The sequence below is a fragment of the Actinomadura sp. RB99 genome, assembly GCF_014706005.1.
In the GTDB taxonomy this organism is placed as follows: domain Bacteria; phylum Actinomycetota; class Actinomycetes; order Streptosporangiales; family Streptosporangiaceae; genus Spirillospora.
Genome location: NZ_JABMCA010000005.1, coordinates 1 through 56,986, shown reverse-complemented (window position 1 = coordinate 56,986; position 56,986 = coordinate 1). Strand labels below are relative to the sequence as shown.

Genomic DNA, 56,986 nt, shown 5'->3' with positions numbered 1-56,986 from the left:
CGGCGGCGGGCATGAAGTAGAAGTCCTCGGCGAGCAGCCAGCCGCCGGGCCGCAGCCAGCTCACCGCGCGGGCGATCAGCTCGTCCGCGTCGGGGACGAGCGACAGCACGGCCCGGATGAGGATGAAGTCGAGCGACGCCGGCTCGCCGGGCCCCTTGACGGTGATGTCGGCCTCCTCGACGATCAGGTTCGGCGCCCGGCCGTGGTCGAGCAGGCTGGTGTCGGTGTCGACCGCGATGACCGAGCCCTGCGGGACCCGTTCGGCCAGCCAGTAGGACATCGACCCGCCGCCGGCGCCCACGTCGAGACAGTGCCAGGTCGGTTCGAGCGGTAGCCCCTGGATGATCCGGGTCGTCAGCCAGTCGTAGTTGCGCTCCCACAGCGGGGCGATGATCGCCTCGCTGGTGTCGGCGGCGCGGGTCTCGGTCTCCGTCAACGCCCTGCCCCTTCCTGGTCGGTGTCGTGGTCTCGCTCGAGGAGGATCGCGCCGCTGGGACAGCAGTCGGCGACGTCCTGCGCGGTCGCGAGGCGGGCGAGGTCGGCGAGCCGCCGCTCGTTCAGGACGGCCAGCCCGTCGTCTGCGAGGGTGAAGAGCTCGGGCGACATCGCCTCGCAGAGGCCGCTGCCGACGCACAGCTCGCGGTCGATCCGCAGCCGCGCCCTCATCGCGCCGGGGTGGGGACGACGGGAAGCCGCTCGATGCGGCGCATCGCCCAGTTGTCGATGTAGCGGATCTCGTCCCGCGGGAGGGCGGGCTCCAGCCCCGGGAACCTCCGGAACAGCGCCGGGACGGCGATCTCTCCCTCCAGGCGGGCGAGCGCCGCACCGAGGCAGTTGTGCAGGCCATGGCCGAGACCGAGGTGGCGGACGCCGGTCCGGGTGATGTCCAGGCGGTCCGGATCGTCGAACCGGCGCGGGTCGCGGTTGGCGGCGAGGATCGCCGCGATCACCGGGGCTCCGGCGGGCAGCTTGGTCCCGTTCAGCTCCAGGTCCTCGGTGGCCAGCCGGAAGAGGGCGGTGCTCAGCGCGCCCTCGTACCTCAGTAGCTCCTCGACGGCCCCCGGCGCGAGGTCGGGCCGGGAGCGCAGCAGCGCCGCCTGGTCGGGGTGGTCGAGCAGCGCCAGCACGGCGTTGCCGACGAACGCGCGGATCGTGTCGCTGCCCGCCAGGATCATGGCCGCGACCATCGCGACGAGCTCGTCCCGCGACAGCCGGTCGCCCGCCTCCCCCGCCTGGACGAGGTCGGAGACGAGGTCGTCCGCGGGCGCGGCGCGCTTCTCGATGACGAGCTGCTCCGCGTAGGCGCAGATCTGGGCCATGCCCTCGGGAACGTGCTCCATGAGCGCCGGATCGGACGGGAAGACCTTGGCCAGCGTCTCGACCAGCTCCTCGTGCCGCTCGATGCGGAAGCCGAGGATCTCGCCCATCACCCCGGCCGACACCACGCCGCCGAAGTCCTCCATCACGTCGAAGCGCCCGAGTTCTTGGCAGCGGTCGAGGGTCGCGGTCACGGTCTGCGCGACGATCCCGCGCCACTCCTCGATCCGGCGCGGGGTGAACGCGCGCATGGCGAGGCGGCGGAGGCGGGTGTGGTCGGGCGGGTCGACGACCGTGACCGCCTTCTCCAGCACGCTGCCGGCGCCGGCCACCAGCCCGGCCGCCTTGAACTCCTCGCTCCCCCACGTGCCGCCCTGGGAGCTGAAGCGCGAATCGCCGAGCACGGTGCGCACGTCGGCGTAGCGCGTCACGATCCACATGCGCACGTCGCCCGCCGGGAACTGGAACTCGTGCACCGGGGAGTTCTCCCTGAGCCACGCGAACGTGGGATACGGGTTCTGGTAGTAGTCCGGACTCAGCAGCGCTGCCGAGTGTCCTGATTCGCCCATCGCAGGCCTCCAGTACGGGGTGTTGCCAGGCATTCCTCGAGGAACGCGAGGGCCCGCAGGTGATAAGTGCGCGCGGCCACACCGAGGCTGAGGTTGTGCCCGGCGTTGGCCAGCCGGTCGACGACGACCAGCGGTGCGGTCTTCAGGCCGGCGGTCAGCTCCCTGAGGGACTCCTCGTCGTGGTGCCACCAGCGTTCGTGTTCGGCGAAGGTGACCCGGATCGGCACCCGCACGCGGGCGGCGAAGTCCGGGTAGCGGTCCGGCCAGTCCCAGGCCTCCGCGGTCTCCCAGGCCGGCACGTCGGCGGTGATCGGGCCGGCGGACCGGAAGGTCCCCGGCGGGTAGAGGCTCAGCGGCCCCCAGTGCATCGCCCAGGTTTCGCGTTCCTTGAACCTGGCGACGTGGCGCTCGTCCACCGCGTACCGGTGGCCGACGCCCGAGACGTCGATCCCGAGGAGGGTGTCGCCCCGGGTCTCGTCGGCGGCGGTGACGAGCGCGAGCTTGCCGCCGTAGGAGTGCCCAAGGAGGAAGATCCCCGCACCGGTCGGGTGGTGGGCGGCGAAGTCGGCGAGCGCCGCGTGCACGGTGGCCGCCTGCTCGACGAGCGGCTGCCCGTCGGGGAGAACCTCGGCCGAGGCGCCGTAGCCGGGCCGGTCGAGCGCCAGCACCGAGAATCCGAGGCTCGCGCCGAGGCGCAGCAGCGACTGCCCCGGGTCGGCCCGGCCGTCGAAGTAGCCGGCGCGCAGGCCCGCCCCGTGCAACGCCGCGATGACCGCACGAGGCGGCGCGCCGCCCGGCGGCTCCGCCAGCAGCGCCGAGATCGGGACGCCGGCGGCGTCCAGCACGATCCCGGTCATGTCACGCGGCAGACGAGGTACTCGGGCGGCGCGACCTCCAGGCGGGCGATCTCCTCCTGGCCTTCGGCGATCCGCGGGTCGGCCATCCACGCCCGGTAGGCCGCCTCGTCCACCCACATCGGGTAGTTGACGAACGTCCGGCCGTCCGGGCTGAGATAGGGCGTCGCCGAGATGAAGCCGGGGAAGTCGCGTTTCCACTCGCCGCTGCCCGCGAGCAGCCGCAGCACCGCGGCGGCGGAGTCGCGGCCCGCGAAGTGCCGGGTCGCGACCGCCACGATCCCCGGTTCCCGCCCGGCCTCGGGGCCGGTCAGCCCGGGGACGGAGGTGCCCTGGAACGTCGTCGTCGAGAGCACGCCCGCGTGGTCGGCCAGCTTGCCCGTGGTGTGGCTGGACGCGGCGTCCGGCCGCACTGTGCGGATCACGACGGCCATGTCGTCCAGCGCGGTGTGGACCCGGGCCGTGACGGAGTCGAGGAGCCCCTTGGCCGCCTCGACCAGAGCGCCCGTCGTCGCGGGACCGTCGGTGCGGAAGATCTCGAACGTGACGTGCTCGGCGCCCTCGGCGTGCTCAGCGGAAGGCATCCGCGCGCTCCCTCGCCCAGTCGCGGAACGTGCGGGCGGGCTTGCCGGTGACCTCTCGTACGACGTCCGACCCGACCTCGGGCGCGCCGGTCAGCTGCTTGAAGTAGTCGAGGGCGCCGTCGGCGTAGTCGGGCGGCCAGCCCGCGGCGACCATCTGCTCGCGGGCGGCGTCGGCGTGGACGTCCTCCCACGTCAGCTCGCGGCCGATCTCCTCCCCGATGATGTGCAGCTGCTCCTCCTGGGTGAGGAGCTCGGGGCCGGTGACCAGGTAGCGCTTCCCCGCGTGGCCGTCACTGGTGAGGGCCCGCACGCCGACCGCCGCGAGGTCGCCCTCGTGGACGGACGTCCGGGCCGCCGCGCCGTACGGGAAGTGGACGACGCCGCCGTTGCGGACCTGGGGCGCGAATCCGAGGGCGTTCGCCATGAACCCGGTGGTGCGCAGGAACGTCCACTCCAGGTCGCTGGTGTGGTCCTCGATCAGCCCTTCGAGGTAGGCGTGGCAGTTGTTGTCGCGCGGTTCGAGGCCGATGTGGACGCCGACCGACGAGACCAGGACGAGCCTGCTCGCCTGCTTCTCGATCTTCTGGAGGACGTCCAGCGCGGTCTCCGTGCCGAGCGTGAAGAACGGCCACATCCAGAAGACGCCCTTGATCCCGTCGAGCGCGGCGTCGATCGAGCCGGGGTCGCCGAGGTCGCCCTCGACCAGCTCCACGCCCGCGGGCAGCCGTCCGATGTTCGGGTCGTCCTTCACCACCAGGGCGCGGACCGAGACGCCCGCCTCCAGCAGGTGCCGGGCGGCGTGCGGGCCGACGTTGCCGGTCGCCGCCGTGATCAGGACCTTGCAGGGCACGCTCATGGGATTCTCCTTCGCGGCTTCGGTGTCTGCTTCCGGGGCGGCCTGAGGGGCGGCCTCAGCCGAGCAGCGTGCCGCCGGTGGCGTCGATGAAGGCGCCCGTCACCCAGCGGGCGTCGGCGGAGGCGAGGAACGCGACCACATCCGCGACGTCGGCGGGCTCGCCGACGCGGTTGAACGCCGACAGCGCCCCCATCTGCTCAACGGCCTGGGGGATGTCGAAGACCGGGTCGTCGTTGCGGGTGATGCCGGGTGCAACGCTGTTGATCGTGATGCCGCGCGGCGCGAGGATCTTGGCGAAGTGCAGCGCGAGCTGCTCCACGGCGCCCTTGGTCATCGCGTAGGCGATCTCGTCCGGGTTGGCGAAGCGGGTGAGGCCGGACGAGATGTTGATGACGCGGCCGCCCGCGGTGAGGTTGGAGACCGCGCGCTGGATGATGAAGAACGGAGCCTTGGCGTTGACCGCGAAGAGCTCGTCGAACTTCTCGGGGGTGGTCTCCTCAGGGGCGGTGCCGCCCATCACGCCGGCGTTGTTGACGAGGATGTTCAGATCGACCGAGCCGGTGCGCTCCTTGAGGCCGTGTTCGAGTTCGAGGAAGAGCTGGTGCACGTCACCCGGCTTGCCGAACTCGGCCTGGACGGTGAAGGCCCGGCCGCCGTCCTTCTCGATCGCGGCGACGACCTCGCCGGCCGCCTCCCGGCCGCCCGAGTAGTGCACCGCGACCAGCGCGCCCTCGCTCGCGAGCCGGGTCGCGATCTGCCGTCCGATCCCGCGGCTGGCCCCGGTGACCAGGGCCGTCTTGCCGGTGAACCTGTCCATCTCCGCACTCCGTTTCGGGGTTGATCGCCGGGTCGTTCGCGGGGTTTCCGGGATTCGCGGGGTTCTCGGTGTTCTTGGCGTTTCCGGGGTGAAGGTGGGCGTCGGAGGTCCGAACCACCGTTCGAGCGCCGCCGCGAGGCTCGTGCCGTCGCCGGTGCCGGTGGCGGCCCACGCGGCGTAACCATCCGGGCGGACGAGGCAACCGCCCTCCGCCGGGGCCACGGCGGTGACCGTGCTGACCCGGTCGGCCCAGCGGGCGGCGACGCGGCGCAGCTCGCCGGACGGGTCGAGCAGCAGGCCGCGGCCCGTCCGAAGCGGAGCGGGGTCGGCGGGAACGAGGCGGCTTCCCTGACGCGGGTTCGTCCCGTCCCGGATGCCGTAGCGGATGTCGAGGCCGGAGATCGTGCCCGCGAGGTGGCGGCGGACCGGCTCATGGTCGACCAGCTCGGCGAACACCGCCCGCACCGCGTCCACCTCGGGGCCTCCGAGCAGGAGCAGCGCCTGGGCCCTGATGCCGGCCAGCACCCGCGCGCCGACCGCGTGCCGTTCGTCGTGGTAACCGTCCAGCAGAGCGGCAGGCGCCCTGCCCCGAGTGACCAGAGCGAGCTTCCAGCCCAGGTTGAAGGCGTCCTGCAGGCCGAGGTTGAGGGCCTGGCCGCCCGCGGGCATCTGGACGTGGGCCGCGTCGCCGGCGAACAGCACCCGGCCGTGCCGGTAGCGCGCCAGTTGCCGGGACGCGTCGCCGAAGGCGTCCACCCACAGCGGCGTACCGTCGCCGATGTCCTCGCCGGTGACACGCCGCCAGATGCCGGTGATCTCATCGAACGTGGGAGCGCCCAGCCGCGGGACGGCCGCGCGGCCGAACTCGTGGGCCATCACCCGGGTGACGCCGTCGCCGCGCCGGGCCGCGATGGCCAGGCCCGCCGGCAGCCGCTGGAAGCGGCGGTCCGGGATCTGGACGCCGTCGACGTCCGCGCGGATCAGCTCGCGGCTGGAGTCCCGGCCCGGGAAGTCCGCGCCGATCAGCCTGCGGACCGTGCTCTGCTCGCCGTCGCAGCCGACGACATACCCGGCGCGGAAGCGGGCCGGGCCGTCCGGCGTGCGAACCTCGGCGACGACATGGTCCTGATGGACGGTGAGGCCGTGCACCTCGTGCGCACGGCGGATGTCGGCGCCCAGGGCGCCCGCCCACCGACCGAGGACCGCCTCGGTGACGGTCTGCGGCGCCTTCCACTGGCCGGGATAGGGGGTCGGCAGCGTCAGGTCGAGCGGAATGCCTCCGAAGTGGCCCATCGCGTCGTTCGGCAGCGTGCCGAACGCGTCGAGGAGCCCCCTGGCGTCGAAGAGCTCCATCGTGCGGGCGTGCAGGGTGGACGCGCGGGACTCGGTCGTCGGGGCGGGGAGACGTTCGAGCACGGTGACGTCCGCGCCGCCCAGCCGCAGCTCACCGGCGAGCAGCAGGCCCACCGGGCCCGCGCCGACCACGAGAACCCGGCGGTCCGCCGCGTCCAGGGTGGCCGTCGCGTCCGCCGTCACCGCGGGTCGCCGAACCAGCGCCGCAGGGCCATCGGCAGGTCGGCGTGACTGCCCGGCGCCGCCCACGCGACGTGGCCGTCGGGGCGGACGAGGACGGCCGCGGTGCCGTCGGGCCAGGAGGGCGGCGTGGCGCCGCGGGGCTTGGCGGTCACGATGTCCACCCGGTCGGCCCATCCGGCGGCACGACGGCGCAGCGCGGGATTGTCCGCCAGATCGAGCAGGACCCCGCGGCCGCCGCGCAGCGCCTCGGTGCTGCCGCCGATCCGGGCGTCCCCGTCCAGGGCGAGGTTCGGCATGCGGCGGCCGAGCAGCGGATGCGTGCCGCCGCCGACGTCGTAGTGGATCTCCAGCCCGCTGACCATGGCGGCGAGATGCTTGGAGACCTCGTCGTAGCCGATGAGTTCGCGCATGACGTCGCGGAGGGGCTGCACCTCGGGGCCGCTGAGGAAGAGCAGGCCCTGTGCCTGCGTGTTCATGAGCAGCCGCTTGCCCACCGGGTGCCGTTCCTCGTGGTAGGTGTCGAGAAGCCCGGCGGGGGCCCGGCCCTTGACGACGGCGCCGAGTTTCCAGCCGAGGTTGACCGCGTCCTGGATGCCGGTGTTCATGCCCTGGCCTCCGGCGGGCAGATGGATGTGCGCGGAGTCGCCGGCCAGGAACACCCGGCCGCGGCGGTACTCGGTGACCTGGCGGGTGGCGTCGCCGAACGCGCTCACCCAGACCGGCTCGGCGTGCGAGATGTCGTCGCCGGTGAGCCGCTTCCACGCCGCGGCCACCTCGTCGAATTCCGGCGGCGCGGTCCGGCGGCGGGCGGGCGTGCCGCGCTCGCAGACGATGAGGCGGGTGATGCCGCCGGGCAGGGGGCCGACCATGACCATCCCGCCCGGCAGGGTCTCGCCGATCATGCGCGGTTCGAGGTCGAGCCCGCGAACGTCGGCGAGATACATTTCCATCGTGGCCGCCGTGCCGGGGAAGTCGAACCCGGCGGCCTTGCGGACGGCGCTGCGCCCGCCGTCACAACCGACCAGGTATGGCGCGGTGAGAGTGTGGGCACCCTCCGATCCCTCGACCTCGACCTCCACCCGGTCGTCCAGGTTCTTGACCGAGACCACCGCGTGGCGGCGCCGGATGTCGCCGCCGAGGGCGGTGACCCACTCCTCCAGCACCGTTTCGGTCTGCGACTGCGGGACGGTCTTGGCCGCCTGATGCGCACCGTCGAGCACCGCGAAGTCGACCGGAACGCCACCGAAATGGCCCACATTGCTGACCTCGATCTCGCCGAACCGCGGCAGCAGTCCGCGCTGGTCGAAGACCTCCATCGTGCGCGCGGTGAACCCCAGGCCGCGTGATTCCCCGGTTCTCTCTGCGAGCCGTTCAAGGACCACGACATCGACCCCGGCCAAGCGCAGCTCACCGGCGAGCATCATTCCCGCCGGACCCGCGCCCACGACGATCACTTCGGCGTCCACGTGCGACTCCTCGATTCCTCGCCACCCGCCGGAGAAATGCGCGACCGGAAGGTGAAGACACTCGTTGGGACGGTAGTTGATAGCTTCTTCGGAATCCCATTGAATGACAAGAGAGGGGCGTTCTAAGTTTTCATGAAGCGAGATTCGAAGAACGCTAGACAAGATTAGAAAGGGCTATGTCAGGCACCGCTTAGCATTTTGAAGCCGAAGTTAGTGAACATCTTGCGCGGCCGTCTTGTTGGCGGCCTGGCGTGCTCTCTAGCGTGAAGCGGGTGACGAATTCGATCTGTAAGGCGCCGAACTGCCGCCGGACCGTGGCCGGGGCCGCGCGCCTGTGCGATCCCTGCGCCGGCGCGCTCGCCGACGACCTGTCCCTGCTGCCCGTGCTGTACGAGGAGTGCGGCCGTCTCCTCGGCGGCTCCGAACAGCGGGTCTCCGTCGGCCGCACCTCGGGCGGACCCCTGCCTGGGCTCCCGTTCAACGACGCTGCCGCCGATGCCCGGGCGGCGATCCGCGCGGTGCTCGGCTCATGGAGCGCCCTGGTCGCGGACGAACGCGGCATCGCGCGCCCGCGCCGCACGGCGGCCGGCCTGAGCTGCTTCCTGACCCGCCATCTCGGCTGGCTGTGCGGGCACGAATCCGCCGCCGAGTTCGCCCGCGAGATCGGCCGGCTGACCGGCGGCGCCCGCCGGGTGGCCCGCCCGGACGGCCGCCGCCGGGTCCCGGTCGGGGCCGCCTGCGTGGAGAGCGGCTGCGCCGGAGAGCTGGTGGCCCTGGTCAGGCCGCACGAGTCTCCGGGTGAGATCGTGTGCTCGGCCGACGCGGAACATCGCTGGGCCGCGCATGAATGGCTCGGGCTCAGCCGCCGTCTGGACCGTCATCCGGGACCGGCGGACTCGGCGAAATCGGCGGAGGCCCTGGAGCCGACGCCTTCCCCCGCCCCTGCCGCCTGGCTGACGGCGACCGAGGTGGCCCGCCTCTGGCGGCTGCCGACCGGAAGCGTCTACCGCCTTGCCAGCGAGCACCGCTGGAACCGCCGCACCCGGGCGGGCCGCACGTACTACGACGGCGCCGACGTGGAGCGTACCTTCGCCCAGCGCGCCACCACCCGTACCGGCGAGGCCAGGGCCGGCAAGGCCACCAAGGCCGGCTGACCGGCCCGGGGTCACCTGACGGGGACGCTGTCGTCCTCGTCGTCCTCGTCGTCCACGACCGCCGCGGCACCGGGATTGATGACGGGGAACGTGCACCGCGCGTCCACCCCCCGGCCGCCGGGGGCCTCCGCGAGGGTCAGCCGGCCGCCGTTCGCCCCGACCAGCATCCCGGCGATCGACAGGCCCAGACCGCGGCCCTCCCCCTTCTCCCGCTCGCCGCGCCAGCCGCGCACGGTGGCGCGCTCACGCTCCTCGGCGGTCATGCCGGGACCCTCGTCCACCACGCGGAGGGTGGTGTCGCGCCCGCCGACCTGCACCGAGACGATGATGGTGCTCGCCCGGGGCGAATGACGGACCGCATTGTCGAGCAGGATGTCCAGTAGCTGCTCCAGCATCCCGCTCCGGGCGAGGATGACGGCCCTGCCGTGCAGCAGAGTCCGGATCGTGATGCCGTGCCGGTCCGCGACGTCGGACCAGGCGCCCGCTCGTTCGACCACCACCTCGCACATCTCGATCTCCAGCGGCGGCCTGACCTCGATCAGCTTGGCCAGCTCCAGGTGCTCGGTCAGCGTGCTGTGCAGGCGCTCGGTGTCGGCGAGCGCACGCGAGTGCAGCCGCCTGCCGGCCTCGTCCACATGACCGTCCAGGCCCTCCAGCCGGATCTGCAGCAACTGGATCTCGGTCCGCAGCTGGTGCGCCACGTCCGCTAGGAAGAACGCGTTGCTCTGCTGGGCGGTGGCTATGTCATGGACGCAGTCGAGCAGCTCCCGCAGCCAGGGCGGCGCCCGGTGCGCGGCCAGCCGTTCGATGTCGCCCGCCCGCAGCCCCCGGACCGCGTCCGCGAGCGCGCGGCCGGGTTCGAGCAGCCAGAACTTCAGGGGAACGGCGAGCGCGCCGACCGCGACGAGCGCACTGCCGCCGGCGGTGGCGAGGACGTCCCAGTGGCCGATGAGCAGTCCGGCGGGCAGCACGACCGCCGACAGCGCGAGCAGGGTCAGCGCGAGCTGACCCCCGAAGATCCGTGACCACATGTCAGGCGACTAGGCGGAATCCCACGCCGCGCACGGTCTCGATGAGACCCGCCACGCCGAGCTTCTTGCGCAGCCCCGTCATGTGCACGCCGAGCGTCCTGGTGTCGCCGGCGCCGTCGTGCCCCCAGACCTCTTCCATGATCTGGCCGCGGGTGAACGTGCGGCCGGGTTCGAAGGCCAGGAACGCCAGCAGATCGAACTCCTTGCGCGTCAGCGCGACCTCCTCCCCGTTCACCAGCACCCGCCGGAGCCGCAGGTCGAGGTGGACCCCGCCGAGTTCCTTGACCGAATCGCCGCCCGCCCACGCCCCGCGGGCGCGCCGGACCACGGCCTCGATCCGGGTGGTGAGCTCGCGGACCCGGTAGGGCTTGGCGACGAAGTCGTCCGCGCCCATCCGCAGGCCGAGCACCCTGTCGAACTCGTCGTCCCGGCCGCTGACGATGATGATCGGCACGGTGGAGCTGTTGCGGATCAGCTGGCAGACCGCGAACCCGTCGAGGTCCGGGAGCATGAGATCCAGCAGGACGATGTCCACCTCGGCGCAGTGCTCGAGTGCCGCCCTCCCCTGATCGACGGCGACGGTGTCCATTCCCTGCTCTTCCAGCCGGCCGGCTAATTCCTCACTGAACTCGGCGTCGTCTTCGACGAGAAGGACCCGCATATATTCCCCTGGCTGTGTCACTGAAGGGCGGCAGGTCATGCGCGCCCACCCCGGACGGTCAGGAACATCGATGCGAGATCGCCTAGAACGTTCCCATCCCGGAAGAGACCAATTCCCGGAACGGGTGCCCCGATGCGTGAGGCCGGCCATCGACCCGTGGTCACTCGGGAGCGTCGCGTCATTGGCGATCAACACATTCCATACTTACTCGACTCAACTCACCGAGACAAGGCCGAAATCTCGCATAGCCAATCACGCCCCGTAACTCACCTCTTCAAGCTCGCCCCTTTCGGCACAACGTGATCCATATCACCCTTCTCTTCGAGAAAGGTCACACGCTCGTAACATCCGGTTCACATCGGATCTGCCGCCGTTCCCGTGGGTTTGGTGAGCGGCGCCGGCGGAAGCTCAATCTGGACGAGGGTGGAGCCCTCGGACGTATATCACGATGCTGGGGGTCACGGGGCCGTGGGTTCGAATCCCGCCGCCCCGACAGAGTTCGATGCAGTTCAGAGGGCTGAATCGGAGCCTCTCCACGGCTCCCCGAACGGCGCTTGGGAGCCACAAGGGAAGCCGGCAGCTGCGGACTCACGGGCAGGAAGCGGCTTTCGTCCCGGTGGATGGATCACGTTAGCCGGAAATGCGGTGCCGGGCCCATGACGCTCGGTCAGAAGGTCCTCCCGGTCACGTCCAGCACCACGGGCGACCAGCCCACGCAGGAACGCCACCCAGCTCGCACCATCCTCGGGCGAACTCACCTCGACACCGAGCCGGCACCACTGGCGCTGCATCAACGAGACGGTGACGCTGCTTTCGGCGCGATCTCCCGAACTCAACAGGGCGCTGTCAAGGCCCACGAGGACGACCTACCAGCGGTTGGGGGGGTATTTTCCGAAGCTGGCCGAGGTCCCGCCTGTGGTGGCGGGGCATGTCCGTCAGGTGCTGGGGCTGGCCGACGATGAGGTCGCGTTTGCATGTTCCTTGTTCTAAGCGTCTTCGTTGGTGGTGGGTCTGGTTGCGGTAAGCAGCCGTTTGCGTTCTGGGGTGTAGTGCCACCATGGGCGGGCGGGTCGCCCTTCGGCCTGGTCCACGGCGGACATGATGGTGTCGAGCAGGCACGGGTCCAGGGCCTCACCGCAGGCGGCCGACATCTGCTCGTACAGTTCGATCGGGTCCCTGCCCGTCAGCTGTGTCGCTGCGGGTGATCCCGACGCGTGCGAAGTAGCCGGCCACCGCCCGGCCGACGTTGACCAGATCGGTGAGGTCGGCCCCGGCCAGATCTTTCCGGTCAGCGCGGTCCGCGGGCTCGACGGAGATCGGCGGGCTCACAGCCGGCGAATGCGTCGAGAAGTGGCGGCTGGACAAAGACGAGCAACTCATCGGCTGCGGGTCCGACCACGAAGTCCAGGTGCTGGGGGTCTTCACGGTGCCCGGCGACGAATGGCCGGGAAAGCGGGCGGAGACCACGACTGCGAAGAAGGGCTGCCGGACGCTGTGGGCCATGACCTTCGGCGCCGCGGAGCCGCGCACCGTTGTGGGCAAGGAGCGCGCAGCCGACGCGGAGCGGTTGGGAAGCCCATGACAGGCTGATCATCTGCCTGGTCGCAAGCCACAGCGGAACGCTGAAAGGCTCGCTGATGCCCGGGTGAGGCGTTCCACCGGCACCCTGAACGGCGCACCGCCGCTCATCTGCGCGCTCTCCTCATGGCTTGCGGGGCTGATACCCGAACGAGACGGCGGGCTCCTGCGCTTCGAGAGCCGGCCGCACCGACGCCTCACCGAACTGCACAGCGAACCACTTGACGTCCCGAGGAGGAACCGACGCGCACCGTTCAGCGAGGTCAGCGCGGGCGTAGTCACCGCGGTGCGCGGTGTAGGCGCGGGCGATCTGGCGGGCGTCGTCCCGGCTCACGCACCAGCCGACGGTCTGCCAGTTCGAGGTGCTGCCCGCGAAGTCCTCACCCAGCACCTTCCCTCCGCGCGTCAGGTCGAGCCGGACCGCGGCCTGCCAGCGCAGTCCTGGCGCCGGTGCGAGGTGTACTCCGAGCGGTTCGGCCCGTACCGGGTCTCGCGCAGCACTACCCGTCGACGGTGGCCTCCGCCGACGCCCACCGCCGCCACTGGGGGGCGGTGGCCCTCCTCCTCGGCCTGCATCCGCGGCTGAGCCACCTCGGGGTCGGGTCGGCCATGCGCACCGGCAGCAGCGCGCTCGCAGCCGCAAGCGCTCGCAGCCCTCCACGGCCAGGCGTTCACCCTCGGCCAGCGCTTGGTCGTCGAAGGGGGGGCGAGGTGGGGCGGAAAGGTGAAGGCCGCTGGCCTCACGGAGGGCAGCGGTGTACTTGGCGCCCTGACGCGTGGCGGCGCGGACCTTCTTGGCGGCGGTGCTCTGCTTCCCTGTCAAATCACCGTGTCGAAGCAATCTGGACGGTCGGCAGGCGGTTCGAACAGGGCCGGCTCAACCACCATCGCTAGGCGGTTGCCAACTTCGTCGAGCAGAGCTTCGAGGCGGCCAATGGGCAGATCCGCGCGATACCGGAGTCGATGATCATCCACTCGGCGGCGACCAAGGGATTCACGCAGAACCAGTAGGGCGACGGCAGCAGGGCCATCGCCTATCCCAGAGACAACGGCCACCTGCCCGAGCGAGAGGGCGGCGGCCTCGTCCGCGGCCTGTGGTGAATGACGCATACCAATGGGCCGCACCCGGGCACGACCACCTCGCGCGAGGTCCACTTCCGCATGCAGACGATGACCGCTGTGGCCCGGTATCTGATCGGCTGGTTCCACCGCGCTGTCCGTAACTCGCGGCCGCCCCAGGCTCTGGGAGGCGAACCGCCGTAGCGGGATCGATCTGGCCGATGACGACCTGGCCGCGACGGGCGAGCCGGATGGCAAGGACGCCGGGCAGGGATGTGCTTCGGGTCGATGATGATGCGCGCGTGCTCGGCGGGATGCCGCCGGGTCGGTGTCGGCTCTTCGGCCCGACCGGCAAAGGCGCCGAGGACCACTGGTCGGTGGGTCTCTCGGCTCCTGACCTCCCCAGGGGCCCGCCGGCGCAGGGTTCCCCCGGCCCGACCAGGGCGTCGCCGCGTCGCCCGCCTCCTACTCCGCGGTGGAGCGCATGTCGATCAGCGGGAGCTGCGTGAGGCGGGCCCGTTCCTGCTGGACGACCTCGGTGCGGCGGTGTGCGCCCAGTCTGGTGTTGCGCACCTTGTCGTGCAGCTTGACGATGGCGTCGAGCAGCATTTCCGGGCGGGGCGGGCAGCCGGGCAGGTAGATGTCGACCGGCACGATGTGGTCGACGCCCTGCACGACGGCGTAGTTGTTGAACATGCCGCCCGACGAGGCGCACACGCCCATCGCGATGACCCACTTGGGGGCGGCCATCTGGTCGTACAGCCGCCGCAGCACCGGGGCCATCTTCTGGCTCACCCGTCCAGCCACGACCATCAGGTCGGCCTGGCGCGGCGTCGCCGAGGCTCGTTCCATGCCGAACCGTGAGAAGTCGTGGCGCGGATCGCCGACGGCCATCAGCTCCATGCCGCAGCAGGCCAGGCCGAACGTCATCGGCCACATCGATGACGCGCGCGCCAGCCCCGCCGCCTTCTCGACGGTCGTGAGCAGGAAGTCCCCGGGGATGTGTTCTTCGAGTCCCATAGCATTTCCAGGCTGGCCGGGCGGGCGAGGGTGATCAATGACCGATCGCGCCATGGTCGTTAAGCCAGGCGTCACAATGGGCGCATGGAGATCCGCGAGATCGAGGCGTTCCTGGAGGTCGCCCGGGAGTTGCACTTCGGCCGCGCGTCCCGGCGGCTGGGCGTGTCCGCGCCTCGCGTGAGCCAGGCGGTGCGCGCGCTGGAACGCCGGGTCGGCGCTTCGCTGTTCGAGCGGACGAGCAGGCGGGTCCGGCTGACGCCGCTGGGCGAACGCCTGCGCGCCGAACTGCGCCCCGCATACGAGCGGATGGAACGGGCGCTGGAGGAGGCACGCAGCGGCGCGGGCACCGAGGTGCTGCGCGTCGGCGTCGCGACCAGCCTTCCTGGCTCCGTCGTCGACGGGCCGATCCAGGCGTTCGAGCGGGCCCAGCCGCACTGCGCCCTGGTGCGCTCCGCGCACCCCAACACCGACCCGTCCCGCTGGGGGGACGACTGGCCGGTGGACGTCTTCGTCGGCTGGCTGCCCGCCGACCCCGCCCCCGTGGAGGCCATGGGGTTCACCGTCGGCCCCGCCTGGCTGCGCGAGGAACGCGCGGTGCTGGTGGCGGCCGGGCACCCCCTGGCTCGGCGTGTCACCGTCGACGCCGAGGAACTGGCCGATCAAGACATCCTGTATCCGAGCGGCATGCCGCAGAGGCTCGCCGACCTGTGGATACCGCCGGCCACCCCCGGAGGTGCCCCGCTGCGCCGGGTGCACCAGCACAGGTCCGCCTCGCTTGAGGAGGCGATCGTCCTGGTCGCCGCCGGAGACGCCATCCACCTGACGGTCGCCGCGGTGCGCCCGGACAACCCGCACGTCGTCACCGTGCCGGTGTCCGGCCTGCCGCCGGTGATCTGCGCCCCCGTCTGGCCCACCGGCACCGACAACGCCGTAGTCCACGACTTCGCCCAGGCCACCGGAATGCTGCCCCGGCCTTGACCTCTCCCGCTCGGGCTCACCCGCCGCCGTGCCCCGATGGGGAAGCGCTGCGCAGCGGTCCAGACTTTTCCGCCCAGGCGAGGAAGGCAGAGTTCTCCGCCGTGGCCCGAGGGTGAACCGCACACCGGAGGGCGTCGTGGCTCATCTCCGAGTCGCGAGGCGGCTGGTGAGTACGCCCGGCAGGGCGCCGACCTGCCTTTCGGCAACTATTACGCGCTGACCGGCCTGACCGCCCTCGCACTGTGCGCCGCCCATCTCCGCTCCACCCGGCGACCTGGATCGGCGAACCCGGCCGATCCGGGTTCTCGCTTCCGACCGGGACTGCCAGGAGTCAGCGGCGAGTCCGGCCGCGAGCCCGGCCCCAACGCCGCGCCCAATTCCGCCCGCGAGCCCAGTCACAAGCCCGCTGGTGCTGATACGAAGCGCATCCAAAGTTCTGTCCGCGGCATCCTCGACGGTCCAGGTAGGCGTTAGCTTTCCGGCCGCACGTTCACCCGCAGGAGTGATCATGATCCCCCGGAAGGGGGAACCGCGGTCGTGCGCCGGTCGAGAAGCTCGAAGAGCAAGACATGACGTCCTTGATCGGAGTGCACACATGAGCAACGGGAACCGCCGCACATTCGCCCTGGGGTCGGCCGTCGCCATCGGCCTAGCCGCCACCATCATTGTCGGGATCACCGCGGCGTCCCAAACGGGATGGGCGGCGGCCGATGCGCCCGTCCCGGCGAAGCGCGCCCACAGCAGCATCCCACCCGGGGGCGCCAACGCCACCCACCTCAAGGGTTGGGCCAGGATGTACTTCCCAGCACCCGACAACGACATCCAGGTCACCGTCGACGCGCACGCCACTTTCGATCCCAACGGCGCCTGGCGGCCCACACGATCGTGGGGGACCTTCCGGATCTCCCACCGGTTCAAGCTGCCGGACGGGGCCTGGTTCACCAACTGGGGCGATCTGAAGGTGGACTGCCTCACCACCGGCGGACCCACCGCGACCGTCACAGGCACGCTCACCCGGGTCACGCCCGGTGGACCCTGGGAGGACATGCTGAAAGAACACACACGCATGGGAGTCAGCTTTTACGTCGCTGGACGGAACGCCGGCCCCAGCCGGATCGGGCTGAGCGGAGCCCCCCTTCCCGGAGAAGGCGAACTTTCGCGGTGCATGGCTCCAGCGGCCGACGCACCCCTGATCAAGGGCGGCTACACCCTGAATTGATCGCCGAGTCCCGGGGAACGCAGAAGATCGGCTCGGGCTCGTAGCGGCGGGCCGATCACCGTCGGCACGGCCGCAGTCGCGCGGCGGTGCAGCGGCCGCGGGGCGTGATTCGTTGAACGACAGCGACTGGGAAGCTCACAGACAGAGGAAGGCCGTGTCGGCCACCCGGCGTGCGTCTCGGACCTAGCAGCGAGGCGATTCGGATGAGCGGGGTCAGGACAGATGCCGACCGTCACAGCTTCCAGGGCCGCGCGCCTCAACGCCGGCCAGGTCTGCCATCAACGCCGTGTCGGCGAAATCTGCTCGTAGGCCGAGGATAGGGCCGGTGCGGCCCGGCAGGTGAACGTGCTACGGCGGCGTCAGCGGAGTGAGGCAGGGGTGCGGCCGAGCATGGTCCGGCTCGTCCGGGCGAGGTGGGCTTGGTCGGCGAAGCCGTTGGCGGCGGCGGGGGCGGCGACCGATGCGTGCGGTAGGGCGAAGACCGCGGTTTTCAAGCGGGCCCACTGGCGGAGCCGCACGAGCGGGATGCCGACGGCCGCTCGGACGAGTGTGCGCAGCCGAGACGCGGAGAGATCTACTTCGGCGGCTATGGCGGCCAGGGATTCGCCGGGGCAGGCGCGGAGGGCACGCACCACCCGCGGATCGAGTTCCGGACCCTGCCCGGTGAGGCCGGTGACCTCGACCATGCACGAGGCGTCAAGGAGGCGCCGGACGGTGCCGGCGTCCAGCGTGGTGGGGGCGAGAGCGGACGGCAGTAGCCAGGGGTCGACGAACAGGGCCGCGAAGCCGGAGTCCGTCGAGCAGGCATGGGCGTACTGGGGCGGCACGATCACACCGGGCGCGGTGATCGGACGGTCGCCGGACGGATGCACGGTCACCTGGCCGCCGAACGGCAAAACGATCTTGAAGGCCGGGTGCCGGTGCTCGGTGACGTGGAAGGGCCCGCCTTGGCTGAAGAGCGTGAGCCCGGGAGCAAGGAGGAGGCGGTCGTTTCGTTCAAGCCGTGCGTGCGGGGCCGGGAAGAGGGTTGATGCATGCATGCTCTCGCCGCCGGTGCACTGGCCGCCTTCCTGATCGTGGTCGGGGTCGCGCATTTCGTCGTTCCCGGATACTTCCGTTCGCTGGTCCCGTGCTGGCTCGGAGTTGCCAGCGCCATCATCGCACTGAGCGGTGCCGCGGAGATCGCCGTGGGCGGGCTCCTGCTCGTCTGCAGACAGGCGGGTGGATGGGCCTCCGCCGTATTGATCACCGCTTATCTACCGTCGCACCTCGACGCCCTGTGGCATGCCCGCCGCGACCGGCCCCGCCTGCTCGAACGACCCGTGGGAGTGGCCGCCCGGCTGGTGGTCAACGCCCTGTACATCGCATGGGCGATCGCGGTGGCCGCCGGGTGAACGGTCCACTACCTCACCCATCCGCCCATCAGACTTATGAGTGCTTCGAGCGGCCGTCCGGCTCGGAGGGAGAGACCGTCCGCCAGGACGACCGCTACCCCAGCCACACCCCGTCACGCATGATGACCCTGCCGCGCAGTTCTGGTTCCCCCCGCCAAGCGCGCACTGTCTTCGGCTCCACACGTACATATACAAAAGGGCCGTCCTCGGTGCGCGGATCCCATCCGAACTTGCCGGCGAACGCGTTCGCAGCGTCCTCGGGCACGTCCTGGTCTGGGAAGCACTCCGCCTCCCCCTGTAGAAGCACCACGTCGAAAGTGTCCGGCAGGGCCAGGCGCACACGCGGCTCCTCGCGGACGTTACGCACAGTCACAGCGGTCGCGCTGGTGCACATCCATACCGCTCGCCCATCCCACGAAAACCACAACGGCACCTGGTGCGGGCCGTGATCGGGGTGAGCTGTCGACACCCATATATCCCGCTCGGCAGCGAGCCGTTCCAAAGTGTGGCGCCTACGCTCCGGCACCTCGCGATGAGCGATTCCCGTTGATTGCATGAGGTCGACCCTAGTTAGAGCCGTTAAAAGCGCACATGAGTCGCTGGTCCTACTCCCAGCGACCGACGAAGCCCCAACCGGATCGAGGCGACCCGGCGGTGCGGCACCGACCTGGCCACCGCCCCCGCCGCACCAGTTCGCGCTCCCCGGTGTTGACGGATCTGCCGATCGTGGACGTTTGCGGGTGTCTACGGCGACAAGGCTCGGTCGGGTCGCTCCGCAGCCCGACCGAGCCTGTGAAAGATCGAGGCTAGCCTTCGGCTTGGGCCAGTACGTCGACGAGACGTTTGCGGACGACACCCAGCGCGGCGATCTTCCCCTCGACGTCGGTGAGCTTCCGGGCGATGACCCGCGCACTCGCGGGACAGAGGGGACCATCGGCGATGTTCTGATCGAGACAGGCCAGGAAGGCATGGACGTCGTTGGCGGTGAAACCGAGTGAGAGCAGCAGTTTGATGTTGCCCACCCGCCCGATCGACGTCTCGTCATACTCCCGGTAACCGTTCGGCAATCGCCGGGCCTGGAGCAAGCCCTGCTGTTCGTAATACCGGAGTGCGCGAATGGTGGTTCCTGCTTCGTTCGCCAGTTCTCCGATCAGCATTGCCCTATCTTCATCCAGCCGCGCTCAGCCCGCCGTCGACACGAATGATCGTACCGGTGAGGTAACCGGCCTCGGGGCGCGTCGCGTTCACGATCCACCAGGCGATCTCCTCCGGTCGAGCGATACGCCCGAGCGGGATCCGGGCCTGAAGCTCCTTGCCCGCCGCGGCGATCTGCTCGTCGGAGAAACCGGCATGGCTCAGCACCGGTGTCGCCGTTATCCCGGGGGCCACGGACAGAACACGAACTCCGCGCTGCGCGAGCTCGACAGCCCACGTGTGGGTCAGGAAATCCAGAGCCACCTTCGTCGATCCGTAGACCGAGTTGTTCGGCCAGCCATAGTGGGGCGGGTTGGACGTGACATTGACGATGGTGCCGCCGGCCTCCAGATGCGGCAGAGCATGTTGGGCGAGGAACACTGGAGCCAGAAGGTTCGTGGCGAGCTGCTCCTGGGCGACCTTCCGATCGATCGCACCGAGTGGAGCCGGACGAGTGATCGCCGCATTGTTGACCAGGACATCGATGCGGTCGAACGCCTCCAGCGTTGCGGCGACGATGTCGGCGGGCGCGTTCGGCTCGGCGACATCGGCAACGAACGTCCGGATGCGCGGATGGTCCCCGGCTGTCTCCGCCAAGCGTCCGGCAGTCCGGCCGACGATGAGAACCTCGGCGCCCCAGGCCGCGAACTGCCGCGCTGTCGCTCGACCGATCCCGGTGCCTCCACCGGTGACCAGCACTGCTCGGCCATGAAGGGTGTTCGTCTCTTCCACGCTCGAGACGCTAAACCCTGACCTCGGCGTCAAGGTCAAGGGCTGGGACGGTTTCGGACACTCAACCCGGTGAACTTTGGTGGTCAGCGCACGTAGCCGTGTCGATGCCGACGTTGATCGCAGCGCGCTGAGTGGCGTAGTCGCGGTCGAACTGCCCGGCGGCCAGGGCCCCACTCCAGGAACGAGCCGAAGGCCACCGGTCCGCGAGCCAGCCGTGATCTGCGTGAAGTCGCGGTGGTCACCTTTTCCGCGCACCAGCGGCGTGCTGGTGCGGCCGGGCCACGGTGGAGTCCACCGAGACATCCCGGATGATCAGCCCCTCGGCGAATCCGCCCTGTCGGCTCCGACCTGGACGATTGAGCCATGGTGGGGCGGCCGGGTCAGAGCCAGGCGCGTTCGCGGACCAGGGCCCATGACTGTTCGGCGGTGTTGTATCCCCGTGCGGTCCTGGCGATGTCGGCGCAGTCGGCGATGCGGAGGCGGCGGATGCGGTAGCGGATCTCGTCGATGCCGGCGGGGGCTGCTGACAGGGAGTCGACGCCGAGGCCGAGGAGTAGCGGAATGACCAGGGGGTGGGCGGCGGCGTCGCCGCAGACCGAGACGGTGCGGCCGTGGCGGTGGGCGGCCTGGACGACGCGGGCGATCGCGGTCAGCACGCGCGGATGGGCGGTCATCGCGGGTCCGGCGGCGGGGTCGCGGCGATCGAGGCCGAGGATCTGGCCGGTGAGGTCGTTGCTGCCGATGGAGATGAACGCGGCGGCCGCGGCCAGTTCGTGGACGCGTTCGACGGCCTGCGGCAGTTCGACCATGATGCCGAGCGGTGGCGGCGGGACGTCGACGGCCGCGGCGGCCTGGTGGAGCAGACGCCGGCAGGCGTTCAGCTCGGCGAGGTCGGCGACCATCGGGATCATGATGGTGAGGCCGGTGCCGGGGGGCGCGGCGGTGAGGATGGCGCGCAACTGCGCGCCGAAGGCGTCGGGGGCGGCGAGCATGTGCGGCATCGCCCGGCCGAGCCGTTCGGTGGCGTTCTGCGCGGCGAGGAAGGGCGGCAGCTTGTCGTCGGCGAAGTCGAGGGTGCGTACGGTCACCGGGCGTCCGGCGAGATCGGCGAGGACCGGCTTCAGGGCGCGGGCGTGCAGCGTCTGGGTCGGCCACCCGGGCGCGTCGAGGAAGGGCAACTCGGTGCGGAGCAGGCCGAAGCCGTCGGCGTTGACCTCGAGCGCCGCTCGCGCGTCGGCGGGGGTGGCGATGTTGGCCAGCAGCGTCACCGGGTGGCCGTCGGCGGTCCGCGCCGGCCGGTCGCGTTCGGAGAGGTAGGCCGCCCGCTCGTCGCGCAGGCGTGCCAGCCTGGCCAGCACCGCCTCGCGTTCCGACGGGGAGGGGTCGGGCCGCACGAGCCCGCACTCACCGTCGATGAGCAGTTCGACCCCGTCCTGGAGGTCCAGGACGGCGGGGTCGAGGCCGACGAGGAGGGGGATCGACAGGGACCGGGCGATGATGGCGGCGTGCGAGTTCGGGCCGCCGCTCACCGAGAGGGCGGCGGCGATCGGGGTCCGCGCGTCGAGCAGGTCGGCGGCGCCGATCTCTCGGGCGATGAGCACGAGGGGCCCGGCCGGGGTGTGCGCGGCGCGGCCGTCGAGCCAGGCGAGCGCGCGCCGGCCCACCTGCCGGACGTCGGCGGCGCGTTCGGCGAGGACCGGGTCGTCGAGGGCGGCGATCGCGTCGGCGTGCCGGTCGACGGCCTGCTCGATCGCCGCGGCCGCCGACGTGCCGTGCGAGGCGTGCCGGACGGCGTCCGCGAGGAGGTCGGGATCGGCGGCGATGTACCCGGTGACCTCCATGATGTCGGCGGCTTCGGGCTGTCCCCGGTGGCGCAGTTCCCGTGCGAGCCGCGCCAGGTCCGCCGCGACGGCCGCGAAGGCGTCGGTGACCAGCTGGACCGGGTCGCCCGCGGGGCGGCGCTGCGGCAGGTGCGCCTCGGCCGTCCGGTCGGTGCGGCGGGCGAGTCCGAGGGCGGCCCCGGGCTCGGCGACCGCACCGGTGAACGCCGCCGCCCGCGCCGTCACGGCCGCACCGCCTCGGCGAGGGCGCGGAAGACCAGGGCCAGGGAGGTGGCACCAGGGTCCTGGTGGCCCTCGCCGCGCGGGCCCAGATAGGAGGCGCGTCCCTTGCGGCCGATCATCGGGATGGTGGCGCGCATCCCGTCCTCGGCGGCGGCGGCAGCGGCCGCGGCGGTCTCGGCCAGGGTGTGGCCGGCGGCGACGGCCTTGGCGAAGGCGTCCACGGCGGGCAGATACGCGTCGATCATGGTCTTGTCGCCGGGACGGGCCGCGCCGAGCCGCTGGACGGCCTCCGCGCCCGAACGCAGGCCGTCCAGGATCTGGTCGGCCGTGGCGGTCGTCGTGGCGAGCTGCTTGCCGGCCGCGCGGAACGCCGAGCCGTACAGCGGCCCGGCCGCACCGCCGACGGTGGACATCAGGGTGGTCCCGGCGGTGACGAGCACCTCTCCGGGCGTGGTGAAGTCGCGGCCGTCGAGGGCGGCGATGACTGCGGCGAAGCCGCGCTGCATGTTGACGCCATGGTCGGCGTCGCCGATGGCCGAGTCGAGCTGGGTGAGCTGGTCGGCGTCGCGCTCGATCGCCGCGGCGATCCTGCGTACCCAGGCCAGGGCGGTGGCGCTGTCGAAGCCGCCGGAGGTTGTGTCCACGCTGATTCCTTGCTGTGGGCGCCGGTGCGGTGCCGCACCGGTGTGATCGGTCGGGCTGCGGGGTGGGGGCCACGGCGCGCCCGCGGGCGCGCGTGCCCCACCGGGTCACGGGTTCAGGGCCCCCAGCGCAGGGCGGGGGTGTTCACCGGGGCGTCCCACAGTTCCAGCATGCGGTCGTCGGCCTGGCAGACGGTGAAGGAGGCTCCGGCCATGTCGAGGCTGGTGACGTAGTTGCCGACGAGGTTGCGGGAGATGTGCACGCCGCGGTCGGCGAGCTGGGCCGCCACCTCGCCGTACAGCAGGTAGAGCTCGATCAGTGGAGTGCCGCCGAGGCCGTTGACCATCACGATGGTCCGCGCGTCGGGGCGCGCGGGCAGGTCGCCGAGGATCGCGTCGAGCGCGGCCGCGACGATCTCGCGGGCGGGTTGCAGCTTCTGCCTGCTGCGGCCCGGCTCCCCGTGGATCCCCACGCCCACTTCCATCTCGTCGTCGGGCAGCTCGAAGCCGGGTTTGCCCGCGCCGGGGGTGGTGCACGCGGTGAGCGCGACGGCGAAGGACCGGGTGGCCGCATTGACCTGGCGGCCGATGTCGCCGACGGCGGCGAGGCCGGCGTCCCGCTCGGCGAGGGCTCCGGCGATCTTCTCGACGAACAGGGTGGCGCCGGTGCCGCGCCGTCCCGCGGTCCAGGTCGAGTCCTGCACGGCCACATCGTCGTCGACGAGCACGGTCTGCACCTCGATGCCGTCGTCCTCGGCGAGTTCGGCGGCCAGCCGGAAGTTCATCACGTCGCCGGTGTAGTTCTTGACGACGAAGACGACCCCGCCGCCGCTGTCGGCCGCCTTGGCCGCGGCGTGCATCTGGTCGGGCACCGGGGAGGTGAAGACCTCCCCGGGGCAGGCGGCGTCGAGCATCCCGGTGCCGACGAAGCCGCCGTGCAGCGGCTCGTGGCCCGAGCCGCCACCGGAGATCAGCGCGACCTTGCCCGCGCGCGCCGGCTCGGCCCTGGTGATCACGCGGTTGACGGTGTCGACGCGGAGGGAGGGGTGCGCCGCCGCCATCCCGGCCAGGGCGTCGCCGAGGACGGTGTCGGGGCTGTTGAGGAACTTCTTCATGAGGTGAGTGCCTCGCTCTCGGCCTGCGCGGCCGCGGGACGTCCGGCGCGTGCGGCTTCAGGGGTTCGGTTGAGCACGGCCGTGTAGAGGAAACCGGCGACGACGGCGCCGACGATCTCGGCGGCCAGGTAGACGGGGAGCTGGCCCCAGTGGACGGTGGTCCCGCCGGCCGCGCCGACGAGCATCGGGCCGATCGTGCGGGCGGGGTTGATCGAGGCGCCGGTGGCGGGCGCGACCGGGATGATGATGGCGAAGACCGCCAGGCCGATGGCGACGCCGGCGAAGCCGCCGGGCGCGCGGTGGTCGATCGCGCCGAACACGACCAGGGCGAGCAGGAACGTCCCGATGGCCTCCGCGGTGAACGCCTGGCCGGCGCCGACGTCCTTGCCGTACTGGGCGATGCCGAGTCCCGCGTCGATCGCCTTGTCCCCGAGCACGCCGACGATGGCCGCGCTTCCGAGTACCGCGCCGACCACCTGGGCGACGAGGTAGCCGGGCACCTCGCGCCAGGGCGTCCTGCCGGTCGCGGCCAGGGCGAGCGTGACCGCCGGGTTGATGTGGCAGCCGGAGATGTGCCCGATCATGTGGACGGCGGCGACGACCGCGGTGGCGAAGGCCAGCGAGATCATGCCGAGCTGGGCCATGGTGAACGGCGCGTCGCCGCCCACGATGAGGGTGGCCGGCACCGAGCCGACACCGATGAACACGAGCATCGCCGTGCCGAGCATCTCGGCCAGCAGTCTTTGCGGGCGGCTGTTGTCTTCCATGGTCGCCGCCGGGGGGCGATGCCGCCCGGCGCCTCACCTCCTCGCAGGTGATTCCGAACAGCGTTCATCATTAGTGAACGCTGGTCGGAATCTAGATGTCCGGCGAGGGTGTGTCAAGGCTCACATCAGCGGCAGTGCGCACCGGCAGCGCGCACCAGCGGGGGCGCGCTCAGCTCGCGGCGCGGCGGAGTTGGCCGCGGCCCGCGCCCAGATCGCGGGACAGGTTGCGGGCGGTCTCCCGGACCGCCACGGCGAGCTCCTCGACCCGCGGCCCGGCCAGCAGCCGCTCGACCGGCCCCACCACGCCGATGGCGCCCGCGACCTGCCCTGACCGATCGAAGACGGGCGCCGCGATGGCCGCGTCCCCGAGCGTGGCCTCCTGCTCCTCCAACGCGTAGCCCCGCTGCCGGACGTCGGCGAGCTGCTCCGCCAGCCGCTCGGGCGAGGTGATGCTGGCACCGGTCAGTACCGCGAGATCGCCGCCCAGCAGCCGCGCCTCCACCGCCTCGGACTCGAACGCCACGATCGCCTTGCCCAGCGCGCAGGCGCTCCAGGGGACGCTCGCCCCCACCTCCAGGATCTGCACAGCTCCCTCAGGCCGGAAGGCATGGTGGACGACCAGGACGTGGTCGCCGGCCAGCACACCCACCCAGACCGCCTCCCCGGCCCGCGTGGCCAGCTGGTCGGCCCAGGTGAGCGAGCGCGTGCGCAGTTCGTGACCGTCCAGGTAGGCGTTACCGAGCAGCACCAGCCCCGGGCCGAGGGCGTAGCGGCTGGAGTCGGCGTCCTGCACCACCAGGCCTTCGGCCTCCAGCGTCCGCAGCATCGCGTGCACGGTCGGCTTGGCGACGCCCAGGCGCTCGGCCAGCTCCGTGACCCCGAGCCGCCGGCCGGCGCCCGCCAGCTCTCTCAGAATCCCCACGGCCCGTTGCACAGATTGGATCATCACTCACTCGCTGTTCGGTATTGCTGAACGACGTTCCGGAATCTACAGTCTCTGTTCATGCAGCAACCAGTTGGGATCGTACTCGTGTCGCACAGCCCCGACCTCGCCGACGGGCTGGCCGACCTCGTCCGCCAGGTCGCGCCGGACACGGTGCCCGTCCAGCCCGTCGGCGGAACCGATGACGGCCGGATCGGCACGAGCTATGAGAGGGTCCGCGAGGCGATCACCGCGGCCGACCGCGGGGCGGGGGTCGCGGTCCTGACCGATCTGGGCAGCTCGGTGCTCACCGCCCGGGCCGTCCTGGCCGACCACCCCGACCCTGCCGTGATCATGGTCGACGCGCCCTTCGTCGAGGGCGCCGTCGCCGCCGCCGTCCTGGCGGCCACGGCCGACCTGTCCGCCGTCGTCGCCGCCGCCGAGGAGGCCCGCCATGCCAGCAAGTTCTGACCCCGCCGCGACGATCGCCGCCGCCGACGTCGTCCTCCCGGCGAACCTGCACGCCCGGCCCGCCGGTCAGCTCGCCCAGGCCGCCGCGCGGTTCCGGTCCGCCGTGACCTTGCGGTACCAGGACCGCACCGCGAACGCCGCCGGCATTCTCGCCGTCCTCGGCCTCGGCGCCACCGCCGGCGCCACGATCACCCTCCACGCCGAGGGCCCAGACGCCGGACAAGCCGTCGAGGCCCTCACCAGGATCCTCGCCGAAGCCGAATAGGGCCCGTCCCCAGACCGAGGTCGGCGTCACCCTGCACACCGTCCAGTGCTCGACAAGCTCACCCATCCCCACCGGACCCGTTCCGATCGAGACGAATACTCACCAACGCATCAACCAGCGGAAGGAAAAACACTCGATCCGGACTCGTTCGCGGCCGGTGACACGTCCGTTAACGACACCTGCTCTTGCGGCGCGGGACTGGGCCCCGACGTCCTCGGCGGGTTACTCGCTTTCGGCCGCGCGTTCGAGGGCCTGCACGCGTTCCTCGACGGCGCGGGCGCGTTCGGTGGCGGCGCCGAGCTGCTCGCGCACGGCCGCGGCGTCCGCGCGCGCGTCCTCCAGCGCGCGCCGCAGCTCGTCCTCGACGGCCGCGCGGCCGCCGCGTTCGACCTCCAGCTCGGTGACGGCGGCGTCCGAGCAGGCAGCCGAGAAGCAGAAGAACGACGCGCTGAACGCCTACCGCGCCGCCAAGGCCGTCTACGAGGAGGTCGCCGGACGACTCACCGAGGCCGAGCTACTGAACGCGGCCTGGCTCGATGCGCAGTTGACCGCCGAACGCGACCGCGACCCTCGGCGGCGGTGAGGCGCGCGGCGGCGACCTTGGTCATCGCGGTCGGCGCGCGTGTCACGCGCCGACCGCTCGACATCGGCGGCGTGGTTCTCGGCGAGGCTCGCGGGGGTCTCGGCCTCGTCGGCACGGCGGCGCGCGGCCTGCGCGTCGGCTCGCGCCTGCTCGGCGTCGGCGAGGGCGCCGTCCAGCAGCCCCTTCAGCGCGTCGGCAGTTCTCCTCGGAGGTCTGGCGGGCCTGCTCGGCGCGGCCGGTTCCTTGCGCGCCTGGTCGGCGTCGGGGGCGTGCTCGCCGAGCGCGGTCACCACCAGCTCCAGCGACGCGGTCTCGCCGCGCAGGGTCCGCACCGGGCCGAGCTCGCAGTCTCGCGGCGCCGGGCGGCCTCGGCCTCGGCGCTGCGGTGGGGGCCACCGCAGAACCGGGCGTCGTGGCGCATGCCGCGCGGGGCTCGGCCGCACGGAAGCAGGGTGTCCGAACTCCTGGAAGGGGTGCTTGCGCGGGCGTCCAGGGGCGTCCACTTCCGGAATACACCTGCAGGCAGGAACCCGGCCCAGGTGGCGGCGGAACACTCGGGCGCCGGGTCGATGCCCGCGTCGTTGAGGATCTCCCAGACCGCGCAAGGCGCCACCTTGACGCCCAGCACCAGCAACTTGCCGTGCACGCGCCGTAGCCCCAATTAGGGTTCTCCCGCACCAAGCGCAGTACCGGCAACCGGATGGAGCGGGCGGTCGGTGGGCGACCTGGACGCTTGGGTTGGGATCGGGCGGCATGCCGGCCCGTAATCAGGGACGCTCCCCACTGCTCCGCGGGATCGCCGAGCCCTTCACGCACAGTCACTGAGGTGAAGGAGTTCTGCTGAACACAGTTGGGCTGGGGCAAGATCCGTGCCCCAGATCTGCCCCAGGAGCTGCGCCAAACTCGCACAGCACAGCTCGACGACGCTGTGACCTGCGGTAACCCCTCCGCGGGAACTTGCGACCTGTTCGGCGGAGGCTGGTGCGCGAAGAGGCATGCTCTCGGTGAGAGCATGCCTCTGAGCCGGGGTTTTGTGGGCGATACTGGGTTCGAACCAGTGACCTCTTCGGTGTGAAGCAGATCAGACAAGTCGATCTAGGTCCGTCCAAGTCGAACGGGGAGTCTCTGACCTGCAGAAACGTCCTGCCTAAGTCGCGGTGAGTCGGTGGAAGCCTGAAGGCGTTGGCTCCCGACACCGGCTCCCGAGGTGGCACGAAGAGCGCCCCCGGCTGGAAGAGTGGCAGCCTCCTCATCTAGGGCCTGTTTCTTGGATCAGGTGCGTAGCCAGATGAGCAGGACGGCGATGGTGATGGTGCCGGTGAGCAGGTAGCGGCGTTTGTCGAAGCGGTTCGCGACGGCCCGGAACTGCTTGAGGCGGTTGATGGCGCGTTCGACGGTGTTGCGTTGCTTGTAGCGCTCGGGGTCGAAGCCGGGTGGTCGTCCGCCGCGGCGTCCGCGGTCGCGGCGGTGCTGCCGCTGGTCGGCCGGCACGGGCATCGTGTGTCCGATCCCGCGTCGGCGCAGATACGCCCGGTTGGCGCGCGAGGAGTAGGCCGCGAGGAGTAGGCCCTGTCGGCCGGCACGTGGTCAGGACGGCGGCGTGGGCGGCCCGGCCCCAGCCGTGCGACACCGATGGCGTCCAGGGCCGCGATGAACTGCGGGCTGTCGCCCCACTGACCGGGAGTGACCAGGAAGGACAGGACCCGGCAGCGGCCGTCGGCGGCCAGATGGATCTTGGTGGACAGCCCGCCGCGGGAGCGTCCTGGTGCTTCGCCTGCCGGGCCACCTCCTCCAGCAGGGCCACCAACTCGCGCCATGACGGGTTGTCCTGGTTCGTCCCGGCGCCGTCCCCCTTTTCCAGTAGGGCGGGCGGCGGCCGGTGCGGGGCGCCGGCCGCGTGCTGGTGCGCCCGCTCGATCGTGGAATCGACCGACACCCGCCAATCGATGTCCCCGGCGGCATCGGCCCCGGCGCGCACCACCTGAAGCAGCCGCTCCCAGGTCCCGTCCGCCGACCAGCGCCGAAACCGCTTGTAGACGGTGATCCACTGCCCGAACTCCGGCGGCAGATCACGCCAGGGCACACCGGTCCGCACCCGATGACAGATCCCATTGATCACCTGCCGGTGATCGACCCACCGTCCACCCCGCCCGCCGGTCGGCGGCAGCAACGGCGCCAGCCGCTCCCACTGCGCATCGGTCAAGCCACCACGACCCATCAATCCACAGTGACCAAACCAACGCCCACCGTCAGCCCATCCAAGAAACAGGCCCTAACAGTGCTCGCCCGTCCAGCGGCGCCCTGATCAACGCCAGAAAGACGAAGCGTTCGGCGGCGGTATCGGAACCCCGGGAGAGCAGGCCACCGGCCCCTCGACCGCGTTCCGAGCCGCCGTCGCCTCTGCCCTAATTAGGTAAGGACGAACGACGCGCCGCGATTCCATTCTTGGTCGGGATTGTCATTGCAGCTCCAGAGGATCACCTGGGCGCCGTTCGCCTGGGGTTGTCCGATGCGGCCACCCGAAGGTCGGTCTCGGCCGAGGTGCCAAGTGCCTGCCACAACTATTCCTACAGCCTCGAGGGAAGGCGCTACCGACGCACCCTGAAGAGCGACATCATCCGACAGCGTGGTGACGCCTCCGAGCGGATCCAGCTCATTGAGGACCAGGACGGCAAGGGGACTACCCGTGCTTGCACGCTCATCCACCAGCAGGGCAAATACGCGCTCCTATTGTCCGTTTCGCAGGCCAGAGCATCCTTCCTAAGCACCGTCCGCCTCGATGTGATCAAGGAAGCCGGCGATCGCGCTGCAGCCGCCCTCAGGCAGTAAGCGTCCTGAACTCGTACCGCTCGATTATCGAGCTAGGTGGTTTAAGCTGGGGTAATGCGCCGTGATGGTGTCCGCTGATCACGCCCGTGACGACGGGGCTTCGCCGGATGGATCGCAGGTCGTTGAGTTCAGCCGGGTCCTGATGGGCCGGCATTCGGTATCTGGAGATCGTTGTCGGCGGGCTTGGCGTGGCCCTTGCTCATCCGGCTGATCGCGCGCAGGTAGCGTTCGCCCAGGACCGCGAGATGGTCGATGAGCCCGGGCGGGCCCGTGACCTCGAAGTCGAGTCCGAGCATGCCGATGTAGACCGCGATGGTCTCCAGGCTGTCGGCTCCCGTCACCAGGACGCACCGCTCGTCGCTGACCGACTCGACGACGCCGACGGTGGCGTTGATGCGCGACAGCACTTCCTGCGCGGAGGCGAACACGGTGATCCGGGCGTGCACCTTCCAGCCCGTCGAGGCGACGTCGCGTAGGACGAAGCCGGTGTAGTCGAGTCCGGGCAGCGGGGTCGGGGTGAACACGTGGCGGGTGGGCATGCGGGGGGTGATCCAGTCGACCCGGAACGCCGCCCAGGCGCCGGTCCGCGGATCACGGCCGACCAGGTACCAGCGGCGCGCCCAACTGACGAGCCGGTAGGGCTCCACGAGCTTGGGCCCGGACGTCGCCGCCGTGCCCGAGGGCAGCTCGCCCGGCCGGTCGTCGGGCCCGGGGTTGTACTCGAAGCGGAACCATTCGCGGTCGCGGACGGCCTCCGCGATCTGTGCCAGGACCGCCGCGTCGACCTCGGGGTCCTCGACGTTGGACCCGGTGTTGTGCGGCCCCTGCGAGGTGGACTGGTGGATCGCCGCCACCTGGCGGCGCAGCCGATGCGGCAGCACCTGCTCTAGTTTGGCCAGGGCACGGGCGCTGCTGTCCTGGATGCCGCTGATGCCGGTCGCGGCGCGCAACCCGATCGCGATGGCGACGGCCTCCTCGTCGTCCAGCAGCAGCGGCGGCAGCTTCGCTCCGGCGCCGAGCCGGTAGGAGCCGATCGTGCCGCGGGTGGCGTCCACGGGATAGCCGAGCTCGCGCAGCCGCGCGATGTCGGTACGGATGGTGCGGCCGCTCACGCCGAGGCGTTCGGCCAGTTCAGAACCCGGCCAGGACGGTCGCGACTGCAGCAGCGAGAGCAGGGCGAGGAGTCTCGCCGAAGTTTCCAGCATGATCTGCATGATGCCGCACCATTAGGAAGTAACTCTTCCTATATGGGTCCTACCGTGAGGGCATGACGACGACGAAGACCGCTTCCACCGAGATCCGCCCCTTCCGCGTAGAGATCCCGCAAGCCGAACTCGACGACCTCGCCCTGCGGCTGGCCAACACCCGGCTGCCCCGTCCCGCCGCCGTCGACAACTGGGACCTGGGCACGCCCAACGGCTACCTGCGCGAGACCGTCGACTACTGGCGCGACGGCTTCGACTGGCGGGAGCAGGAGGCGCGGATGAACCAGTTCCCGCACTACCTCACCGACATCGACGGCCAGACCGTCCATTTCGTCCACGTGCCCTCCGCCGAGCCGGACGCCACCCCCCTGCTGCTCGTCCACACCTACCCCGGCTCGTTCGTGGACTTCCTCGACATGATCGGCCCGCTCACCGACCCCGTCGCGCACGGCGGACAGGCCGAGGACGCGTTCTCCGTAGTCGTCCCCTCGATCCCCGGTTTCGGCTTCAGCACCCCGCTGTCCGGCGGGGACTGGACGATGGCGCGGGTCGCCCGCACCTTCGACGCACTCATGCGCCGGCTCGGCTACGAGAGCTACGGCTCGCACGGCAGCGACGGCGGCGCCATGGTCTCCAGGGAGCTCGGGCTGCTCGACCCGCCCGGATTTCTCGGCATGCACGTGCTGCAGCTGTTCTCCTTCCCCTCGGGCGACCCGGAGGAGTTCGCCGGCTTCGGGCCCAAGGAGTACGCGGCGCTGGAGCACATGCAGTGGTTCCAGTCGGTCGGCGGCTACAACGCGATCAACGCCTCCCGGCCGCAGACCGTCGCGGTCGGCATCGCGGACTCGCCCGTCGGCCAGCTGGCCTGGAGCGAGCTGTTCAACTCCTTCGGCAACGGCACGAGCCTGGTGACCCGCGACCAGATCCTCACCCAGGTCACCCTCTACTGGCTCACCAACACCCAGGCCACGGCGGGCCGCTACCACTACGCCGAGGCGCACTCCGGCGCCGAACCGGCCGTCAACACCGCGCCGACCGGCGTCGCGGTCTTCGCCGACGATTTCCAGACCATCCGCTCGCTCGCCGAGCGCGACAACACCAACATCGTGCACTGGAGCGAGTTCCCCACCGGCGGCCACTTCGCCTCCCTCGAGGTCCCCGACGTGGTGACCACCGACCTGCGCGCCTTCTTCGCGGCACCGCGAAAGGACTGAGCCGCCCTGCTGGACGCCATGGTCGCCCACCCGGTCGACGTCCACCACGGCGCCGCACAAGACGAGCCGTTCACCGCGCCAGGTGCGCCCTGGCAGGAGCGGCTGTGCGGACTGGCCCGGGCGACTCGCACGACCATCCTCGCCCACCGCGACGGCGGCCGCCTGATCGCCACCGTCGCCGACCCGGGCGAAAGCTGCCGCCGCCTTCGGCGACCTCATCACCGCACTGACCACCGCCGGAGCCCCCGCCGAAACGGCCACGCACGCCGGCGCACGTTCTGGTACCGCTGTTCCTCATACTCCGATGCCGCAAAAAGAGAACGCCCCCGTCGTGTGGCGGGGGCGTTGGCAGGTGAGAGCTCTGCGTAGGGGGCACCGCTTAAGCGCCTTGACGAGCCGGGCGCGGCGGACGTTGCGCGCCTCGGCCTGCCGCTCGCGCACGCGGTCGGCGATGATGACCCGACTGATGTCCATGCTGTACATGTCCCGCTCCTTGTCGATGTCGACCAACACGTCGGCGACGAGGTCGCGCCGGGAAGTTTCGGATATGGATTCGCCGGAAACTGCCAGGCGTCGATCTTGCGTTTCAGGTCGGCTGGGTCTGCGGCGACGGCCTCCGTGCCAGACTCGGCCATGCTGCCCGGTCCAACAGCTCATGGGTGCGGTACCAGGCGAGCTTCGTCCTCTGGCTCCTCACCAACCCAGAGGCACCCGCCTCGCTTCACACCTGGCCCATGTGGCTCGCGACACGTAACACTCCCGCGCCTCCTCAAAGCTCGGGGTGAGATCCTGGGGACTCTGACAGCCGCAAGCCGCTCACGACGACGCCGACCGTGATCAATCTCAGCGCCGACGGCTGTTCGCGGGTTCCTCGACTCCGGGATGGCCGACGGAGTCGAGGACTTCAGTGAGGTCTGCTGGGTCCACGTCGGGATTGATGCGGCGGACGAGGTCCGTGGTCAGTGTGCGGTGTTCGAAGACCTGCCTGACGTTGGCCGGGTCGAGGGGCACCTCGAAGTAGTGCGACGCATAGTCGCAGTAGGCCTGGGGAGTGCCGTCGGCCAGGAGGTGGAACAGCCAGGCCGAACCGGCTGGGTCTTCCTTGGTGGGGAGTTGATGTCGCCGCTCTGCCAGCACGGATCGTCGTGGCGGCGCCAGAGGCAGACCGTGGCCGCCAGGAAGGGACCTGAAACGCCATCGTTGCAGAAGGCCGGCTCGGTCACCTATGCCGCGAACTCCTCGGGGACCGCCTCCACCAGTCCTGGCCAGGTCCCGTCGCCCTCGTCGCCGTACGGGCTCATCGACGACTCGTGGTCGAACCCGCGGATGAAGGCGCCGAAGACCTCGTCCAGCGCGTACGTCCGTCCGGGTCCCTGCCGCCCCGCCTGACCATCACCCGTCCGCGCGGGAGCCCCGGCGGTGCACACTGACGGCATAGCCGCCGCCGCGGTAGTCGTCGCCGTCCCAGGTGGCGAAGCGCTGGTGGAAGCTCAGCCCGGCGGCTGCACACCAGGCGTCGTAGCTCGCCAGATCCACGGTCGGCGGCACCGGAAGGTGAGCGGCGTCCAGGCCGAACCCCGCGACGAGAAGCCCGCCCGGACGCAGGCTCTCGGCCAGTGCCCGGATCGCCGCGGGCTCGGTGCCTTGAGCCAGCAGGGGGATGACGTTGCCCGCGGCCACGACGAGATCGAAGGGATCGGCGTCCGGCGGCTCGAAGGTGGCCAGGTCGGCCCTGATCCAGGTCATCTCGGGAGCCATCCGGCGGGCCTCGGCCAGCATGGAGGCGTCCAGGTCCACTCCGACGCAGGCGTAACCGAGTTCGGCGAGCCGGATCGCGACCCGTCCGGTACCGGTGCCGGCGTCCAGCACTCGCGAACCGGGTGGGACCAGCGACGCGCACAGCCGCGCCTCGCCGTGCACGTCCGCCCCGGCGGCGACGAGGTCGGCGAACCGGGCGGCGTAGGCCGCCCCGGAACTCTCGCCGGCCAGATCGGACCAGCGGCTCATCGACGCCTCCTTCGCAGTGGCCGGGTAAGCCAGGGTATCCGGGCACATCCGAGGCTTCCGATCCACTGCAACGCCACCGGAAGGCCGGTTCCGGCAGGTGGTCGGCGGGCGTTTGCGCAGCCCAATGCCGCTGGACGTTTCCGTCGGCGCTTCTGAGAAAGATCTCTGCGTGTTTCGTCGCCCCCGTCGAGGGAGGACGGTCGGTGCCACGCCGGCGCACGGCCCTCGAACTCGGCGGCAGTGACACGGCGCGAGGAGGACTGAATGGGCATGCGGGACGTCTGGGGCCGGATGGGCAGGCGCCGCCGGCTGCGCCGGGTGGCCAGGGAGACCTTCGGCTGGCCGGACCTGCGCCCGGGCCAGGGCAAGGCGATGGAGCACCTGCTGCGAGGCCGCGACGTCCTGCTGGTCATGCCGACCGGCGGCGGCAAGTCGGCCGTCTACCAGGTCCCCGCCCAACTGCTTCCCGGGCCGACCGTGGTGATCTCGCCCCTGATCGCCTTGCAGCGGGACCAGATGCTCGCGCTCACCGGCCGCGACGCCGGCGGAGCCGTGATGGTCAACTCCGCCCAGTCCGAGGGGGCGAGCGAGGACGCCATGGACCAGATCCGGGCGGGCCGAGCCGAGTACATCTTCCTCTCACCCGAGCAGCTGGCCAAGCCGTCGGTCGTGGAGCGGCTCGCCACCGTGCGCCCCTCTCTGATAGCCGTCGACGAGGCGCACTGCGTCTCCACGTGGGGCCACGACTTCCGGCCGGATTACCAGCGGCTCGGCCGGGTGATCGAGCGCCTCGGCCACCCCCCGGTCATCGCCCTGACCGCGACCGCCTCGCCACCGGTACGCGACGACATCCTCGCGACGCTCGGGCTGGCGGAGGCCCAGCAGATCGTCCGCGGTTTCGACCGGCCGAACCTGTCCCTGAAGGTACGGCGGTTTCACGAGGAGACGGACAAGAGAAAGGCGCTGATCGAGGACGTCGGCGGGCGGAAGGGACTGGGCCTCGTCTACGTCGCCACCCGGCGGGACGCCGAGTCATACGGCGAGGAACTGACCGCGGCGGGCCTGCGTGCGGCTTCCTACCACGCCGGGATGAAGGCTGCGGACCGCAAGCGGGTGCACGAGGCGTTCCAGAATGACGAGCTCGATGTCGTGGTGGCCACCTCGGCGTTCGGCATGGGAATCGACAAGCCGGACGTCCGCTATGTCCTCCACACCGCTCCACCCGAATCCCCGGAGTCGTACTACCAGGAGATCGGCCGCGCCGGACGTGACGGAGAACCCGCGGCCGCCGTCCTGTACTACCGCTCACAGGACCTTGGCCTACGCCGCTTCTTCGCCGCAGGTAAGCCCGACGAAGAGAAACTACTTCAGACCGCGACGCTCCTCCAGACCCACGGCGGCACCGTCCCGGCAACCGAGATGCGTACCACGCTGGGCGTCGGCGCATCCAAGCTGACCGGCCTGGTGAACCTCCTGGAACAGGCTGGAGCCGTGGAAACGACCGGCCGCGGACACCTGCGATACGTCCAGGAGGGACCACCGCCCGAAGAGGCCGTGGCACGCGCCACGGAACTCGACGAGAAACGCCGCCGCGTCGACGAATCACGCATCGACATGATGCGCGCCTACGCGGAGACGACGGATTGCCGCCGCCGTTTCCTTCTGGAATACCTGGGCGAGCCCTACTTGGGCTCATGCGGGCACTGCGATATCTGCCAGGCCGGGGCGACTGCCACGAACCGTGTCAATAGAACGTCCACCCCGCCGGACCAGACCGAAGAGGCCCCGTTCCCCCTACACGCCGAAGTGCAGCACGCCGCATGGGGAACCGGAACGGTGATGCGGGTGGAACCCGACCGCATCACCGTGCTCTTCGGGGAAGCCGGCTACCGCACGCTGTCCCTGGATGCGATCCAGCGCGACAACGACCTCCTAACCCTTCGCTCCGACGCTGCACTTGCCGAAAATCACGTCCACGCAGGTGGAAGGCGTAGAGGGGTGCTCGGGCGCCGTGCTTGATCGGCTGCGAAACAGGCGGCGGCAGGGCGGTCGCCGCGGGATGATGGGCGGCTGTGTTCTTGCGACTGGCCTACTTGACTGCGGCTAACGCGTTCGCGGTGCTGCGTCAGCTTCCGATGACCGATCGGGAGAAGGACACCGAGATTTTGGTGCTGCGGCACCAGATCACGGTGCTGGAGCGCCAGCTCGACGGTGAACAGATACGGTTCACCGTCCACGACCGAGCACTGCTTGCGGCGTTGCTGCACCGACTCCGTCCCAGCGTGTTACGGCGGATGCGGTTACTGGTACGACCGGACACGGTGCTGCGCTGGCACCGCGACCTGATCGCGGCCCGGCACGCCGCCCGATCCAGACCCAACCGGCCGGGTCGCCCACCGACCGTCCGTTCCATCCGCACGCTGGTACTTCGCTTGGTGCGGGAGAATCCGGGCTGGGGCTACCGGCGGGTGCACGGCGAGTTACTGGTGCTCGGCGTCAAAGTGGCGCCTTCCACGGTCTGGAAGATCCTCAAGGACGCCGGCGTCGATCCGGCACCTGAGCGTTCCGCCGTCACCTGGGCCAGCTTCTTGCGCTCCCAGGCCAAGGCGCTGCTGGCGTGTGACTTCCTGGAGACCGTGACCCTCACCGGCGCCCGCATGTACGTGCTGGCAGTCATCGAACATCACACCCGCCGTGTCCGGGTTCTGGGCGCGACCGCGCACCCGAACGCTGCATGGGTGACGCAGGCGGCCCGGAACCTGGTCATGGACTTGGAGGACGCGGGGTGCCGGGCACGGTTCTTGATCCGCGACCGCGATGGTAAGTGCCCCGACTTGTTCGACGTCGTCTTGGCCGATGCGGGTATCCGGTTGGTGCTGACCGGGGTGCGGTTGCCGAGGATGAACGCGGTGATGGAGCGGTGGGTGCGGACCTGCCGCCGTGAGCTCCTAAACCGGACGTTGATCTGGAACCAGCGGCACCTGCTCGACGCCCTCCGCGAGTTCGAGACCTTCTACAACGAGCATCGCCCGCATCAGGGCATCGCCAACGCCCGCCCGTTGAAGCCGTTGCCTCCGCCGATCAGCGAACCAGACCGGATCGCTCACCTGAACATCCGAAGAAGGCAACGTCTGGGCGGAATCCTCAACGAGTACGAACATGCCGCTTGACCTGCGCGGACGAGGTTTTCGGCAGGGACAGTGCTGTGGACGAGTGCCGGTATCGCAAGGATCAGGACAGCGTGTTCGGCAGGATCAGTAACTCGGCCAGGAGGGTGCGGCCGGACTTCGGATCTGGCAGATCGTCCGGGGGCCGCCCCGTCCGACGGACGAGGCAGCCACCTCGGGCGTTCGGCCGCGAGATCGTCCGGCGGAGACTATGGTCCTTGATCGTGATCAACGGCGTGGTGCCGGGCTTGTGGGGGCGCGCCCGTGGCCGACCCGGTCGGGGGAACGGCTCGGTATCGGCCGCCTTGCGCCGGCCGAGTGGGCGGACGCCGCCCTCCCCCGGCTATTTCTCCCTGGGAATGGCGCCGGCACTCCGGTCGAAATCTGGGATGACGACGACTGAGTGATCACCTTTGACAGTTGTTGATGGGAGGAAGCACGTTGCAGAACGAGTCGGCCCCCAAAGCCGGTCTGCTCCTACGAGATCGCTACCAACTGGAACGGCCGATCGGGCGGGGCGGCATGGGGCAGGTCTGGCGTGGCACCGATCTGCGGCTGCGCCGGCCGGTGGCCATCAAGATCCTCCCGTCCGATCTGGCCGCCGACCACAACGCCCTGGCCAGGTTCCGGCGGGAGGCGGAGACCGCCGCGGCACTCCAGCATCCGGGCATCACCGTCGTGTTCGACATCGATGACGTCCACGCGGCGGACGGCACGACGATGTTCCTGGTGATGGAGTTGCTCGAAGGGAAGGACCTTCGCACGGTCATCAGGGAGTCGCCGGGAGGTCTGCCGGTCGCGCGGACGGCGTCATTCGCGACGCAGATCGCCGACGCCCTGGCCGCGGCGCATGCAGGCGGCGTCGTCCACCGCGACATCAAACCGCAGAACCTCATGGTGCTCGCGGACGACCGGATCAAGATATGTGACTTCGGTATTGCACATCTGGCAGGCGCCGCGACGCGTCTCACTGTGCAGGGCAGTTCCATCGGCACTCCCGCCTACATGGCGCCCGAACAGTTCCGCGGCGAGCCGCTCGGTGTCCAGACCGACCTTTACGCGTTGGGCTGCGTGATATACGAGATGCTCACAGGTTCACCGCCATTCAGTGCGGATGGTGAGCTGCATGCACTGATGTACCGGCATCTCAACCAGCCACCCCCTGCGCCGCGCTCCAAGCGGCCGGAGACGCCCGAATACCTCGACCGCCTGGTATTGGATGCGCTCGCCAAGAATCCCGCCGACCGGCCGGGCAGCGCCCAGGCCGTCGCGGCCTTCCTGCGTTCGAGGAACGACGCTCATGCCCCGGCGGCCGGCCCCCCGGCGGCCTTGCCCCCGCGGCCCACAGTTCCTGGCGAACCGCCCACAGTCCCCGGTCAGCCACCCGCGTTTTTCGGCCAGCCGCCCGCGGCTCCCGAACCGACGCTTGCGCAGGCGCCTGGCACGCGTCCGCGGCAGACCGCCATCGGGAGCAGGCGAAGGGCCCTGATCGCGGGTACGGCCGGCCTCGCGGTGGCGGCGCTGATGGCTGCGGGCGTCTTTCTTCTGCTGCGCGATTCCGGACACGGCCGGCCGGAGGCCGACTCCTCCTCACCGCCCGGCGCGAAGCCGAGCGGCGGCGCCTCGTCCGCCACGCAGCAGCCGGCGCCGACGGACAGTACTGTCCCGGTCGGCGGGGCGGACCCGACCAGCCTCGCCGCCCCCCGCCAGACCTTCAGGATCGGGCAGACCGCGAAGGTGCCCTTCGCCAACGGCGGCAACGAGAAACTCGCCATCACCGTCACCTCGATCGAGAAGGCCCCGGCCGCCGACCTCGCCGCCTTGAAGGCGCACGGCAAGGAAACCAACGGTGCGGTGCTGTTCTATGCAAGATACTCAGCCAAGAACCTGGGTGGCGGTGTTTCTGACGTGGGAGGCACTGCGACAAATATGGAAGGTGTGCTCCAGGACGGGAGGACGATTCTCTCCGACCTGGTCTTCGGCTTCTCCCAATGCAGCGGCGAGGCTCCCAACGGCGAACTCCCGGTCGGATCGTCATACAAGGCATGTGCACTTTTCCTCGCACCGTCCGGGGACACGGTGACCGGCGTCGAATGGGTCCAGAGCCAAACCGATAAATACGCGGATCCCAACGGCGTCTACTGGAAGCAATGAGTACGAAGCATCGCGCGTGGCCTGGCAGCAGGCCGTACCGGTCCCGCGCGGCGGCCCGACGGCCGCCCGAGAATCGCTGCCATTGGCGTGGCGTTGAAGGCGCGCTGATCTGCAGATCTCGGTGGAGGGACGGCGTGCTGGAGTCCGGGCCCGGAGCTGATCAATGGTCGCTATCGACTGCTCTCGGTGATCGGCCAGGGGTCCATGGGCCGGGGGTGGCGGGCGCACGACGAGGTGCTGAAACGGGACGTGGCGGTGAAAGAGGTCCTGCTCCCGGGCGAGAACGTGGCTGAGGGCCAGGACTGGGACGCGAGCGACCGCGAACAACTGGCGGATCTGGCCATGAACGAGGCGCGGTCGACGGCTGCGCTGAACCGTCCGGGCATCGTCGCCGTGTTCGACGTCATCGAACATGACGACGTCCCGATGATCGTGATGGAGCTGCTCAAGGGCCGCCGGCTCGCCGAGATCCTGCGCGAGAAGGTCAGGCTGGCGCCCCTGCGCTTGCCGAAGACTCCATCCATGCTGGTCAGGCAGGGGTGCCGACGAGCCAGCCGCAAGATCGTCAACAGTCCATGTCGGCTCGTTGTCGGCTCGGCGGTTCCGAACCGGATCGGCACGCGGCGGCACCGTGTGGCACCAGAATCGGGCTTGATGCGGACGGATCGACACAGGCCGACACCGAGCAGGCCACTCCGATACGACACTTTCGGACTTTTAATCCGTAGGTTGTGGGTTCGAGTCCCACGCGACCCACCACGTCTGACCAGGGCAAACACGAGAACGCCCTGGTTTGCCCCCTGCCCGGCATGTCCCGCTTCGTTCCCCTGTTGGCTCGATGTTGGCTCGGCGGCTCGATCCGGACCTCCAACCACCCGGCTCAGGCCCGAGAAGCGCTACCTCTAGGCCCTCACAATCTGGGGCACATCGCCCGCCGCAACCGGCAGCCGAGCCGACCAGAGCGGGCAACCGCAGACACGAATCCGCAGTCCAGCATGCGCTGCTCCCGGCAAACCCAGCGAGCAATCCAGCAGCCCTAACCTCGCCACCTCGGCCAACTGCCCGATCAGCGCCCCCCGGACAAGATCCAAGCCCGCACCAGGCGCTAGTGGGAAGGACGCGAGTGATCGAAGCTGCCGAAGCAGGCTGCTTTGGCGTCGATCGCCAGCGGCTCATTGCGGACGGTGCTGGTGGCTGCGGTTCGGGCCCGCGCCTGGCAGCCAGCCGATGTTGGTGCGTGTTTCGGTGATCAGTGTGTCCACCACGTTCGGCGCACCGCCGCGCGAGAAGGCTTGGCGTTGGCGGGCGGCCGAGCTGCCACGCGCCAGGGCCGCTTGGGCCAGTTCGGCCACAAGGTCCCAGTCGCCTGCCGCCTCGAGCCGCTCCCGGCAGCGTTCCAGTAGCCCTTGCAGGAGTTGCGGGGCCGGTACCGATGTGCCGTCGAGAGGGTCGACCAGTCCGCCTTCCATGCCGGAGCGGGCGGCTCGCCAGGTCGCTGCCCGGACCACTTCGGTACGGACTCGCGGCGCCGGCCGGCCCGCGGTCACAGCGTCGACCTCGCCCCCGACGATCGCGCGGAACAGTCCCGCGAGGAGGACGACGTCCTCCAGCCGGGGGCAGGCGTCGGCGATCCGCAGTTCCAGTGTGGGCAGGTGCGCGGACGGGCGGACGTCGTAGTAGATCATCCCGGGGTCGCTGATGGTTCCGGTCCGGACGAGGTCTTCGATCATCGCGTCGTACTCGGCGGCGCCGGTGAACGCGCCGAGCGGCCCCGTGGTCGGCCAGCGTGACCAAAGCATCGTGCGGTAGCTGGCGTATCCGGTGTCCAGACCCAGCCAGAACGGAGAACTGGCCGACAGCGCAATCAGCGCCGGCAGCCATGGTGCGATGCGGTGGCCGACGTGGACCGCCAGATCGCGGTCGCCGATGTCGACGTGCACCTGAGTGCCGCAGATGAGCTGCTCGCGGACGAGTAACCGGTACTCGTCGAGCATGTCCTCATAGCGAGGATTCGGGGTGACCTTGAGCGACTCCAGGTCCGCGACGGGAACGGTGCCGGCCGCGACGACGCCCAAGCCGAACCCGTCGGCCGCCGCGACGAGCCTGCGCCGCAGCGCCGCGAGGTCCTCGGCAAGGTCGACGAGCCGGGCGCACGGGCGGCTGTTGGCCTCCACCATCGAACACTGCAACTCGGCGACGAACTGTTCACGGGGCAACTGGGAGAGCAGACTGTCGGCCTGCGGTACAAGCCGACGGGACTCCAGATCGACGATGTGGAATTCTTCCTCGACGCCGACCGCTACCGGCCTGGTCCCCTGCGTCAACTCCAAAGTAGTTCCACACTTTCGTTCAGGGATCATCGATACGGACCGCTGCCCGCATGTCTGGCGGGTGAAATCGTCCGGTCGCCGTTTCAGGAGTCGGCGGCCAGGCTGGCGAGCACTTGTGCGGTGCGGTCGAGGGCCGCGGCGATCCAGGGAAGGCGAGTGGGTTCCGGACTGATGAGAGCCATCTCTCTTTGTGTGTCGTCTTGGCCGTAGAGCAGGCTCGTCGCGATACGTACTTTGAGATCCTGGGGCTGATCGCCGAAGGCGCTGCCGGGTACGACGGCGACACCGTGTTGTTCGATGAGCAGCCGGGTGAGGTCCGCGGAGGTCTTGGCCTGGAGGGCTGGGCGCACGGGTTCGAAGTCGGGATAGAGGTAGAACGCGGCCTTGGGAGCTGGTGTGGGAATGCCTGCTTCGGTGAGGCGGTCGGCCATCGCCGTGACGACGGCCTGGTGGAGCCGGCGGGAGGCCGTCACGTGTTCGATGATTTCGGCGGGTTCTCGGAACGCGTATGCGGCGGCCCTTTGGATGGGGCCGGACGGTGCGGTCCAGATGTTGCTGGAGACAGCGAGCAGTCGTTGCCGGAGTTCGGGGTCGGGTACCCAGGCGACTCCGATCCGCCAGCCTCCGAGGGCGAGGTTCTTGCTCAGTCCCGTTGTGATCACGGTGCGTTCGGGCGCGTATCGGGAGGGGCTGGGGAAGTCGTGGTCGGAGTCGAAGACGAGATCGCGGTAGATCTCGTCGGAGATGATGGTCAGGTCGAGATCGCGGGCTGCCCGGCACAGGCATTCCACGGTTTCGGGGCGCGCAAGCGTGCTGGTCGGGTTGTCGGGGATCGTCAGGATCACCGATCGCACGTCGCGTCCCTGTTTGCGGGCCTGGGTGACCTGCGCCGTCAGCTCGTCGGGATCGGGCACTCCGCCTTCGCCTGGGCGGGTCGCCGCGAACATCGGATGGACTCCTCCCATCTCGGCTTGGACGGCGTAGCTGACCCAGCTCGGGCGTGGGAGGACGAGGTCGCCGCCGAGTGCGAGCATCACGGCGAACAGCAGGGGCTTGCTGCCGGGGCCGCAGACGATCTGGTCGGGGTCGGCAGCGATTCCGCGGCGCTGGAAGTATCCGGCTGCGGCTTCGCGGAGTTCCCTCTCACCGTTGACCGCCCCGTAGGCATTGAGGCCGGATGCGGCGGCGAGTTCGGACTTGAGGGACGGATGCACGGGCAGTCCGCTCTCGCCGAACGCCAGTGGAAGTGTCGCGAGCCCGCCTCGCATTCGCTGGATAGCGGTCTCGTGAGCAGCTAGATTCGCAGCTACGGTAAAAATTGGATTCCTCATCCATGCGAGTTGCTGGGAAGGGGCTGAGGTTTGTGGTCACCGGGACCCGCGGGGGTAGCCCGGATTTCGAGGGTGCGCCGACAGGGGGGCTGATCCACGACCGGGATCGCGGATGACCTATTCGAGAGTCAGCTCCGGTGAGCGGATATGGAAGAAGATGGCGTGGGAGAAGCGGCTCGGGGTCAAGCGGGAGACGAGCGCGTCCGCCACTCCGATGACACGGTTCCGGGTAACTTTGTGTTCACTCAATACCGACTCCGTCTTGATCTTCACGCACTCCCAGCCGTGTAGTGCGAATTCCTCCCGTAACTGCTTCGGCGAGTAGGCGGTGTAGGCGAATCCATGGACGTCGCCGTCTAGTTCGTGCGTGTAGATGAACCGTGGCGCGCTACCGAAGTCCTCGATTTTGGCGTTGACCCGTTCACTTCTGTACCGGCGGAAGGTGTTCGGTACCGAGCCGATCACGTTGGCCTGGCCACTCGACATCGCTTGGATGGTTTTGAGGGTGGCCTCTCGTTCTTTGAACGACATGTGTCCGAGAACTCCGAAGAACAGCAGTGAGAGTTCACTTTCCGCGGCGAGTTCGGTATCCACTGCTTCCAGTTCCTTGAAGCAGTGGACTTTCCCCTTCAAGCCTAGTCTGAGTGCGGTCTCCGCTATCTGGGCGCGTGCCGCGTCACTCCGTTCCACTGCGATGACGGTGTAGCCTCTCTCGGCTAGGGGAATGGCGTAGCGACCGTGACCGGCGCCGATGTCGGTCAAGACCGCTCCGGGCGCGGCTACGCGCAGTACGCGTGCGAACGCCAGGCGATTTGGCCTTGGATAGCGCTGGGTATACTTCCTGGTCCTGAAATATGTCTCATATGAACTGTAGGTGTCGTCGTCCGAAGGTGCCATCAGGCCCGATCCATCCTGTCTTCGCCACTGGTCATTGGGTCACGGCGTCGTCTGCGAGCGTAATTCCAAAACCCTGAGAGGTATGCAAGGCAAGGAAGTTCATCATGCCTCTAAGTGCAATAGCGGGGCTTTGACAGGCACCACTGACGGCCACCGCCAGGTAATACGGTTTCGCCTCGCCAGGAAACGGATGTGCGACTGAGGGTGGATTGGATCCGCACTTATCGTCGACGTCGCGCCGCACTCGGATGTCAACAACCCATCAGTGTTCCGTTGGGGGATCCCCTAACGGAACACCCATCCCAAGATCATTCTCAGCGCCAACGGCTGTCCACACTCGACCCCGATATACGCGAGTCCCCAGTCCGGGATCCCTGCAGAGAGCGGCCACCGAGGCGCGTTAGGAGCCGTTCACAGGCCCGCCGTCTGGCTGGGAGGCGGGCCCGTGAGACAGGCCGGTCAGCCGGCGGGCCGCAGGGCGTCGCGGTTCCGTTCGCACCATTCGGCGAAGGTGCGGGGGCGGCGGCCGAGCAGGCGTCGTACGGTGTCGGTCCGGACTCCGGCAGTGTCGGCACGCATGACCGCCGCGGCCTCGAGGACGGCGTCGGCGAGCGGTTTGGGAGCGCCGCCGGGGTAGCGGGACCGGATGATCTCTTCGGGGGTGGTCGCTGCGCGGACCTCGATGTCGCGGCCGATCGTGTCGGCGATGATCTGAACCTGCTCGGCCGTGGTCAGGGCCTCGTCGCCGGTGAGGACGTAGGTTCGGCCCTCGTGACCGTCCTGGGTGAGGACGACGGCGGCTACGGCGGCGATGTCAGCCGGGTCGATGGCCGCGGTCCGGCCGGGGCCGATCGCGTCTACGACGTACCCGTTCTCGTGGATGGAGGGCACCCATTCGAGGGCGTTGGTGGTGAAGCCGCCGGGACGCAGGATCGTCGCGGGCACGCCGGACGCTTCCAGGAGCCGCTCGCGTTCGCGGTGCCAGCGGCCCATCGCGGGAACCGGGTCTCCGTCAGCCCAGATGGATGACAGCAGCACGATCTGCCGCACGCCCGCGTCGCGAGCCGCGGTGATGGCGTTCGAGGCCTGGTCGACCCCGATGCCGGGGGTGAGCAGGAAGAGCCGGTCGACGCCGTTGAGGGCGAGGGCGAGCGTCGCGGGTTCGTCCAGGTCGCCGACCACGCGCTCGGCACTCGTGGGCAGGTCGGCCGCGCGGGCCGGATCGCGGACGAGGATGCGGACCTTCGCCTTCGCCGCATCGAGCTCTCTCACCAGCTCACGGCCGATTCGGCCGGTGGCCCCTGTGATCAGTATCATCGATACTCCTATTCATTCGCCGTCTAACGATCAACGAGAAGGATGTTAGCCGGGAAATGATTAGCCGTCAATCGACATCCAGCCACAGGGGGCGGCGATGCCCGAGTTCCTCAACCTGCACAGCAAGACGACGAAGGTGCTGCGCGCGCTGGCCGAGACCGCCATGCGCCGCCACGGCCTCCACCAGGGGCAGGACCACCTCCTGGCGGTGTTGTGGGAGCGTGACGGCAGCACGCCCGGGGAGGTCGCCGCCGCGCTGCACGTCACTACGCCCACCGTCGTCAAGATGGCCACGCGGATGGGCGCCGCCGGCCTGCTCACACGCCGCCGCGACGAGCGCGACAACAGGCTGGTCAGACTCTGGCTGACCGACGCCGGCCGGGCGCTTCAGGAGCCGGTCGAGGCCGAGCGCCGCAGTCTGGAGGAGAAGATCACCGCTGACCTCACCGAGACCGAGCGCCGCTGCCTGATGACCGCGCTGGCCAAGGTCCACAAGTCGGCGAGCGACCTGCTGTGACCGGACCCCGGACCAGTGCCGCATTCCGGAAGTGCCGGGCTCTGCCTGTGGGCGCAATCCTCGTGCCACGTCGTGGCCGCCGGTTGATCGAGCACGCGCAGGTGATGGCACCGATCCCCGGGAGGCTGACGAGCGAGAACACAGCACGCGAGCTGATGAGGAATCCCCTGTGCCTCATCCACGCGTCCCTTGTGGCTGAGGCACACACCTGGCTCGCTTCCTGAGGTGGCGAGCCCGATAGGCCCCGGGCGGAGAGACCACGGGGCCGAACCAGGCCCTGGCTGCGATGATCTTCCGGCCCTGATCGGCCTGCTTGAACTTGCCCAGCGACGCCGCTGGACAGAGCACGGTGTGCACGCGGGTCACGCCTTGCCGGGGGCGCCTCGGACCGGGCTGGGCGTCCCACCGGGGTCCCGCTCTGGTGAGCTCGCGTAATCGAGCGTCACGTATTCGCCTCTCGGAAGCCCGCTCGGTCACTGTTCGTGGTTGCCGGGGGGCGTAGCGGCTCCAGGGGCCGGCTGGCTTCGGCGGCGATGCGGGTGATGCCATCGGTGGGGAGATGAACCGCACCGCCCACCGCTGACACCGCCTCCGCGCCGGCGGCCTTCAGCGCATCCCAACAGCGCAGGACACCCCGAGTGCGGAGCAGTGACGATCACCGGTGTTCCGGCAACCGCGGGTCGGCCAGCATCAGGGGGACGATCTGCTCGCGTATCCGCTCGGGGGACGGCGGCTGCCCGTGGGTCAGGAGACCGAGGATGATCAGGGCAGGGCCGAGATCGGCCCGTACGTCAAGGTCGGCGACGTCGCCGACCACCCGGCGCAAGCGTTCGCGGTTGGCCTCGCGCAGCGGGATGACCTTGGCCTCGCGCACGGCTTCGGCGAGGTCGGGGTCGGAGCCGGAGAAGGCGACCTCGAGCAACGGCCGGGCCGGGCCCGTCATGCCCTCGGCCAGCGCTTCGAGGCCGGCGATCAGGTCGGCGACGGGGTCGTCGGTCTGGGGCACGTCGCGCCTGGCAGCCGCCGACCGCAGCGCCGCCAAGACTAGACCGCGTTTGTCGGGCCAGCGACGATAGAGGGCTCCGAGGCCAATGCCGGCCCGCTCGGCCACGTCGGCGACCCGCAGCCCGGCATAGCCCCGCTCGGCGAGCAGGGCAAGGGTGGCCTCGAGTGCGGCCCGGCCCACGGCGGGATCGAAGGGTCGGCCACGCGCCTTTGCCTCGGTCACGTTCCCATAATAGCGGAAGGCTTGACTTCCGTTATTTGGCCCATTAAAACGGAAGTCGTAATTTCCGTAATGCCCGCACCAGTGCGGTCAGGCGCTGGCCGCGCCCGCTGAAGGAGGACGGACATGACCATCCCCGTCGTCGACATCCACGCCCACTTCTCGCCGCCCACCACACAAGACCAGCGTGAGGCACTCTGGAAGCTCATGCACAGCGCGCACATCCTGACCTCGGAGCCGCCGCACTGGACGCCGGAGGCGACCCTGGACGTCATGGACCGCACAGGGGTGGCCATGCAGATCCTCAGCAGCGTGCCGCCGTCCCGGGAGGCGCTTCGCGCCTTCAACGACTACGGCGCAACCCTTGTCGCCGAGCACCCGACCCGATTCGGGCTGCTCGCCGCGCTCCCCACCGATGACCCCGACGCCTGCCTCACCGAGATCAGCCGTGCCGACGGCGAACTCGGCGCCGACGGGTTCGCCGTCCTCGCCGAATACCACGGGGTGTGGCTCGGCGATGCACGCCTGGAGCCGGTCTGGGCGGCGCTCGACCGGCGCGGCGCCACCGTGTTCGTTCACCCCAACCCGTTCGCACCGCCCACCCTCAGCCGTCCGAGCATCCTGTTGGACGTCGCGCTGGAAACGGCGCGGTCTGTCACCGACCTGCTCTACGCCGGCGTACTACGCCGCCACCCCCGCGTACGGCTGGTCATAGCCCACTGCGGTGGAGCGCTACCTGCCCTGGCCGGACGGCTACTCACCCTCGGCACCGAAACGTGGGTCCCCAACCCGAATCAGCTCACCCGGGACGAGCTTCGCACCCAACTCGCCGGCCTCTACCTCGACACCGCCGCCAGCGGCGAACCACAACCCCTCGCCGCCGCATTGGCCATGACCAGCGCCGACCACCTCATCTACGGCTCCGACTGGGGCGCACCGTGTACCACTGAGACAACAATGCAAGCGACCCGGCACGGCCTGGCCAACACCCCACTGCTCACCGACGTCCAACGCGAGACCATCTGGCGCAACGCCCTCAACCTGCTGCCCACCGCCGCCAAACGAGTCGCCGAACAACAAACCCCCCACACTGCGTAAAGAGCCGACGTTGGCGCATGCCCGTCGCCTGCGCCGCCCTCGACCTGACCGCCGCCCTCCTCTGGTAGCCGGGGGGGCGGCTCTTCGGTCCCGAGGATGTTCCCACCCCCCGTAAGTCTGATCGAGCGGCCGCTCTCACCGGGTGTCGTTATTAGAAGGCGGTCTCAGTGGATCAATGCATCGACTTGTCCGCAAAGGTCAGCGTAAACCTCGTCGGGTGTTCGGTAGCCGTGGATCCTGCGTGGTCGGTGGTTGAGGTCAGCGGCGATGGCGTCCAGGTCTGCTTGGGTGAATGAGCGCAGGTCGCGGTTCTTGGGCAGGTACTGGCGCAGGAGGCCATTGATGTTTTCGTTGGTTCCTCTCTGCCATGGGCTGCGGCGTTTGCAGAAGTAGACCGACATGGCGGTGTCGGCGGTGAACAGGGCGTGTTCGGCCATCTCACGGCCGCGGTCCCAGGTCAGTGTTCGGCGAAGGTGAGGCGGGATCTGCAGGGCGGCGTGAGTGAGGTGGGGCCGGACCTGGTGGGCCTTGATGCCGTCGGGGAGCGCGACGAGGCGGACCAGGCGGCTGGTGCGCTCGACGAGCGTGGCGATGGCCGAGGGTCGGGTTCCCATGACCAGGTCGCCTTCCCAGTGACCACCGATTTTGCGGTCGTCGACTTCGGGGGGACGTTGCCCGATCGGCAGCATGTCGCGGATGCGCCCGCGACCGCTGGGCTGGCGCGCCTTCCGCGGGAGGCGCATCACTCGGCCGGTGCGCAACCGGCGGGACAGTTGCCGGTTGATGGCCCGACGCCTGGGGTCGAACAGCGCCAGGTAGATGGTCTCGTGAGAGACCCACATGGCCGGGTCGTCGGGGAAGTCCAGGCGCAGCCGGCCGCTGATCTGCTGCGGCGACCACCGTTGCCCGAGTAGTTCCTCAACCATCACCCGCAGATCCGGGCGTCCTGCGAGCTTGGCCTGCTTGGGACGACGAGCGCGGACTTCGGCGGCAGCGCCGGCTGCGCCGGCGCGGTAGCCTTCCCGGCCGCCGTTGCGGGCGATCTCTCGCGACACCGTCGAGGCCGGACGGCCCAGCCCGCGGGCGATGGCTCTGGCGGACTTGCCCGCAGCGATGCCTCTGGATATCTCCTCGCGCTCCTCACCCGCCAGGTGCCGCAGCGACCGGCAGCGCGGCGGGCTCTTCAGCCCACCGGTCTGCAGCAGGAATCACCGCACGTGCTGCAGTTGCGCTCCCATGCTCCTGGCGATGCCGCCCAGTGACTCACCGCTACGCCAGCGCCCCCACAGCTCCTCTTGTTGAGCTGTGGAGAACCCGTAGTCCCGCACCCGCACCTCCGTAATGATCAAGATCATTCTCGGTGATGCATTGACCCCTTGAATCCAAGAAGGTTTCTTGACGACAGCACTCCGCTACCGAGCGGTCCATGGCCCTCGGCTGGGACGGGCCGGGGAGCTCGCCGCGCCGCCGGTCGGCATCGCTCGCCGTGTCCGGTTGCGGGCGTATGTGGCAGATGACGTGTCGTCGCCGGGTGGGTGGGTCGATGATGGCGGTCATGACGGGGCGGGTACTGATCTGGGCCGGCGCACTCACCGCCGCGGCCTCTGCCGTAGGGCTGATCGTGTACTTCGCGGTCAAGGGTTTCCACTGGGTCGACACCGTCGGCGTGATCGGCGCCGTGGTCGGCATCGCCGGCCTGGTGCTGGCGGTGTACGGGACCGTCCTGGCCCGCCACACCTCATCCCCGGCTGAGTCGGCGGACCTGTCGCCGGGGAAGCGGCCGGTGCGGATCGGCGACCAGGCCACCAACACCGGCATCGTCTCCACCGGCGACGGCGCCACCAACACCCAGATCAAGGGCACCGCGTCCGGGCACGGCCGGGTCTATCAGGCCGGCCGCGACCTGCACATCAACGACGACCGGTGAGCACCCCGCCGACCGAGCCCGACGGCACCCAAGAGCCTGCGGACGTCCGGATGGAGGCCACTGCCTCCGGCGACGGCAGGGCCTACCAAGCGGCCCGCGACCAGTACATCAACGAGCGGACCATTCGGGTGCGCGCGCCCGCTGAGGTGCACGCCCCACCAGGCCAGGTCAACATCCCGGCGCACGCGCGCTTGTTCGTTGGACGCGGCACCGAACTGGAGCAACTGGACGCCGCGCTGGGAGCTGCGGATCCGGTGGTGGTGGCCGCGGTGCACGGGCTGGGCGGGGTCGGCAAGTCCACCCTGGCCGCCCGCTACGCCGCCGCCCACGCCCCAGCCGCCGGGTCCGGGGGCAGGGTGTTTCATCCGGTGTGGTGGATCACCGCTGACACCGGCGAAGCCGTGCAGGCCGGCCTGGCCGCCTTGGCGGCCGCGCTGCAGCCCGAACTCAAGACGGTCATGAAGCTGGAGGAGTTGGCCGAGTGGGCGCTGACCTGGCTGGGCTGCCATCCGGGATGGCTGGTGGTGCTGGACAACGTCACCGACCCCGCGCACATCGCTGCGCTGCTGGACCGCACGAGCAAGGGCAGGGTGCTGGTCACCAGCCGACTCGGCCAGGGCTGGCATCGGTTCGGAGCTCGGGTGCTGCGTCTGGACGTGCTCACCGCCGGGCAGGCGGTAGAGCTGCTGACCCGCATCGCCACCGCCGGAGGTTCACGAGTCGATCTGGACGGCGCGGACGAGCTGGTGACCGAGCTGGGATTCTTGCCGCTGGCGATCGAGCAGGCGGCCGCCTACCTGCAGCAGAACCAGCTGTCCCCTCGCCAGTACCTGCGCTACCTGGCCGACTCCCCGGCGGCGATGTACGACCTGCCCGCCGAGGGCAGCGACATCAGCAGCGGCACTGGCAGTGACGCGCGGACCATCGCGCGGATCACCCTGGACCAGCTCGCCGTCGGTACACCGGTGGCTGCCGAGCTGCTGCGGATCCTGGCCTGGTACGCCCCCGAGGCCGTCCCCCGCACTCTGCTCGACAACCTGAACGAGGTTGATGAGCGCAAGCAGTTCGCAGCTCCGCTCCTGCAGGACGCGCTCGGCAAGCTCGCCGCCTACAACATGATCACCCTCACCCCGGACAGCATCACCGTGCACCGGCTGGTGCAGGCCGTCGCCCGCACCCCCGACGACAACCCCGCCGATGGTGACCCGCACCGCCGAGCCGACGACATCACCGCCGCGCGTGACACCGCCACCCGCCTGCTGAACCACGCCCGTCCCCAGGACTACAGCGATCCGCCCAGCTGGCCGCAGTGGCGCCGCCTGCTGCCCCACATCGACGCCCTGGCCGACCACACGCTCCCGGCACCGACACCACCGTCGGGCTGCTCCGCGACACCGGCCTGTTCCTGTCCGGTCAAGGAGCCCACCCCCGCGCCCTGATGTATCTACAGCGCTGCCTGACCTCCGCTCAACGACTCCATGACCCCGACCATCCGTTCGTGCTGAACGCTCGCGCCTGCCTCGCCTACGCCTACAACGCAGCAGGCGATCTACAACGGGCGATCCCGCTGCTGGAACACAACCTGACCGAGGAAGAACGCGTCCTGGGCACCGACCACCCCCACACCCTGACCTCCCGCCACAACCTCGCCAGCGCCTACCAGGCGGCAGGCGGCCTGGGCCGGGCGATCGCGCTGCACGAGCAGACCCTCGCCGACACCGAGCGGGTGCTGGGCACTAACCACCCCCACACCCTGTCCTCCCGCAACAACCTCGCCTACACCTACGACGGGGCATCCAGCGTCGTCGACCAGTACGTGGCGTACCTGCGGCGCAAGATCGACGAACCCGGGGCGGAGTCGCATCTGGAGACCGTGCGCGGCGCGGGCTACCGGCTGCGGACCCTGGATCCCTCCGAAGGGGGATGACCCGACGTGCCGCTGCGGTGGCGGTTGGCCCTGGGCGCAAGAACACAGCCGTCTATCATCCGCGTTAACCGCCTCGCCGCGGCCTGTCCTTGCGACTGATCAAGCCCCGTGTCGGAGCCCGCGCCCTGCACGTCTCATCTGCACGGACGTAGTTTTCGGCAGGCACAGGGCTATCTGTCACTGGCGCGTTTCGTCGATCTTGGCGACCAGGTGCCGGGCGTGGTCGGGGAGGCATGCTCGTAGGTGGGCGTAGTGGTTGAGCGGGGCGGGTGAGGTGGAGGCATGAGGAGCCGACACCGTCCGTACAATGGCCGGGTGCGTCCGAAGATCTCTGTCCAGGGACTGCTCGCGCTGGTCACGCTGGTCGGCATCGCAGCGGATCAGATCACGAAGGCGCTGGCGGTGGCGGACCTGGAGGGAAAGGCTCCGAGGCACATTCTCGGCGACGGCCTGACCCTCGACGTCTACCGCAACTCAGGCGCGGCCTTCTCCTTCGCCCCGATGGCCACCTTGTTGTTCTCCGCGATTGCAGTCGGCGTCGCCGTCGTCATCACCCGCCAGGCCTCAACCCTGCGTTCGAGCGCCTGGGCCGTGGCGCTTGGTCTGATCCTCGCAGGTGCCGTCGGCAACCTCGTCGACCGCCTGCTCCGCACTCCTGGCGGCGGCCGCGGCGCGGTGGTCGACTTCATCGACATACGCTACTTCGCCACCTTCAACGCCGCGGACAGCTGCATCACAGCCGGGACAATCCTCGCTGTGCTCCTGAGTTGGCGCGGCATCGTGATGTCGGATCAGACGACGTGCGCCGAGAAGGAGACCCTCACAGGTTGATCACCACGTAGCGGACGCTGCGCTTGCCGAAAACTCCATCCAGGCTGGTCAGACAGGGCCGTCGATGAGCAAGCGACGAGACCGCCAATGGTCCATGTCGGCTCGTTGTCGGCTCAGCGGTTCCGAACCGGATCGGCACGCGGCGGCACCGTGCGGCACGCGAATCGGACTCGATGCGGACGGATCGACACCGGCCGACACCGAGCAGGCCGCATCGATACGGCAGTTTCGGACTTTTAATCCGCAGGGTGTCGAGCTGCGGGGATCCGCCCACCGGCATGCGTGTTCATCCAGGTGAGAGGCGGCCTTGTCCGGCGGTCCACTCCATCGACACGAAGCAAAGGCGACTGACACTGCAGCGGCCTCCGCCGCCGAATATGATCTTGTTCGTCGTTGAGCACCTCCCACGTTCCAGGGAGCCGCACGGGAGCCAAATGGGGAGCCACCGTTGGTGGACTCCCCCGGACCCGCCGCGACTCCCCCAGTGTTTTTCTGCAGGTGGGAGGCTCCCCGATCGACTTCCTTCGACCTTGATCGACTGGCCTGCCGTGCCTGGGGGCAAGAGCTACTGGCCACCAAGGCCGCCCTTGACACCGATGGCGGCTGCCAGCTTGGTTCTGTCAGCCGTCGTCCCATCGGCTGATGCCCCGCTCACGCGAAGGCTTGAGTTCGCCAGCGGAGTCTGCGCCTCCTCCACCGTCTCGGTCACTACCGCCCTGGCAGCGACCAAACGGCACAGCGCGACGCCACGGAGACAGCCCGTCGAGAACGCCACTGCTCAGACCTTTCAACGATGACAGGAGGGAGTGTGAACACCTTCCTCGGGCGGCGCCTGACCAGGTCAGCAAGGCCGCTTGTCGATGATTGGCGACACTGAGTACGCCCTACTAGGTCGGGTTTTGCTGGCACCGTCGGCCAGCAGTCCGTGGCGTAGCGTCCGGCGTCGCGCCGGTGACGGCCCCAACGTCGCGGACCATGCCGGTGAATCGATCAGCTCTAGGAGCCGGGCGACGAGCGCCCGCGGCGGAGCAAGCTTCAGCGGCTGGTGGAGGGTGTGGCCGCCAAACTTGGGCGATGTAGGCGAGCCTTTCTCGATCGCCGCATTTGAGAAGGTTTCTCCGACTACGGCCCTTTACGAAGTAGATCAACTTCAGCTTGGCCACACACCTCGGCGGTTACTTTGAGTCAAGATTCTATTACTGTTCGCGATAGCATGCTTGGTTCGGGGTGGTCAAGAGCGCTGGCCAGCCTGGCGCGGCGACGCAGGACCCGTTAGGGACCCTGTTCCCTAGCGATCGTGACGTTCCTCAACGGATCGAGGAGGAGTTCATTGGCAAAGATCATGATCGGTAAGTACGAGGGGTCGATCTACGAGGAGGGCGACGGGTGGACCGGCGCCATCTCGCTCGGGTTCGCCTCGAACGGCAAGCGCAAGCGGCTCAAGCGGAAGGGGAGGACCAAGACCGAGGTCCGCGACAAGCTCATCAAAGCAGCCAAGGAACTCGAGGCCGGGGTCAAGACACCCGCGAACTACACGGTGGCCGACGCGGTCGAGGACTGGCTGGCCAAGGGGCTCAAGGGCCGCGACGCCGGCACGGTCACGACCAACCGCATCCTCGCCGACAAGCACGTCATCCCTCTCATCGGCTAGGCCAAGCTCAAAGAGCTGCGCGCCGATGACGTCGACGAGTGGCTTGATGGCCTCAAGAACAAGCTGTCCACACGCACCCTGCAGGGCGTCCACGCGATCCTCAAGCGCTCGATCCGGCCGGCGCAGGCCCGGGACCGGGTCACACGGAACGTGGCCGAACTGGTCACGACGCCCAAGGGGAAGGCCGGGCGGCCGAGCAAGGCACTCACACTCCCCCAGGCCATGGCCTCCCTCGAGGCGGCCAAGTCCTCGCGGCTGCACGCCTACGTGGTGCTCAGCCTCATGGCCGGCATCCACACCGAGGAGGCGCGGGCTCTTCAGTGGGATCACGTCGTCGCCTGGGACGAGGAGGCGGACGCCTGGCGGCCCGTCGGCGAGGCCGGCTTCGACCACGACAGGTTCGCACTCTACGTCTGGAGGTCGGTGCGAAAGCACGGCGACACCAAGACCAAGAAGTCCCGCCGGACCCTTGAGCTGCCCACCCAGGCCGCGGACGCCCTGCGCAAGCACCATGGGCGGCAGGCCGCCCAGCGGCTCCGTGCGGAGCTCTGGCAGGACAACAATCTGGTCTTCTGCACAGGGATCGGGACAGCGCTGGACGCCGCCAATGTGCGGCGCGGCTTCCGGCTGATCACCTCGAAGGCAGGGATCGGGGAAGACTGGACTCCCCGGGAGCTCCGGCACTCGTTCGTCTCGATCATGAGTGACAGCGAGGTGCCCCTGGAGACGATCGCCGATCTGGTCGGGCACGCGGGGACGGCCGTGACCGAGAAGGTGTACCGGCACCAGCTCAGGCCGGTCATCACCCAGGGAGCCGAGGCCATGAACACGGTCTTCGGTCGGAGCCGGTCGGCGTAGGTCTGGGAGCGGTGGCTCCCCGTTTGGCTCCCGGACGGCCCTGGAGATCGAAAAAGGTCCCGGAGTGATCTCCGAGACCCTGTCTGACCTGCTAGAACGGGGTGGGCGATACTGGGTTCGAACCAGTGACCTCTTCGGTGTGAACACGACTGATCATGCCCCGCCCATACGGCTTCCCGACATCACCGCAGGTCAGATGCGGTCCTTTAGCTCGACACAGCACATCTCAAGGAAGATCAAGTCCGTTGCGATCTCCCACGACTGACACCCGGCCTCCATAGCAGTCGTAGCGCTCAGTAGTCACTCCACGGTGAGCCGCTGTTGCGAGCCCTTGCAAAGAGTCTGAGCGCACCCCTCGACGAGAAATTGACCTCTTACTCGACAGGAACCGTTTGTAGATTCGGTTGCGCTTTTGCTTGAAACAAAAAGAAGCCAGGGCCTTTACGTTGTAGATCTTAAATTTTTCGACCGGGCGCCCCCCTTCTTGTTCGGGAAGCCGCGGATTGAGCACCCAACGCCCCTTGCCGGCGGTGGTGAGAGGACGGCCAGTCTTCGGCTTCCAAGTGTCGCGCCGAGCCGAGCAACCCGCGCAACAGATCCCGGTGCGCAGAATCGGCCTGATCGATGCTGCCGGCGAAAGCCTGCGTACTTCGCGCCGACTTGGCGTCCCAACGGATCGGTGCCACTGCCAGCGCAGACACCGCCGCGCGCTCACGCTCGATCAGTTGAGGCACCAATCCCCGGGTGCCTTGAACGCAACGGCTGCGCCATCTGGGCGTTGAGCGACTCGGCGTCCACCGAGCCGTCGCCGACCCCGGCAACGACCGCCTCGGCAATCAAGGCGTGGCCTCCCCGAGCCAGATGGGTCCGCAGGAATTACTCAGAAGTATCGGCAGAGAGCCCGAACAGGTGCGAGGCGTAGCCGAGCGTATGAGTGAACATGTGCCCTTGGTCGGCGTTGGAAGCGAACTTGACCTCGATCACCACGGGCCCGCCGTCTCCGCTCCTCAGACCGCACCCTCGCGCCAAACATGTATCGAAACACTGCGTGCGCGCCTGCCGCCATGACGCGCCCACATGTGCCGCCCCGGCTCCTCACGCCGTCTCCTGACCACCTACGACGTGGAGCGCTCGCCGGGCTTGACGACCATCAGTGCGACCAGCGGAACCCGGCGGGTGCCGCGGGCGGTGACATCAGCCACCGGCGTGCGTCCGCGTCGTCCCCAGGTCGTGCCCTTGGCGGCCTCAGCCCCTGGCCGACTTCGTCCTCGAAACAGATCCAGCCGCCCAGGTCGCCTGCGGTGTTTGGCCGCACTCGCACCCGGCACCGGTCGATCTTCTCTTCCTCGCGCTCGGCGGCACGGCACCTGCACACTCCACCCGATCCGATGCAGCAGCGCGTAGACACCGGCCGGGGTGTAGGAGATGGCGAGCAACGCCCAGATCATCGCGGCGATCCGAGCAAGCGTCCACCGCCGGACCAGACCGGCTTCCAACGCCCCTCCAGGCAGTTCGTCTGCTCATACCGCACCCGCTAGTGTTTCGCTCGAATAGTTTCTTTTCGTTTGATTTTGGCGATGATCTCGTCGGCGTCTTTGGTCCAGGAGAATGGTTCGCAGCGGTCGTTCCAGCCGTCGATGAAGGTGCCGATCGTG

General features: G+C 69.5%; 54 protein-coding genes and 1 pseudogene (1 of these 55 cut by a window edge). 20 read left to right on the top strand and 35 right to left on the bottom strand.

Annotation, left to right across the window (positions count from 1 at the left end; genetic code table 11):
* The 8 genes in view from amrb99_RS06685 to amrb99_RS06650 are tightly spaced (at most 55 nt apart) and all read right to left on the bottom strand, a layout consistent with a single transcriptional unit that may run on beyond the window.
* Positions 1–436 carry the 5' portion of a class I SAM-dependent methyltransferase gene (locus amrb99_RS06685; protein WP_190853603.1) on the bottom strand. Its footprint begins 341 nt before the window's first position, so 436 of the gene's 777 nt are visible here — the first part of the coding sequence; its start codon is at positions 434–436; the stop codon falls past the left edge of the window.
* Positions 433–666: a ferredoxin gene (locus amrb99_RS06680; protein WP_190853601.1), complete on the bottom strand. Its 234-nt coding sequence runs from the start codon at positions 664–666 to the stop codon at positions 433–435. The genes amrb99_RS06685 and amrb99_RS06680 overlap by 4 nt, the downstream gene beginning before the upstream one ends.
* Positions 663–1,886 carry a cytochrome P450 gene (locus tag amrb99_RS06675; RefSeq protein WP_194736620.1) on the bottom strand — a complete coding sequence of 408 codons (1,224 nt, stop codon included), beginning with the start codon at positions 1,884–1,886 and terminating at the stop codon, positions 663–665. The genes amrb99_RS06680 and amrb99_RS06675 overlap by 4 nt, the downstream gene beginning before the upstream one ends.
* Positions 1,853–2,743, bottom strand: a complete 891-nt coding sequence (locus tag amrb99_RS06670; RefSeq protein WP_190853599.1) for an alpha/beta hydrolase — start codon at positions 2,741–2,743, stop codon at positions 1,853–1,855. The genes amrb99_RS06675 and amrb99_RS06670 overlap by 34 nt, the downstream gene beginning before the upstream one ends.
* Positions 2,740–3,324 carry an antibiotic biosynthesis monooxygenase gene (locus amrb99_RS06665; RefSeq protein WP_190853596.1) on the bottom strand — a complete coding sequence of 195 codons (585 nt, stop codon included), beginning with the start codon at positions 3,322–3,324 and terminating at the stop codon, positions 2,740–2,742. Before amrb99_RS06665 ends, amrb99_RS06670 begins: the two co-directional genes overlap by 4 nt.
* Entirely contained in the window at positions 3,311–4,180 is an 870-nt protein-coding gene (locus tag amrb99_RS06660) for an NAD(P)H-binding protein (RefSeq protein ID WP_190853594.1), read from the bottom strand. The genes amrb99_RS06665 and amrb99_RS06660 overlap by 14 nt, the downstream gene beginning before the upstream one ends.
* A gap of 55 nt (positions 4,181–4,235) precedes the next feature.
* Positions 4,236–6,533, bottom strand: a complete 2,298-nt coding sequence (locus tag amrb99_RS50695) for an SDR family oxidoreductase (protein ID WP_347256563.1) — start codon at positions 6,531–6,533, stop codon at positions 4,236–4,238.
* Positions 6,530–7,999, bottom strand: coding sequence for an FAD-dependent monooxygenase (locus tag amrb99_RS06650; RefSeq protein WP_190853592.1), 1,470 nt, complete (start codon positions 7,997–7,999; stop codon positions 6,530–6,532). Before amrb99_RS06650 ends, amrb99_RS50695 begins: the two co-directional genes overlap by 4 nt.
* A gap of 272 nt (positions 8,000–8,271) precedes the next feature.
* On the opposite strand from amrb99_RS06650, the gene amrb99_RS06645 reads away from it, so the two are divergent.
* Positions 8,272–9,153, top strand: coding sequence for a helix-turn-helix domain-containing protein (locus amrb99_RS06645; protein ID WP_190853590.1), 882 nt, complete (start codon positions 8,272–8,274; stop codon positions 9,151–9,153).
* A gap of 11 nt (positions 9,154–9,164) precedes the next feature.
* On the opposite strand, the gene amrb99_RS06640 is transcribed toward amrb99_RS06645, so the two are convergent.
* From amrb99_RS06640 to amrb99_RS06610, 6 genes are all read right to left on the bottom strand, one after another.
* Complete coding sequence (locus amrb99_RS06640) at positions 9,165–10,184, bottom strand: HAMP domain-containing sensor histidine kinase (RefSeq protein WP_190853588.1); 1,020 nt, start codon at positions 10,182–10,184, stop codon at positions 9,165–9,167.
* A gap of 1 nt (position 10,185) precedes the next feature.
* Positions 10,186–10,845 (bottom strand): response regulator transcription factor, encoded by a 660-nt coding sequence (locus tag amrb99_RS06635; protein ID WP_190853586.1) that lies wholly within the window; start codon positions 10,843–10,845, stop codon positions 10,186–10,188.
* A 1,131-nt stretch (positions 10,846–11,976) separates the two neighbouring features.
* Positions 11,977–12,348: a hypothetical protein gene (locus tag amrb99_RS06625; RefSeq protein ID WP_190853584.1), complete on the bottom strand. Its 372-nt coding sequence runs from the start codon at positions 12,346–12,348 to the stop codon at positions 11,977–11,979.
* A gap of 199 nt (positions 12,349–12,547) precedes the next feature.
* Positions 12,548–12,814: a hypothetical protein gene (locus amrb99_RS06620; protein ID WP_190853582.1), complete on the bottom strand. Its 267-nt coding sequence runs from the start codon at positions 12,812–12,814 to the stop codon at positions 12,548–12,550.
* Positions 12,815–13,313: 499 nt separating this feature from the next.
* Positions 13,314–13,454: a hypothetical protein gene (locus amrb99_RS06615; protein ID WP_190853580.1), complete on the bottom strand. Its 141-nt coding sequence runs from the start codon at positions 13,452–13,454 to the stop codon at positions 13,314–13,316.
* A gap of 493 nt (positions 13,455–13,947) precedes the next feature.
* The gene (locus amrb99_RS06610) at positions 13,948–14,502 is read right to left on the bottom strand and encodes an NADH-quinone oxidoreductase subunit B (RefSeq protein ID WP_190853578.1); all 555 of its coding nucleotides are present in this window, start codon (positions 14,500–14,502) and stop codon (positions 13,948–13,950) included.
* 84 nt (positions 14,503–14,586) lie between these two features.
* Between amrb99_RS06610 and amrb99_RS06605 the strand changes: the two genes are divergently transcribed.
* Together amrb99_RS06605 and amrb99_RS06600 are read left to right on the top strand one after the other, a co-directional pair.
* Positions 14,587–15,480 carry a LysR family transcriptional regulator gene (locus tag amrb99_RS06605; protein WP_190853576.1) on the top strand — a complete coding sequence of 298 codons (894 nt, stop codon included), beginning with the start codon at positions 14,587–14,589 and terminating at the stop codon, positions 15,478–15,480.
* A 595-nt stretch (positions 15,481–16,075) separates the two neighbouring features.
* The gene (locus amrb99_RS06600) at positions 16,076–16,699 is read left to right on the top strand and encodes a hypothetical protein (RefSeq protein ID WP_190853574.1); all 624 of its coding nucleotides are present in this window, start codon (positions 16,076–16,078) and stop codon (positions 16,697–16,699) included.
* Between the two features lie 359 nt (positions 16,700–17,058).
* On the opposite strand, the gene amrb99_RS49945 is transcribed toward amrb99_RS06600, so the two are convergent.
* The gene (locus amrb99_RS49945; protein WP_206699830.1) at positions 17,059–17,739 is read right to left on the bottom strand and encodes an AraC family transcriptional regulator; all 681 of its coding nucleotides are present in this window, start codon (positions 17,737–17,739) and stop codon (positions 17,059–17,061) included.
* Between amrb99_RS49945 and amrb99_RS06590 the strand changes: the two genes are divergently transcribed.
* Positions 17,734–18,093 carry a hypothetical protein gene (locus amrb99_RS06590; protein WP_190853572.1) on the top strand — a complete coding sequence of 120 codons (360 nt, stop codon included), beginning with the start codon at positions 17,734–17,736 and terminating at the stop codon, positions 18,091–18,093. The two genes, amrb99_RS49945 and amrb99_RS06590, sit on opposite strands and share 6 nt — an antisense overlap.
* A gap of 806 nt (positions 18,094–18,899) precedes the next feature.
* Here amrb99_RS06590 and amrb99_RS06580 read toward each other — a convergent pair.
* The 7 genes from amrb99_RS06580 to amrb99_RS06550 form a co-directional block, all read right to left on the bottom strand.
* Positions 18,900–19,250, bottom strand: a complete 351-nt coding sequence (locus amrb99_RS06580; protein ID WP_190853569.1) for a MerR family transcriptional regulator — start codon at positions 19,248–19,250, stop codon at positions 18,900–18,902.
* Positions 19,251–19,260: 10 nt separating this feature from the next.
* The gene (locus amrb99_RS06575; RefSeq protein WP_347256562.1) at positions 19,261–20,019 is read right to left on the bottom strand and encodes an SDR family oxidoreductase; all 759 of its coding nucleotides are present in this window, start codon (positions 20,017–20,019) and stop codon (positions 19,261–19,263) included.
* Positions 20,020–20,399: 380 nt separating this feature from the next.
* Positions 20,400–22,085, bottom strand: coding sequence for a putative PEP-binding protein (locus amrb99_RS52975; RefSeq protein ID WP_190853567.1), 1,686 nt, complete (start codon positions 22,083–22,085; stop codon positions 20,400–20,402).
* Positions 22,082–22,726: a dihydroxyacetone kinase subunit DhaL gene (gene dhaL / locus amrb99_RS06565; protein ID WP_190853565.1), complete on the bottom strand. Its 645-nt coding sequence runs from the start codon at positions 22,724–22,726 to the stop codon at positions 22,082–22,084. Before dhaL ends, amrb99_RS52975 begins: the two co-directional genes overlap by 4 nt.
* A 113-nt stretch (positions 22,727–22,839) precedes the next feature.
* Positions 22,840–23,838: a dihydroxyacetone kinase subunit DhaK gene (gene dhaK / locus amrb99_RS06560; protein WP_190853563.1), complete on the bottom strand. Its 999-nt coding sequence runs from the start codon at positions 23,836–23,838 to the stop codon at positions 22,840–22,842.
* Positions 23,835–24,605 (bottom strand): aquaporin, encoded by a 771-nt coding sequence (locus tag amrb99_RS06555; RefSeq protein ID WP_190853561.1) that lies wholly within the window; start codon positions 24,603–24,605, stop codon positions 23,835–23,837. Before amrb99_RS06555 ends, dhaK begins: the two co-directional genes overlap by 4 nt.
* A gap of 169 nt (positions 24,606–24,774) precedes the next feature.
* Entirely contained in the window at positions 24,775–25,551 is a 777-nt protein-coding gene (locus tag amrb99_RS06550; protein WP_190853559.1) for an IclR family transcriptional regulator, read from the bottom strand.
* A 57-nt stretch (positions 25,552–25,608) separates the two neighbouring features.
* Between amrb99_RS06550 and dhaM the strand changes: the two genes are divergently transcribed.
* Positions 25,609–25,998, top strand: coding sequence for a dihydroxyacetone kinase phosphoryl donor subunit DhaM (gene dhaM, locus amrb99_RS06545; protein ID WP_190853557.1), 390 nt, complete (start codon positions 25,609–25,611; stop codon positions 25,996–25,998).
* Positions 25,982–26,263, top strand: coding sequence for an HPr family phosphocarrier protein (locus tag amrb99_RS06540; protein ID WP_190853555.1), 282 nt, complete (start codon positions 25,982–25,984; stop codon positions 26,261–26,263). Before dhaM ends, amrb99_RS06540 begins: the two co-directional genes overlap by 17 nt.
* A 477-nt stretch (positions 26,264–26,740) precedes the next feature.
* Here the strand turns inward: amrb99_RS06540 and amrb99_RS06535 are convergent, their stop codons facing one another.
* Together amrb99_RS06535 and amrb99_RS06530 are read right to left on the bottom strand one after the other, a co-directional pair.
* Positions 26,741–27,178 (bottom strand): hypothetical protein, encoded by a 438-nt coding sequence (locus amrb99_RS06535; protein ID WP_190853553.1) that lies wholly within the window; start codon positions 27,176–27,178, stop codon positions 26,741–26,743.
* A 940-nt stretch (positions 27,179–28,118) separates the two neighbouring features.
* Positions 28,119–29,064 (bottom strand): annotated as a pseudogene (locus amrb99_RS06530) (IS5 family transposase).
* 227 nt (positions 29,065–29,291) lie between these two features.
* On the opposite strand from amrb99_RS06530, the gene amrb99_RS06525 reads away from it, so the two are divergent.
* Entirely contained in the window at positions 29,292–29,675 is a 384-nt protein-coding gene (locus amrb99_RS06525) for a hypothetical protein (RefSeq protein ID WP_190853550.1), read from the top strand.
* A gap of 128 nt (positions 29,676–29,803) precedes the next feature.
* Here amrb99_RS06525 and amrb99_RS06520 read toward each other — a convergent pair whose 3' ends face one another.
* Positions 29,804–30,880 (bottom strand): WYL domain-containing protein, encoded by a 1,077-nt coding sequence (locus amrb99_RS06520; protein ID WP_190853548.1) that lies wholly within the window; start codon positions 30,878–30,880, stop codon positions 29,804–29,806.
* A 62-nt stretch (positions 30,881–30,942) separates the two neighbouring features.
* Here amrb99_RS06520 and amrb99_RS06515 point away from each other — a divergent pair, with 62 nt between their 5' ends.
* Positions 30,943–32,094, top strand: a complete 1,152-nt coding sequence (locus tag amrb99_RS06515; RefSeq protein WP_190853546.1) for an epoxide hydrolase family protein — start codon at positions 30,943–30,945, stop codon at positions 32,092–32,094.
* 294 nt (positions 32,095–32,388) lie between these two features.
* Here the strand turns inward: amrb99_RS06515 and amrb99_RS06505 are convergent, their stop codons facing one another.
* The 4 genes from amrb99_RS06505 to amrb99_RS06490 all read right to left on the bottom strand — a co-directional run bounded on the left by amrb99_RS06505 (position 32,389) and on the right by amrb99_RS06490 (position 34,101).
* A complete protein-coding gene (locus amrb99_RS06505) occupies positions 32,389–32,577 on the bottom strand; it encodes a hypothetical protein (RefSeq protein ID WP_190853999.1) in 189 nt (62 codons plus the stop codon).
* A gap of 360 nt (positions 32,578–32,937) precedes the next feature.
* Positions 32,938–33,231 (bottom strand): hypothetical protein, encoded by a 294-nt coding sequence (locus amrb99_RS06500; protein WP_190853542.1) that lies wholly within the window; start codon positions 33,229–33,231, stop codon positions 32,938–32,940.
* An 86-nt stretch (positions 33,232–33,317) separates the two neighbouring features.
* Positions 33,318–33,521: a hypothetical protein gene (locus amrb99_RS06495; RefSeq protein ID WP_190853540.1), complete on the bottom strand. Its 204-nt coding sequence runs from the start codon at positions 33,519–33,521 to the stop codon at positions 33,318–33,320.
* Complete coding sequence (locus tag amrb99_RS06490; protein WP_190853537.1) at positions 33,487–34,101, bottom strand: class I SAM-dependent methyltransferase; 615 nt, start codon at positions 34,099–34,101, stop codon at positions 33,487–33,489. Before amrb99_RS06490 ends, amrb99_RS06495 begins: the two co-directional genes overlap by 35 nt.
* A gap of 264 nt (positions 34,102–34,365) precedes the next feature.
* Here amrb99_RS06490 and amrb99_RS06485 point away from each other — a divergent pair, with 264 nt between their 5' ends.
* From amrb99_RS06485 to amrb99_RS06470, 4 genes are all read left to right on the top strand, one after another.
* A complete protein-coding gene (locus tag amrb99_RS06485) occupies positions 34,366–36,120 on the top strand; it encodes an ATP-dependent DNA helicase RecQ (protein WP_190853535.1) in 1,755 nt (584 codons plus the stop codon).
* A 53-nt stretch (positions 36,121–36,173) separates the two neighbouring features.
* On the top strand, positions 36,174–37,271 hold the full coding sequence (locus amrb99_RS06480; RefSeq protein ID WP_190853533.1) for an integrase core domain-containing protein: 1,098 nt from the start codon (positions 36,174–36,176) through the stop codon (positions 37,269–37,271).
* 438 nt (positions 37,272–37,709) lie between these two features.
* On the top strand, positions 37,710–39,422 hold the full coding sequence (locus amrb99_RS06475) for a serine/threonine-protein kinase (protein ID WP_190853531.1): 1,713 nt from the start codon (positions 37,710–37,712) through the stop codon (positions 39,420–39,422).
* A gap of 186 nt (positions 39,423–39,608) precedes the next feature.
* Positions 39,609–40,328, top strand: coding sequence for a hypothetical protein (locus amrb99_RS06470; RefSeq protein WP_190853524.1), 720 nt, complete (start codon positions 39,609–39,611; stop codon positions 40,326–40,328).
* Between the two features lie 266 nt (positions 40,329–40,594).
* Here the strand turns inward: amrb99_RS06470 and amrb99_RS06465 are convergent, their stop codons facing one another.
* The 4 genes from amrb99_RS06465 to amrb99_RS06450 form a co-directional block, all read right to left on the bottom strand.
* Positions 40,595–41,752 carry a glutamate--cysteine ligase gene (locus amrb99_RS06465; protein ID WP_241755311.1) on the bottom strand — a complete coding sequence of 386 codons (1,158 nt, stop codon included), beginning with the start codon at positions 41,750–41,752 and terminating at the stop codon, positions 40,595–40,597.
* A gap of 83 nt (positions 41,753–41,835) precedes the next feature.
* A complete protein-coding gene (locus tag amrb99_RS06460) occupies positions 41,836–42,966 on the bottom strand; it encodes a pyridoxal phosphate-dependent aminotransferase (protein ID WP_347256561.1) in 1,131 nt (376 codons plus the stop codon).
* A 234-nt stretch (positions 42,967–43,200) separates the two neighbouring features.
* Positions 43,201–43,980, bottom strand: coding sequence for a class I SAM-dependent methyltransferase (locus amrb99_RS06455; RefSeq protein ID WP_190853516.1), 780 nt, complete (start codon positions 43,978–43,980; stop codon positions 43,201–43,203).
* 459 nt (positions 43,981–44,439) lie between these two features.
* The gene (locus amrb99_RS06450; protein WP_190853514.1) at positions 44,440–45,297 is read right to left on the bottom strand and encodes an NAD(P)H-binding protein; all 858 of its coding nucleotides are present in this window, start codon (positions 45,295–45,297) and stop codon (positions 44,440–44,442) included.
* 97 nt (positions 45,298–45,394) lie between these two features.
* Between amrb99_RS06450 and amrb99_RS06445 the strand changes: the two genes are divergently transcribed.
* On the top strand, positions 45,395–45,814 hold the full coding sequence (locus amrb99_RS06445) for a MarR family transcriptional regulator (protein ID WP_190853512.1): 420 nt from the start codon (positions 45,395–45,397) through the stop codon (positions 45,812–45,814).
* 655 nt (positions 45,815–46,469) lie between these two features.
* Here amrb99_RS06445 and amrb99_RS06440 read toward each other — a convergent pair.
* The gene (locus amrb99_RS06440; protein ID WP_190853509.1) at positions 46,470–47,042 is read right to left on the bottom strand and encodes a TetR/AcrR family transcriptional regulator; all 573 of its coding nucleotides are present in this window, start codon (positions 47,040–47,042) and stop codon (positions 46,470–46,472) included.
* A gap of 123 nt (positions 47,043–47,165) precedes the next feature.
* Here amrb99_RS06440 and amrb99_RS06435 point away from each other — a divergent pair, with 123 nt between their 5' ends.
* Complete coding sequence (locus amrb99_RS06435; RefSeq protein ID WP_190853507.1) at positions 47,166–48,137, top strand: amidohydrolase family protein; 972 nt, start codon at positions 47,166–47,168, stop codon at positions 48,135–48,137.
* 164 nt (positions 48,138–48,301) lie between these two features.
* Here amrb99_RS06435 and amrb99_RS06430 read toward each other — a convergent pair whose 3' ends face one another.
* Positions 48,302–49,324: an IS30 family transposase gene (locus amrb99_RS06430; protein WP_190853944.1), complete on the bottom strand. Its 1,023-nt coding sequence runs from the start codon at positions 49,322–49,324 to the stop codon at positions 48,302–48,304.
* Between the two features lie 368 nt (positions 49,325–49,692).
* Here amrb99_RS06430 and amrb99_RS06425 point away from each other — a divergent pair, with 368 nt between their 5' ends.
* From amrb99_RS06425 to amrb99_RS49935, 6 genes are all read left to right on the top strand, one after another.
* On the top strand, positions 49,693–50,064 hold the full coding sequence (locus amrb99_RS06425) for a hypothetical protein (protein ID WP_190853504.1): 372 nt from the start codon (positions 49,693–49,695) through the stop codon (positions 50,062–50,064).
* Positions 50,061–51,503, top strand: a complete 1,443-nt coding sequence (locus amrb99_RS06420) for an NB-ARC domain-containing protein (protein WP_190853501.1) — start codon at positions 50,061–50,063, stop codon at positions 51,501–51,503. Before amrb99_RS06425 ends, amrb99_RS06420 begins: the two co-directional genes overlap by 4 nt.
* A complete protein-coding gene (locus amrb99_RS52230; protein WP_277819851.1) occupies positions 51,503–51,991 on the top strand; it encodes a tetratricopeptide repeat protein in 489 nt (162 codons plus the stop codon). Before amrb99_RS06420 ends, amrb99_RS52230 begins: the two co-directional genes overlap by 1 nt.
* 315 nt (positions 51,992–52,306) lie before the next feature.
* On the top strand, positions 52,307–52,822 hold the full coding sequence (lspA, locus tag amrb99_RS06410; RefSeq protein ID WP_347256560.1) for a signal peptidase II: 516 nt from the start codon (positions 52,307–52,309) through the stop codon (positions 52,820–52,822).
* 1,330 nt (positions 52,823–54,152) lie between these two features.
* Positions 54,153–54,473, top strand: coding sequence for a hypothetical protein (locus tag amrb99_RS49940; protein WP_206699827.1), 321 nt, complete (start codon positions 54,153–54,155; stop codon positions 54,471–54,473).
* A gap of 222 nt (positions 54,474–54,695) precedes the next feature.
* Positions 54,696–55,331, top strand: a complete 636-nt coding sequence (locus amrb99_RS49935; RefSeq protein WP_206699826.1) for a site-specific integrase — start codon at positions 54,696–54,698, stop codon at positions 55,329–55,331.
* Positions 55,332–56,986: the final 1,655 nt, after the last annotated feature.

Bases quoted from the DNA above. Each gene is read 5' to 3' on its own strand.
- amrb99_RS06425 (WP_190853504.1), top strand. From the start codon at position 49,693: ATGACGGGGCGGGTACTGATCTGGGCCGGCGCACTCACCGCCGCGGCC.
- amrb99_RS06680 (WP_190853601.1), bottom strand. From the start codon at position 666: ATGAGGGCGCGGCTGCGGATCGACCGCGAGCTGTGCGTCGGCAGCGGC.
- amrb99_RS06615 (WP_190853580.1), bottom strand. From the start codon at position 13,454: ATGGCCCTGCTGCCGTCGCCCTACTGGTTCTGCGTGAATCCCTTGGTC.
- amrb99_RS06485 (WP_190853535.1), top strand. From the start codon at position 34,366: ATGGGCATGCGGGACGTCTGGGGCCGGATGGGCAGGCGCCGCCGGCTG.
- amrb99_RS06445 (WP_190853512.1), top strand. From the start codon at position 45,395: ATGCCCGAGTTCCTCAACCTGCACAGCAAGACGACGAAGGTGCTGCGC.
- amrb99_RS06455 (WP_190853516.1), bottom strand. From the start codon at position 43,980: ATGGCACCTTCGGACGACGACACCTACAGTTCATATGAGACATATTTC.
- amrb99_RS06580 (WP_190853569.1), bottom strand. From the start codon at position 19,250: ATGCTGATCGGAGAACTGGCGAACGAAGCAGGAACCACCATTCGCGCA.
- amrb99_RS06600 (WP_190853574.1), top strand. From the start codon at position 16,076: ATGAGCAACGGGAACCGCCGCACATTCGCCCTGGGGTCGGCCGTCGCC.
- amrb99_RS06505 (WP_190853999.1), bottom strand. From the start codon at position 32,577: ATGTACAGCATGGACATCAGTCGGGTCATCATCGCCGACCGCGTGCGC.
- amrb99_RS06660 (WP_190853594.1), bottom strand. From the start codon at position 4,180: ATGAGCGTGCCCTGCAAGGTCCTGATCACGGCGGCGACCGGCAACGTC.
- amrb99_RS06665 (WP_190853596.1), bottom strand. From the start codon at position 3,324: ATGCCTTCCGCTGAGCACGCCGAGGGCGCCGAGCACGTCACGTTCGAG.
- amrb99_RS52230 (WP_277819851.1), top strand. From the start codon at position 51,503: ATGTATCTACAGCGCTGCCTGACCTCCGCTCAACGACTCCATGACCCC.
- amrb99_RS06520 (WP_190853548.1), bottom strand. From the start codon at position 30,880: ATGCTGGAAACTTCGGCGAGACTCCTCGCCCTGCTCTCGCTGCTGCAG.
- amrb99_RS06675 (WP_194736620.1), bottom strand. From the start codon at position 1,886: ATGGGCGAATCAGGACACTCGGCAGCGCTGCTGAGTCCGGACTACTAC.
- amrb99_RS49945 (WP_206699830.1), bottom strand. From the start codon at position 17,739: ATGCATGCATCAACCCTCTTCCCGGCCCCGCACGCACGGCTTGAACGA.
- amrb99_RS06625 (WP_190853584.1), bottom strand. From the start codon at position 12,348: ATGGCCCACAGCGTCCGGCAGCCCTTCTTCGCAGTCGTGGTCTCCGCC.
- amrb99_RS06610 (WP_190853578.1), bottom strand. From the start codon at position 14,502: ATGGGACTCGAAGAACACATCCCCGGGGACTTCCTGCTCACGACCGTC.
- amrb99_RS06490 (WP_190853537.1), bottom strand. From the start codon at position 34,101: ATGAGCCGCTGGTCCGATCTGGCCGGCGAGAGTTCCGGGGCGGCCTAC.
- amrb99_RS06550 (WP_190853559.1), bottom strand. From the start codon at position 25,551: ATGATCCAATCTGTGCAACGGGCCGTGGGGATTCTGAGAGAGCTGGCG.
- amrb99_RS06635 (WP_190853586.1), bottom strand. From the start codon at position 10,845: ATGCGGGTCCTTCTCGTCGAAGACGACGCCGAGTTCAGTGAGGAATTA.
- amrb99_RS06515 (WP_190853546.1), top strand. From the start codon at position 30,943: ATGACGACGACGAAGACCGCTTCCACCGAGATCCGCCCCTTCCGCGTA.
- amrb99_RS06590 (WP_190853572.1), top strand. From the start codon at position 17,734: ATGCATGCTCTCGCCGCCGGTGCACTGGCCGCCTTCCTGATCGTGGTC.
- amrb99_RS06435 (WP_190853507.1), top strand. From the start codon at position 47,166: ATGACCATCCCCGTCGTCGACATCCACGCCCACTTCTCGCCGCCCACC.
- amrb99_RS06555 (WP_190853561.1), bottom strand. From the start codon at position 24,605: ATGGAAGACAACAGCCGCCCGCAAAGACTGCTGGCCGAGATGCTCGGC.
- amrb99_RS06670 (WP_190853599.1), bottom strand. From the start codon at position 2,743: ATGACCGGGATCGTGCTGGACGCCGCCGGCGTCCCGATCTCGGCGCTG.
- dhaK (WP_190853563.1), bottom strand. From the start codon at position 23,838: ATGAAGAAGTTCCTCAACAGCCCCGACACCGTCCTCGGCGACGCCCTG.
- amrb99_RS49935 (WP_206699826.1), top strand. From the start codon at position 54,696: ATGGCCTCCCTCGAGGCGGCCAAGTCCTCGCGGCTGCACGCCTACGTG.
- amrb99_RS06605 (WP_190853576.1), top strand. From the start codon at position 14,587: ATGGAGATCCGCGAGATCGAGGCGTTCCTGGAGGTCGCCCGGGAGTTG.
- amrb99_RS06640 (WP_190853588.1), bottom strand. From the start codon at position 10,184: ATGTGGTCACGGATCTTCGGGGGTCAGCTCGCGCTGACCCTGCTCGCG.
- dhaM (WP_190853557.1), top strand. From the start codon at position 25,609: ATGCAGCAACCAGTTGGGATCGTACTCGTGTCGCACAGCCCCGACCTC.
- amrb99_RS06450 (WP_190853514.1), bottom strand. From the start codon at position 45,297: ATGATACTGATCACAGGGGCCACCGGCCGAATCGGCCGTGAGCTGGTG.
- amrb99_RS06540 (WP_190853555.1), top strand. From the start codon at position 25,982: ATGCCAGCAAGTTCTGACCCCGCCGCGACGATCGCCGCCGCCGACGTC.